This window comes from Ignavibacteria bacterium, from assembly GCA_017303675.1.
GTDB lineage: Bacteria > Bacteroidota > Ignavibacteria > Tepidaquicellales > OLB5 > OLB5.
Map to the genome: position 1 here is coordinate 1,960,833 of JAFLBX010000001.1, position 57,671 is coordinate 2,018,503.

Annotated in this window: 56 protein-coding genes, 1 tRNA gene and 1 pseudogene (2 of these 58 cut by a window edge); 19 read left to right on the forward strand and 39 right to left on the reverse strand. The window is 37.6% G+C overall.

The features are described from left to right. From J0M37_08780 to J0M37_08850, 15 genes are all read right to left on the reverse strand, one after another. Nucleotides 1-371, reverse strand: partial view of a T9SS type A sorting domain-containing protein gene (locus J0M37_08780; GenBank protein ID MBN8585178.1) — the start only. The gene continues 973 nt to the left of window position 1, outside the view; the window shows 371 of its 1,344 coding nt (coding positions 1-371); the start codon lies at nucleotides 369-371; its stop codon lies beyond the left edge, outside the window. Next, on the reverse strand, nucleotides 368-3,127 hold the full coding sequence (locus tag J0M37_08785) for a T9SS type A sorting domain-containing protein (protein ID MBN8585179.1): 2,760 nt from the start codon (nucleotides 3,125-3,127) through the stop codon (nucleotides 368-370). The genes J0M37_08780 and J0M37_08785 overlap by 4 nt, the downstream gene beginning before the upstream one ends. An 8-nt stretch (nucleotides 3,128-3,135) precedes the next feature. Further along, nucleotides 3,136-3,828: a hypothetical protein gene (locus J0M37_08790; protein MBN8585180.1), complete on the reverse strand. Its 693-nt coding sequence runs from the start codon at nucleotides 3,826-3,828 to the stop codon at nucleotides 3,136-3,138. A 179-nt stretch (nucleotides 3,829-4,007) separates the two neighbouring features. Further along, the gene (gene glmS / locus J0M37_08795) at nucleotides 4,008-5,852 is read right to left on the reverse strand and encodes a glutamine--fructose-6-phosphate transaminase (isomerizing) (GenBank protein MBN8585181.1); all 1,845 of its coding nucleotides are present in this window, start codon (nucleotides 5,850-5,852) and stop codon (nucleotides 4,008-4,010) included. Between the two features lie 98 nt (nucleotides 5,853-5,950). Then, the gene (locus J0M37_08800) at nucleotides 5,951-7,417 is read right to left on the reverse strand and encodes a hypothetical protein (protein ID MBN8585182.1); all 1,467 of its coding nucleotides are present in this window, start codon (nucleotides 7,415-7,417) and stop codon (nucleotides 5,951-5,953) included. A gap of 37 nt (nucleotides 7,418-7,454) precedes the next feature. Beyond that, nucleotides 7,455-7,538: transfer RNA gene (locus J0M37_08805), tRNA-Leu, on the reverse strand. Between the two features lie 26 nt (nucleotides 7,539-7,564). Beyond that, on the reverse strand, nucleotides 7,565-7,813 hold the full coding sequence (locus tag J0M37_08810; GenBank protein ID MBN8585183.1) for a hypothetical protein: 249 nt from the start codon (nucleotides 7,811-7,813) through the stop codon (nucleotides 7,565-7,567). Between the two features lie 163 nt (nucleotides 7,814-7,976). Further along, nucleotides 7,977-8,285 carry a hypothetical protein gene (locus tag J0M37_08815; protein MBN8585184.1) on the reverse strand — a complete coding sequence of 103 codons (309 nt, stop codon included), beginning with the start codon at nucleotides 8,283-8,285 and terminating at the stop codon, nucleotides 7,977-7,979. Beyond that, complete coding sequence (locus J0M37_08820) at nucleotides 8,282-8,764, reverse strand: hypothetical protein (GenBank protein ID MBN8585185.1); 483 nt, start codon at nucleotides 8,762-8,764, stop codon at nucleotides 8,282-8,284. Before J0M37_08820 ends, J0M37_08815 begins: the two co-directional genes overlap by 4 nt. Before the next feature lie 7 nt (nucleotides 8,765-8,771). Further along, nucleotides 8,772-9,392 carry a hypothetical protein gene (locus J0M37_08825; protein MBN8585186.1) on the reverse strand — a complete coding sequence of 207 codons (621 nt, stop codon included), beginning with the start codon at nucleotides 9,390-9,392 and terminating at the stop codon, nucleotides 8,772-8,774. Beyond that, nucleotides 9,389-10,153 carry a hypothetical protein gene (locus J0M37_08830; protein MBN8585187.1) on the reverse strand — a complete coding sequence of 255 codons (765 nt, stop codon included), beginning with the start codon at nucleotides 10,151-10,153 and terminating at the stop codon, nucleotides 9,389-9,391. Before J0M37_08830 ends, J0M37_08825 begins: the two co-directional genes overlap by 4 nt. 97 nt (nucleotides 10,154-10,250) lie before the next feature. Further along, nucleotides 10,251-10,580 (reverse strand): thioredoxin, encoded by a 330-nt coding sequence (trxA, locus tag J0M37_08835; GenBank protein MBN8585188.1) that lies wholly within the window; start codon nucleotides 10,578-10,580, stop codon nucleotides 10,251-10,253. A 42-nt stretch (nucleotides 10,581-10,622) separates the two neighbouring features. Next, complete coding sequence (gene dnaE, locus J0M37_08840; protein MBN8585189.1) at nucleotides 10,623-14,183, reverse strand: DNA polymerase III subunit alpha; 3,561 nt, start codon at nucleotides 14,181-14,183, stop codon at nucleotides 10,623-10,625. 148 nt (nucleotides 14,184-14,331) lie between these two features. Beyond that, nucleotides 14,332-14,862 carry a hypothetical protein gene (locus J0M37_08845; protein MBN8585190.1) on the reverse strand — a complete coding sequence of 177 codons (531 nt, stop codon included), beginning with the start codon at nucleotides 14,860-14,862 and terminating at the stop codon, nucleotides 14,332-14,334. Continuing rightward, entirely contained in the window at nucleotides 14,859-15,188 is a 330-nt protein-coding gene (locus J0M37_08850) for a winged helix-turn-helix transcriptional regulator (protein MBN8585191.1), read from the reverse strand. The genes J0M37_08845 and J0M37_08850 overlap by 4 nt, the downstream gene beginning before the upstream one ends. Before the next feature lie 200 nt (nucleotides 15,189-15,388). Between J0M37_08850 and J0M37_08855 the strand changes: the two genes are divergently transcribed. Continuing rightward, entirely contained in the window at nucleotides 15,389-16,780 is a 1,392-nt protein-coding gene (locus tag J0M37_08855) for a POT family MFS transporter (protein MBN8585192.1), read from the forward strand. A gap of 211 nt (nucleotides 16,781-16,991) precedes the next feature. Here the strand turns inward: J0M37_08855 and J0M37_08860 are convergent, their stop codons facing one another. From J0M37_08860 to J0M37_08895, 8 genes are all read right to left on the reverse strand, one after another. Next, on the reverse strand, nucleotides 16,992-17,360 hold the full coding sequence (locus tag J0M37_08860; GenBank protein ID MBN8585193.1) for a hypothetical protein: 369 nt from the start codon (nucleotides 17,358-17,360) through the stop codon (nucleotides 16,992-16,994). A gap of 12 nt (nucleotides 17,361-17,372) precedes the next feature. Next, complete coding sequence (locus J0M37_08865; protein MBN8585194.1) at nucleotides 17,373-17,744, reverse strand: hypothetical protein; 372 nt, start codon at nucleotides 17,742-17,744, stop codon at nucleotides 17,373-17,375. Between the two features lie 18 nt (nucleotides 17,745-17,762). Further along, nucleotides 17,763-18,020, reverse strand: a complete 258-nt coding sequence (locus J0M37_08870; GenBank protein MBN8585195.1) for a hypothetical protein — start codon at nucleotides 18,018-18,020, stop codon at nucleotides 17,763-17,765. After that, the gene (locus J0M37_08875) at nucleotides 18,013-18,354 is read right to left on the reverse strand and encodes a DUF2752 domain-containing protein (GenBank protein ID MBN8585196.1); all 342 of its coding nucleotides are present in this window, start codon (nucleotides 18,352-18,354) and stop codon (nucleotides 18,013-18,015) included. Before J0M37_08875 ends, J0M37_08870 begins: the two co-directional genes overlap by 8 nt. Nucleotides 18,355-18,446: 92 nt before the next feature. Next, nucleotides 18,447-18,785, reverse strand: coding sequence for a hypothetical protein (locus tag J0M37_08880; GenBank protein ID MBN8585197.1), 339 nt, complete (start codon nucleotides 18,783-18,785; stop codon nucleotides 18,447-18,449). Nucleotides 18,786-18,853: 68 nt separating this feature from the next. Continuing rightward, a complete protein-coding gene (locus tag J0M37_08885) occupies nucleotides 18,854-19,243 on the reverse strand; it encodes a hypothetical protein (protein ID MBN8585198.1) in 390 nt (129 codons plus the stop codon). A gap of 119 nt (nucleotides 19,244-19,362) precedes the next feature. After that, nucleotides 19,363-19,779 carry a hypothetical protein gene (locus tag J0M37_08890; GenBank protein ID MBN8585199.1) on the reverse strand — a complete coding sequence of 139 codons (417 nt, stop codon included), beginning with the start codon at nucleotides 19,777-19,779 and terminating at the stop codon, nucleotides 19,363-19,365. Nucleotides 19,780-19,998: 219 nt separating this feature from the next. Beyond that, nucleotides 19,999-21,138 carry an ABC transporter permease gene (locus tag J0M37_08895; protein MBN8585200.1) on the reverse strand — a complete coding sequence of 380 codons (1,140 nt, stop codon included), beginning with the start codon at nucleotides 21,136-21,138 and terminating at the stop codon, nucleotides 19,999-20,001. A gap of 76 nt (nucleotides 21,139-21,214) precedes the next feature. On the opposite strand from J0M37_08895, the gene J0M37_08900 reads away from it, so the two are divergent. Next, complete coding sequence (locus tag J0M37_08900; GenBank protein ID MBN8585201.1) at nucleotides 21,215-21,730, forward strand: hypothetical protein; 516 nt, start codon at nucleotides 21,215-21,217, stop codon at nucleotides 21,728-21,730. A gap of 47 nt (nucleotides 21,731-21,777) precedes the next feature. Here J0M37_08900 and J0M37_08905 read toward each other — a convergent pair whose 3' ends face one another. The 5 genes from J0M37_08905 to J0M37_08925 all read right to left on the reverse strand — a co-directional run bounded on the left by J0M37_08905 (nucleotide 21,778) and on the right by J0M37_08925 (nucleotide 26,600). Next, a complete protein-coding gene (locus J0M37_08905; GenBank protein ID MBN8585202.1) occupies nucleotides 21,778-22,905 on the reverse strand; it encodes an ABC transporter permease in 1,128 nt (375 codons plus the stop codon). 135 nt (nucleotides 22,906-23,040) lie between these two features. Further along, on the reverse strand, nucleotides 23,041-23,979 hold the full coding sequence (locus tag J0M37_08910) for an ABC transporter ATP-binding protein (protein MBN8585203.1): 939 nt from the start codon (nucleotides 23,977-23,979) through the stop codon (nucleotides 23,041-23,043). Then, nucleotides 23,976-24,920, reverse strand: a complete 945-nt coding sequence (locus tag J0M37_08915; protein MBN8585204.1) for an ABC transporter ATP-binding protein — start codon at nucleotides 24,918-24,920, stop codon at nucleotides 23,976-23,978. The genes J0M37_08910 and J0M37_08915 overlap by 4 nt, the downstream gene beginning before the upstream one ends. Before the next feature lie 61 nt (nucleotides 24,921-24,981). Next, nucleotides 24,982-25,965, reverse strand: a complete 984-nt coding sequence (locus J0M37_08920; protein ID MBN8585205.1) for an efflux RND transporter periplasmic adaptor subunit — start codon at nucleotides 25,963-25,965, stop codon at nucleotides 24,982-24,984. Further along, entirely contained in the window at nucleotides 25,962-26,600 is a 639-nt protein-coding gene (locus J0M37_08925) for a TetR/AcrR family transcriptional regulator (protein MBN8585206.1), read from the reverse strand. The genes J0M37_08920 and J0M37_08925 overlap by 4 nt, the downstream gene beginning before the upstream one ends. 195 nt (nucleotides 26,601-26,795) lie before the next feature. Between J0M37_08925 and J0M37_08930 the strand changes: the two genes are divergently transcribed. After that, on the forward strand, nucleotides 26,796-27,752 hold the full coding sequence (locus J0M37_08930; protein MBN8585207.1) for a helix-turn-helix transcriptional regulator: 957 nt from the start codon (nucleotides 26,796-26,798) through the stop codon (nucleotides 27,750-27,752). A gap of 65 nt (nucleotides 27,753-27,817) precedes the next feature. Further along, complete coding sequence (locus tag J0M37_08935) at nucleotides 27,818-28,195, forward strand: VOC family protein (GenBank protein ID MBN8585208.1); 378 nt, start codon at nucleotides 27,818-27,820, stop codon at nucleotides 28,193-28,195. 204 nt (nucleotides 28,196-28,399) lie between these two features. Here the strand turns inward: J0M37_08935 and J0M37_08940 are convergent, their stop codons facing one another. The 3 genes from J0M37_08940 to J0M37_08950 all read right to left on the reverse strand — a co-directional run bounded on the left by J0M37_08940 (nucleotide 28,400) and on the right by J0M37_08950 (nucleotide 33,188). Beyond that, complete coding sequence (locus J0M37_08940; protein MBN8585209.1) at nucleotides 28,400-28,765, reverse strand: nuclear transport factor 2 family protein; 366 nt, start codon at nucleotides 28,763-28,765, stop codon at nucleotides 28,400-28,402. A gap of 142 nt (nucleotides 28,766-28,907) precedes the next feature. Then, nucleotides 28,908-31,358, reverse strand: coding sequence for a T9SS type A sorting domain-containing protein (locus J0M37_08945; protein ID MBN8585210.1), 2,451 nt, complete (start codon nucleotides 31,356-31,358; stop codon nucleotides 28,908-28,910). 72 nt (nucleotides 31,359-31,430) lie between these two features. Continuing rightward, on the reverse strand, nucleotides 31,431-33,188 hold the full coding sequence (locus J0M37_08950; protein MBN8585211.1) for an agmatine deiminase family protein: 1,758 nt from the start codon (nucleotides 33,186-33,188) through the stop codon (nucleotides 31,431-31,433). Between the two features lie 154 nt (nucleotides 33,189-33,342). Here J0M37_08950 and J0M37_08955 point away from each other — a divergent pair, with 154 nt between their 5' ends. The 13 genes and pseudogenes from J0M37_08955 (at nucleotide 33,343) to J0M37_09015 (ending at nucleotide 45,152) form a co-directional block, all read left to right on the forward strand. Next, a complete protein-coding gene (locus tag J0M37_08955) occupies nucleotides 33,343-34,113 on the forward strand; it encodes a YggS family pyridoxal phosphate-dependent enzyme (GenBank protein MBN8585212.1) in 771 nt (256 codons plus the stop codon). 75 nt (nucleotides 34,114-34,188) lie between these two features. Continuing rightward, nucleotides 34,189-34,803, forward strand: a complete 615-nt coding sequence (locus J0M37_08960) for a DivIVA domain-containing protein (protein MBN8585213.1) — start codon at nucleotides 34,189-34,191, stop codon at nucleotides 34,801-34,803. Nucleotides 34,804-35,008: 205 nt separating this feature from the next. Continuing rightward, nucleotides 35,009-35,803 carry a purine-nucleoside phosphorylase gene (locus J0M37_08965; GenBank protein ID MBN8585214.1) on the forward strand — a complete coding sequence of 265 codons (795 nt, stop codon included), beginning with the start codon at nucleotides 35,009-35,011 and terminating at the stop codon, nucleotides 35,801-35,803. 28 nt (nucleotides 35,804-35,831) lie between these two features. Next, nucleotides 35,832-36,662, forward strand: a complete 831-nt coding sequence (locus J0M37_08970; protein ID MBN8585215.1) for a purine-nucleoside phosphorylase — start codon at nucleotides 35,832-35,834, stop codon at nucleotides 36,660-36,662. A gap of 78 nt (nucleotides 36,663-36,740) precedes the next feature. Continuing rightward, on the forward strand, nucleotides 36,741-37,667 hold the full coding sequence (locus J0M37_08975) for a homocysteine S-methyltransferase family protein (protein ID MBN8585216.1): 927 nt from the start codon (nucleotides 36,741-36,743) through the stop codon (nucleotides 37,665-37,667). A gap of 150 nt (nucleotides 37,668-37,817) precedes the next feature. Further along, nucleotides 37,818-38,243, forward strand: a complete 426-nt coding sequence (locus J0M37_08980) for an arsenate reductase ArsC (GenBank protein MBN8585217.1) — start codon at nucleotides 37,818-37,820, stop codon at nucleotides 38,241-38,243. A 352-nt stretch (nucleotides 38,244-38,595) separates the two neighbouring features. Next, nucleotides 38,596-38,922, forward strand: a complete 327-nt coding sequence (locus tag J0M37_08985) for a winged helix-turn-helix transcriptional regulator (GenBank protein MBN8585218.1) — start codon at nucleotides 38,596-38,598, stop codon at nucleotides 38,920-38,922. Between the two features lie 61 nt (nucleotides 38,923-38,983). After that, the gene (arsM, locus tag J0M37_08990; GenBank protein ID MBN8585219.1) at nucleotides 38,984-39,904 is read left to right on the forward strand and encodes an arsenite methyltransferase; all 921 of its coding nucleotides are present in this window, start codon (nucleotides 38,984-38,986) and stop codon (nucleotides 39,902-39,904) included. Nucleotides 39,905-40,003: 99 nt separating this feature from the next. After that, a pseudogene (gene arsB / locus J0M37_08995) lies at nucleotides 40,004-41,077 on the forward strand (ACR3 family arsenite efflux transporter). A 308-nt stretch (nucleotides 41,078-41,385) separates the two neighbouring features. Further along, nucleotides 41,386-42,465 carry a recombinase RecA gene (gene recA / locus J0M37_09000; GenBank protein MBN8585220.1) on the forward strand — a complete coding sequence of 360 codons (1,080 nt, stop codon included), beginning with the start codon at nucleotides 41,386-41,388 and terminating at the stop codon, nucleotides 42,463-42,465. A 194-nt stretch (nucleotides 42,466-42,659) separates the two neighbouring features. After that, nucleotides 42,660-43,283: a RecX family transcriptional regulator gene (locus J0M37_09005; GenBank protein ID MBN8585221.1), complete on the forward strand. Its 624-nt coding sequence runs from the start codon at nucleotides 42,660-42,662 to the stop codon at nucleotides 43,281-43,283. A gap of 18 nt (nucleotides 43,284-43,301) precedes the next feature. After that, nucleotides 43,302-44,387 carry an AI-2E family transporter gene (locus J0M37_09010; GenBank protein MBN8585222.1) on the forward strand — a complete coding sequence of 362 codons (1,086 nt, stop codon included), beginning with the start codon at nucleotides 43,302-43,304 and terminating at the stop codon, nucleotides 44,385-44,387. Nucleotides 44,388-44,537: 150 nt separating this feature from the next. Beyond that, nucleotides 44,538-45,152 carry a hypothetical protein gene (locus J0M37_09015; protein ID MBN8585223.1) on the forward strand — a complete coding sequence of 205 codons (615 nt, stop codon included), beginning with the start codon at nucleotides 44,538-44,540 and terminating at the stop codon, nucleotides 45,150-45,152. 214 nt (nucleotides 45,153-45,366) lie between these two features. On the opposite strand, the gene J0M37_09020 is transcribed toward J0M37_09015, so the two are convergent. From J0M37_09020 to J0M37_09030, 3 genes are all read right to left on the reverse strand, one after another. After that, nucleotides 45,367-46,713, reverse strand: coding sequence for a DUF1501 domain-containing protein (locus tag J0M37_09020; GenBank protein MBN8585224.1), 1,347 nt, complete (start codon nucleotides 46,711-46,713; stop codon nucleotides 45,367-45,369). A gap of 61 nt (nucleotides 46,714-46,774) precedes the next feature. After that, entirely contained in the window at nucleotides 46,775-48,616 is a 1,842-nt protein-coding gene (locus J0M37_09025; protein MBN8585225.1) for a DUF1549 domain-containing protein, read from the reverse strand. 72 nt (nucleotides 48,617-48,688) lie between these two features. Continuing rightward, entirely contained in the window at nucleotides 48,689-50,236 is a 1,548-nt protein-coding gene (locus tag J0M37_09030) for a hypothetical protein (GenBank protein ID MBN8585226.1), read from the reverse strand. 152 nt (nucleotides 50,237-50,388) lie between these two features. Between J0M37_09030 and J0M37_09035 the strand changes: the two genes are divergently transcribed. Together J0M37_09035 and J0M37_09040 are read left to right on the forward strand one after the other, a co-directional pair. Next, nucleotides 50,389-51,921: a T9SS type A sorting domain-containing protein gene (locus J0M37_09035; GenBank protein ID MBN8585227.1), complete on the forward strand. Its 1,533-nt coding sequence runs from the start codon at nucleotides 50,389-50,391 to the stop codon at nucleotides 51,919-51,921. Between the two features lie 26 nt (nucleotides 51,922-51,947). Next, nucleotides 51,948-53,342 (forward strand): serine hydrolase, encoded by a 1,395-nt coding sequence (locus J0M37_09040; protein ID MBN8585228.1) that lies wholly within the window; start codon nucleotides 51,948-51,950, stop codon nucleotides 53,340-53,342. A 572-nt stretch (nucleotides 53,343-53,914) separates the two neighbouring features. On the opposite strand, the gene J0M37_09045 is transcribed toward J0M37_09040, so the two are convergent. The 5 genes from J0M37_09045 to J0M37_09065 form a co-directional block, all read right to left on the reverse strand. After that, entirely contained in the window at nucleotides 53,915-54,802 is an 888-nt protein-coding gene (locus J0M37_09045; GenBank protein MBN8585229.1) for a sugar nucleotide-binding protein, read from the reverse strand. A 7-nt stretch (nucleotides 54,803-54,809) separates the two neighbouring features. Further along, nucleotides 54,810-55,898, reverse strand: a complete 1,089-nt coding sequence (locus tag J0M37_09050) for a beta-lactamase family protein (GenBank protein ID MBN8585230.1) — start codon at nucleotides 55,896-55,898, stop codon at nucleotides 54,810-54,812. Between the two features lie 136 nt (nucleotides 55,899-56,034). Further along, nucleotides 56,035-56,367, reverse strand: coding sequence for a cupin domain-containing protein (locus tag J0M37_09055; GenBank protein MBN8585231.1), 333 nt, complete (start codon nucleotides 56,365-56,367; stop codon nucleotides 56,035-56,037). A gap of 3 nt (nucleotides 56,368-56,370) precedes the next feature. Then, entirely contained in the window at nucleotides 56,371-57,399 is a 1,029-nt protein-coding gene (locus tag J0M37_09060; protein MBN8585232.1) for a hypothetical protein, read from the reverse strand. A gap of 98 nt (nucleotides 57,400-57,497) precedes the next feature. Then, nucleotides 57,498-57,671, reverse strand: partial view of an aminotransferase class I/II-fold pyridoxal phosphate-dependent enzyme gene (locus J0M37_09065; GenBank protein MBN8585233.1) — the 3' end only. The gene runs 1,248 nt beyond the window's last position; the window shows 174 of its 1,422 coding nt (coding positions 1,249-1,422); its start codon lies off the right edge, out of view — the gene reads right to left on this strand; the stop codon is at nucleotides 57,498-57,500.

A 57,671-nucleotide genomic window follows, 5' to 3' on the forward strand; every position in this document is an offset into this window, starting at 1 on the left:
GCAAAATTTATTGTTGAACCATTATAAGTTGAATCAAGACTCACTGACCAATTTAAACCTGAATTAGAAGTATAAAATAACCTGTTTTCTATCGTCGAATTCAGGAATAATTTGCTCGTGTCTTTAGCAATTATATCGCCAGGTCTTAATTGGAAGGGAAGATTTAAGGTAAACCTATTCCCTTCTACAAATTTATACAAATTACCGTACAGACCCGAATCAATTGTTGATAACCAAATGTAATTCGAATCCACAACCGAAATTGATCGGACGGAAATTTGAATATTGTTGAAATCATAATCCAAAACCCACTGCGAAGCAGCGGGTTTTGAAAGTAATATTAACACAATAATAATAAATGTTTTCTTCATTTTATAAGTAACATTTTCTTTGATTCAATATAATCACCGGCTTCAATTTTGTAAATGTATAAACCACTGGGTAAATTTGATCCATCAAAATCGACAGAATAATTACCCGCTACCTTACTTTCATTTACTAATACATTTATCAGTTGCCCTAAAAGATTATAAACACTAATTTTAACAAAAGAATTACCACCTATATCATATCTAATCGATGTTTTGGGATTGAAAGGATTGGGATAATTTGTATAAAGAGCATAATTATATACTGAATGATTTTGAATGTTACTCTTTATATGTCTCAAATTAGCGTAACCAGTACCGACCGAATATCTTCCATTAGTTTCTATTACAAAATCTCTTACCCAATCGTTTTGTGGTATAGATAGTGAATCAAACCGTATTGTTATATAATCAGCAGAATCAAGTTCTGTGTAACTATTATCCTTTGATAACAATGCGCTAAGAATATCTGCATTGTCGATTGAGTGTAAAGCATCGTACATATTTAGCTCAGTAACTGTAAAGCCGCTGTATGCTATAGGAACTACTGCGAAATATGAAACTGAATAATCATTTTGCCAATTAATTTCTATATGATCAACTGCATCATTTAAATTTGAGAACGGTATTACAACTTCTGATATATTTTCTCTCATCGCAAATTGTCTATCAATATGATTATTCGGGTCTATAAAAATATAAGCAACTCCTCCTATGCCTTTTGGACCGATGGGCTCTCTATCAAGATTTCCTATTAAAGCCATGCTATCAGGGATAATACTATTCAAGATGCTTTTATATTTCTTTTTGAATTTACCTGCGGCATTTGATTGTGCCGATGAATCATAGTGCGCGTAAATATTATCTCCGGAGTTTCCCGATACGATCAGTTTACCTTGATAATAATATTGAATATTGGCTGTTATATTTGCTCCGTTTCTGTTTGCGTCATCGGGTCCTTGTACGATGGTAGTATCATACATTACAATATCGTTGTGCTCAGTTATTGCAATTTTCGTACCTAAGGGATGGTCTACAGCAAATAATTTTACCATATCAATATAGTCATGATCATTTTCGTATTCTCCAATTTGTATCGAATATTTTCCATCATTCAAATTAGGATGTATCTGTAATTTATATTTATCGGTGATATCTATGTTTGCAAATTCATTAAATTCTGAGCGATGCAATAAATTGTTATCTGTCAAATGGTAAGTCGAGTCATTATTCCAAACGTATAAATATGGACATCCTCCACTTCCACTTGGTGGGGGTCTTATCCCAGCTACTGGCATAATCGCCGTCTGGTAAAGAAAATCTGTTGACCAACAAGGATTATTTAAGGCAGTAACTCTAAAAGTAAATCTTAAATATCCCTCTTGATTACAATTAGATGGAGGGTTTGTGTTACAAGATTCATTAACGTAATTATCAAAAACTTTAATTATTTGTTTATTGCCGTTACTAATAATTTGTAAACCAGTAGGTAAAGGCGAGTAATTACCACAACCATTTGCAGTACTACCGCATTTATAATATTGCCATAAATAAGCATTAGCATTAGAAATATTCGCTGTCAAAGTGCCAGTTTCTCTTGCATATACTCTTTGCATTGGTTTGTCAAAACTAAAACTTAATAATAACGGTGGATTAATACAATGTTGTAACCCCGTTGAAATTGCAAACCAATATAATAATCCTGCAGTCGCTCTAATTGCATATTTTAAATTAATTTGCATAATTGCCGATGGAATTACAGTGTTAGGGGGATCTCCCATTTGAGAGTAATATTGCATTAACAAATAATTTGTACCTAATGGTAATGAATTATCACCTATCCACTGGGGTGGAGGAGCTCCATTGTTTCTCCAATCACTTGGAAAATGGTCCGCTAATTGATTTCCCGTATAAAATAAAAATTTAACTGGATCATTTACATTATAAAATGGATCTATAAAATTTCCTGCATTATTTCTATTTATTTCGCTTCTATAAGTAGAAACCCAATTTTCTAATGCATCAGGCTCTCCACCTGCTAACCATGGTGAATAAGCATGTATGTCTCCATGTGCATGTGCAGGTACGGTTTGATCTTGTAATAAATGGCACATTCTACCAAGTATTTCCCAAACTAGTTTATTTCTATCATCCCAGTTCAAAGTTCGATATTCTCTTATCATTTGAGTTTGGCCTGCGTGATTAGTGAAACTTTCACACCAAATATTTCCAGTGACATATAAATTAACCAAACCATTATAATACATATATCTGTAAAAGCCTGTTTCAGCATTTAGAACAATCCATGATGTATTATTGTCTTCATCAGTCCAATTTCCATCTCTGTAATATCGCATCTTTTTCCATGCATTCTCCCAAAAATCAGAATGACCACTTCCTAAGCCAGAATGTATCAATTCTGTCTTATAATCTTCGCCCAGATCGGCATTCCAAAAATGACTATTTGTATTCCAAATATCAGGGAATTCAGGTCCTATCATCCACCAGGGTTTTGTATAATGAAAAACCACATCTTCTTGGTCTTCTCTAAATGCCCCAGTTGTAATTTTCCCAACTTGCCATTTGTAATCTCCAAAATCGTTTAAGTCACCTATCCTGTAACCTAATTCAGGAAAATAGTGACCTTGATTTTTTAGTAAATTATAGGCTTCTATAGTCAAGTACATATGATCATCATCATCATATGAGTAAATAAATGTAAATTGTAAAAATATAAATAAGATAAATATTTTTTTCATAATAGTATTTAAAGTTTAATGGACAGAATTATTGAAGTCATTGGATAAATTATATAATTAGAAGATTTTTTAGGATATACTAACGTTTGATACCAATTTAAACCGAGGTATAGTCCTTTTATAATTTTAAAATCAATTTTTAATTCAATACAAGGCAATAACGAAATAGGATTAATCTTTATCCCTCCACCAGTAAAAAAAATTATATTGTTATTTAATTGCCACAACCTATACAAGAAAACATTTAGATGAAATAATGTGCCAGCAGGGTTAGTCTGATACGGGTCCCTTTTTATCTCCCGGAAAATTGTGATCCCGTTTTTTAAATATAATTTTTCGTTTATGGAATAAAAAATATTTGCTTCAAAAAAATAGAGATTTAAAAACCTATATGTCGATGCGCCTGCGTACAAAGAAAATAATGTATAATATTTTGGATTTTTATCTGGAAGCAAAGTGGAATCACTAAGATGATAATTATTTTTTAGTGTAGGGTTCGAATTACATTTTGAATAAATTTGTTTGCTGGTTTTTACAGAAGAAGAGGTATTACTCATTTTAAAATTTAGTGTGCTAGTCCTAAAGTTTTTTGCAAGTATATCTTCTTTGGGGGTATAATTTTGACAAAGAGATTGAGAGTCATCTAAGGTACAAATGGCAAGCAGTAATACTATAAAATATTTTAAGGCTTTAAGGCTCATTTTCTACAATGTTAACATTGCGCCTGAATTAATTATACAAAAATAATATAGTATTCCTGTTTTGTCAATCCCTTAATTAAAAATTTTCCATAAAAAAAGCCGCCCCAATTGAGGCGGCTTTGAAGCAACTATACAATTCTTAAACCCTCTCCTTTGGGGAGGGCAGGGTGGGGTGTGCCTTATTCCACTGTTACGCTCTTAGCCAGATTTCTCGGCTGGTCAACATTACAGCCTCTTAGCACAGCCAAATGATATGCAAGAAGCTGAAGCGGTATGGTTGTAAGTATCGGAGAAAGCATTTCAAGCGTATGCGGTATCCTTATTACGTAATCGGAATATTCATCAATATGCCCGTCTGAATCGAAATCAGTGATAGTTATCACAACGCCTTTTCTCGCTTTTACTTCGCGGATATTTGAAATTACTTTTTCGTAGGTCGAATCCTTGGGCGCAATTACTATTACCGGCATGTTCTGGTCAATCAATGCGATCGGACCGTGTTTCATCTCCGCTGCCGGGTAACCTTCAGCGTGAATGTACGAAATTTCCTTCAGCTTTAGCGCGCCTTCAAGCGCTACGGGGAAGTTATAACCCCTGCCAAGATACAGCATGTGCTGGCAGAACTTAAACACTTTGGCAATTTCAAGTATCTTATCGTTTAAAGCCAATATTTCTTTTATCTTCTCAGGTATCCTCAAAAGCTCATCTGTAATTTCTTTAATTTCATGAGCAGGCAGTGAATTCCTGTACTGCGCTATCATTAATGAAATTAACGCAAGTCCTGTAAGCTGTGAAGTAAACGCCTTTGTTGATGCCACACCTATTTCGGGTCCGGCGTGAGTGTAAACTCCTGCATGGGTTTCCCTGGCAATAGTGCTGCCAACAACATTTACAATACCGTATACATCTGCGCCCCTTGATTTAGCTTCCTTAAGCGCAGCCAGTGTATCAGCGGTTTCACCGCTCTGGCTGATAACGAACATTATATCGTTCGGGTAAATTACGGGATTGCGGTAACGGAACTCTGACGCATATTCAACCTCGACGGGTATCTTGCACATCTGTTCTATCATGTATTCGCCAACAAGACCGGCATGCCATGCCGTTCCGCAGGCTGAAATAATTATTCTGGGCGCGAATTTTAATTTATCGGTAACGTTCATTAAACCGCCAAGCTTAACAAGACCGTTATCCTTTATTATCCTTCCGCGCATTGTGTTTGTTATTGAATCAGGCTGCTCGTTGATCTCCTTTAGCATAAAGTGATCGTAGCCGCCTTTTTCTATCTCTTCAAGATCAAATGTAATTTCTTCAAGCTCGCGTTCAATGGTTTCATCGTGAATGGTTTTAATAACGAACTTATCACGGTTAACAATAACCATTTCGCCATCCATTAAATACAATACCTGGCGTGTATGCGGAACAATTGCTGCTGCATCTGATGCGATTATGAACTCATCATCACCAACGCCCAGTACAAGGGGAGAGCCTTTTCTTGCCGCGATGATCTTATCAGTTTCAAACTTTGAAAGTACGCACATTCCGTATGTACCGTCAACTTCCGCAAGTGTAAGCTGAACTGCTTTTTCAAAATCCATTACATTTTTGTAATGTGAGCGTATTAAATGTACAAGGCACTCAGTATCTGTATCGGTCATGAACTGGTAGCCTTCACGTTCAAGCCTGGTCTTAAGTACACTGTAATTTTCTATGATACCGTTATGTATCACAACAATTTCGTTGCCTTCATCAAATATCGGGTGTGCGTTGCGGTTATTAGGTTCACCATGTGTTGCCCATCTTGTATGCCCAAAACCAATATTGGCAGTATGATCATACCCGTTTGAGCTTAAAAGATTTTCAAGATCAGTTACTTTACCGGCTGTTTTGCGTACTGCTATTTCATTATCGAACATCAACGCAACACCGGCGGAATCATACCCCCTGTATTCAAGCTTCTTTAATCCGCTTAAAATTATCGGAAGTGCCTGTTTATTACCTAAATATGCAACAATACCACACATTAATTTTTTAGTTTAAATGTTAAAAAATGAATTAATTTTCAAGTAAACATAGTATAAAAGGTGTATGTAAACAATACCACTTATACGTTACTATATTATTAATTCCCTAATAAATTTGAACAATAATTTGCCCAATTCAATATAGGGGAAAAGTAAATTCCCTGTAATATGGCAGTAAATAATAGAATTAACAATATACCCAGTGATATCGTTTCAGTATTTTGTTTATTTTCAGGTATTTCACCGCGGAAAATAATCATAATAAACCTGAAAATTACAAATAAAAATACCGCACTTGAAAGTATTCCTACTAAGGTAAGCCATAAATAGGGTGTATTGGAGAGTGAAAAATATAACATTAGTTTACCGGTAAAACCGCCTGTTAGCGGAAATCCGGCTGAAGAAAGCATGAAAAATATAAATACTGAAAATAATAGTTTATCGGTCTTTCCCCGGCTTTTCAGATCTTTAACCAGAATAATATTGTATTTATCCTTTAACAGCTTCAGGCAAATAGTTAAGCCAAGTGTATTTACTGCAAAAAGTATTGCGTTGAATAAAAATGCTCCGAAGCCTTCATGTGTTGCTGAAATTAATCCCAGGAGTAAATATCCCGAGGTAGAAATTGTAATATATGTAACAATTTTTTTAAGGTCATACTGCCACAGTATAATAAAGTTACCGGCCAGGATTGAAAAAGCCGCTATTAAAGAAAGCATTAATTGCCAGTTTATACCCGGTAAAAATACCGGACCTTCATTACCCGTTAAAAATGTGCTGCTATCGTGGAGAACAGTGTATATAAATCTAGCAGCAGCAAACAGCGAAGCCAATACAGCTATGATAATAAACTGTACCAGGTGTTCTTTTTTAATTAAATTACTGAATAAAGCAAAATTTAAATTTAATGGTACAAGCAGTGAATTATAAAGTATGCCGGATAAATACATAATGAAGCCTATGAGAAAAACTATTGCATTATATGGATTTGCTGAAATGAATTTTGCTATTTTTGAATAATCTCCCGTACCAGCTGTACCGTACAGCAATGTTGCACCATAAAGCATTAATGCTGCAAAGATTGCATTGAAGATATAATATTTTACTGCAGGTTTTATTTTATACCTTAATATTAGAAGTAGCGGTATAACCATGACCTGCATTGTAATAAATAATATAAAAACATTTGAAGCGCTTACACTTAGCAGTGCCCCTGTGAGTGAAACACCAGTGAGGCTTAGCTCATTGATACTGCTTCTTGTGCTGAAAAATACCAAAACTGCAGCAGACATTGAGAGAGTCATTATGACCCGTGTGCCGTATGAAAAATGATCTGCTGAAAAAGCTCCGCTGAAAAGAAATTGCGGGGCAAAATATGCCTGGATACAGCTGAAGAATGCGGTTGCAAGAACTGATGCTGAAAATAAATAATATGAAATTTTGCCGGTGATAATTTTACCGTTGGGTATGTTAGCGGAGCTAAGTATGTTTAATATAATTACAGTAAGGGAAATAGTTATTTCAGGAAGAAAATTGAATAAAATATTAACTGTTTCCTGGTTCAATTATTTTTTTAGATTTCAATTTCCTTAAGTTACGTTGTACCGCCAAACGGACTCGAACCGTTACAATGTTGCCATTACTAGATTTTGAGTCTAGCGCGTCTACCAATTCCGCCATGGCGGCAGTTAAAGACTACAATAATAATAATTTTAGAAAATAGTTAAAATGATATAAAATACCACAATAATACCTGCGCTAACTCCAATTACTGCCGCTATACTTTCATTGTATAGTTTTCTTAAAACAAGGGCTGTAATATTTACTGGCTCGGTGATAAATGGTTTTATCTTTTTAGTAAATATTCCTTCAGTACCGGAAATTGAGCTTCCTGTATTTCCTAAATAACCTGTTATGCTCCTGGAAAATCCTTTTAGAGGTTTAATTAAATAATCCTGCAAAAGTTTATTTACTTTTTCAATATTTGTCTGTTTTAGTAATTTTTCGGTGATACCTGATACAAAATTCTTGAATCGAGTCGATATACGATATAATGAATAAATAATTAATACCAAATATATAATTATTGATGTAACAGTGAACCAGGTAGTATTTAAAAAAAGGTCATTCAATAATTTTTGAAGGAGTTATATTATTTGATAAATAATTTTTATAGTGTGTAACACATAAGATAACACCTGCTGAAATATTCAAAATACATGTGCCGGAAATTAAATATAATATAATTTGTCCTTCGGGATTGAAAAAACCGGCTCCCGAAATTACCGCTATGTTTATCAATGAGGCGGAGAACAGAAGTAATATTCCGGCTAATATCCTTACTGAATTTTTAGAGCTTAATATAACATACAAACCGGCAGCAAAAACAATTGCGCTTATAAATATGTAAAAATTTATTCCTTCAGAGATCATTCATTTGCCCCTTCGCCGCTTTTTAAGCTTACAGCAGAACTGAAAATTACTGATGTTAACAGAGCAATAACAAGCAGCGCAGGCATATATTTTGTGAAAATAAGTCCGTATGTATTTACGCTGTAATCAATTTCGAAAATTTTCCACTTTGCAGTGCCGCCTGCTCCTGCAAGTACTGCAGTAAAGGCGCTTAACATTACTATTGATATCAAATTCAGGCGGGTCTGAGGTTCTTCAATGTTCTCTGTATATTTGCTTAGCTTATCGCTCAATAAATTAGCTGCGCTGAAAAGGAGCAGTAAAACCAGTATCAGAAGGGCTGAATATAGCTGTGAATTAAGAATGAGGATTAAGCCTGCTGTACCGGTAGTAAAATAAGCTAAGTATTTCATTGAATTTTTTACTGAATATGAAAATGCCATCATCAGTGAAGATGAAATTGCAATAGCGCCGGATATGTAAAATAAAAATTCTTTCAAGTTATACTTATTTCAGTTCAATTTCCTTAAGCACATAATATGTACGTGTTAATTGCGGGGGATTTGTACGGTTCGCGCCCCATTTAACTATACCGGCATCTTTTTTGAACCACATTTCGTAAGAAAATGTAAAACCATCTGTAATTGAAATATATACGCAATCTTCATAAGTCCCTGCTTCTGTCACGGCTGATTCACTTTCGCTGTTCACATAGCCAGTAAAAATCCCAAAGCTCCACTTATATCCTTTTTTCATATCATCTGCTTTCGGGAAAATTATACCGGATGCCCCCATGTAATCATTTATTTCAACCTCCCCATTATTATATATCTTTAATGTCCGCTCTTCGTTTGATTGTGTAAGGAAGGGGAATGAAGTGACTTTGAACCGGATACCATCTTCGACTTTCTTCACATCTTTAACCTGTACCGTATAAATTACAGTTTCTTCACGGGGAGCCTCATTGATATAGACCCATTTATTGGCATCTGAAACCGGGAAATACACATTAAAATTCTCTCCGCTGTTTTTTACTACCTTAGAACTGCTGTTCCCTGAATTACAGCTAAATGCAGTACAGAGCAATATCATGAAAAAAATAAAAATGTACCTGCTTAAATATATCATTTTTCCCTGCCTGATTTCTTTTTCTGTTGTGTGTTCCCTGTTTTTTTAGGAACTGTCTTCTGTACAGGTGTTCGTTTTTTTGTGGATTTATGTTTTACAGCCTGCTTTTTAACCGGTACCTCTTTATGCTCTTCGTCATTCTTTTTTTGTAGCGGCAATTTTTCATTAATATTAATGTCTGTAATTTCACTTTCGACTGGTTTCACAGTTTCAGCTTTTATTGGATCCGGTAATATCTCAACAATCTCAATGACCTCAGGTTCAATTACTTCGGGTTCGATTACTTCGGGTTCAATTACTTCGGGTTCAATGACTTGGGGTTCAATTACTTCTTGTTTAATTATTTCTGGCGCAATTACTTTGGTTTCAATTGTTTTGGTTTCTTTTACTGCTGCTGAAATTATTCCGGCAGCAGGCTTTTCTGCGGAAAGTACTGCTGTAACAGGTTTTTGTGTTCCCGAAGTATTAAACAGAAGTTTAGCGGTATTTATTAAACGGAATGTAAATGGGGAGATGATTATTGCTGATAGAACCAGGATTAGAAGCGCAGAATTTATGCCATAATAAAAATTAAATTTAATTAAATATGAATAAGCTAAGAACTGTAATATTATAAATGAAATAACTGCCGTAATTGAAAAAATATAAATAAAATATTTTCTGATAGCAGGCGTGGATTTAGTTTTCGCAATCCCTGCAGTTATGATAAGCAACGCCAACAGCAGAAGCAAAATATTTAAAATTGTAATTTCACTGTTCATTTGCCGTAAAATTACTTAAAAATATATAAAAAAATTGAATAAATAAAAAAGACAGGTTTAAACCTGTCTTTTAATAAAAATCCTTTAAATATCTATGTTATGCAGGCTGAAGCTGCGCATCTAATTTCTGTGCAAGTGCCTGTTTGGGTACAGCGCCTATTATCTGGTCAACAATTTTTCCGTCCCTGAAAATTAAAATTGTCGGGATACTTCTTATTCCGTATGTTGTTGAAATGTTCGGGTTGTTATCAACATCTACTTTGCCAACTTTTGCTTTGCCCTGGTATTCGCCAGCAAGCTCTTCTACAAAAGGCGCTATCATTTTGCAGGGTCCGCACCATACAGCCCAGAAATCTACCAATACCGGTACATCTGATTTTATAACTTCCTGGTCAAAATTAGCGTCTGTGAATTCAATTGGATGCATTTTCTCTCCTTTGCGATATGAATTTGTATATAAAATTTTCTGTTACTGCAATATAATATTATCTTTACCGAAAATCTCTGTTAAAACTTTTTCAGTGTATTTATCATAATGTATTTTTACATTTTCGAGTTCCATTTGACTCTCTTTATGCCCGTTTTTGAGGTGAATTTCAACAATTGACCCTTCCTCAGCTGTTCCGAAAATTGTTTTCAGCTGGAAAAGCTTGGCAGCATCAAAGCTGTTGGAATCAATCTTTATCAGGATTTTATCAGGCTGTTTTGAGCCTTCCGCTGATTTTGTAAGCGGCTTAATTTCATCAACTATCAGCTTTATCGTATTTCCGTTCTCCTCAGCCTTGCCGATAAGGGTTACTATTGAATCATCAATCAGAATTTCCCTGTATTGCTCATAAGTTTTCGGGAATACCACACACTCGCCCTGGCCGGTAAAATCTTCAAGTGTAAACACCGCGAAGCGGTTGCCCTTTTTGCTCATCTTTACCTTCATATCAGTGATAATGCCGCACATCCTGACACGCTGAAGCTGTTTGAAATCTATTTCTTCGCTGTCAACATCTGCCACGTCGCTGAATTTGAACGGATTCATCCTGCTAATCTCGTTTTCATAATCACTTAACGGGTGGGCGCTTACATATAAGCCAAGCACTGATTTTTCAAGCGAAAGCTTTTCACGGTCAGACCAGTCCCTGTAATCTGCGCTGAGCTTACTGAATATTACATCCTTAATACCTGCTGCTTTTTTGCCAGTATCAAACAGGTTTGATTGGCCCTTAGCTTCAGTTTTCTTAACGCTGTACCGGTGCATTGCAGCTTCGTAATTATCATAGAACTTCTTGCGCACTTTATCAAAGCAGTCAAAAGCCCCGGCATAAATAAGTGATTCCAGGGTTTTTTTGTTCACTACACGGGGGTCGACCCTTGATGCAAAATCTACAAAGCTTTCGAATTTACCGTGTTCTATGCGTTCTTTAATTATATTATCAACAGCGGTTTTACCAACATTTTTAATGGCGGTTAAACCGAACAATATCTGGTTTTCAATATCCGGATTTATAGTAAATGCTTTATAACATGCATTAATATCAGGCAGGCTTAAAGATATTTTCATCCTCTTGCATTCATTAATAAGCAGAACCATTTCATCCATATCTTCATAACGGCAGTTAAGCTGCGCTGTCATGAACTCAAGAGGGTAGTGTGTTTTTAAATATGCTGTATAATATGCCAGCACTGAATATGCCACACTGTGCGATTTATTAAAGCCGTAATCAGCGAATTTAAGAATTAACTTAAAAATTTCCTTGGCTACTTTTTTATTGTATCCTTTTTCAGCCGCGCCTTTAATGAATTCCTCTTCCTGCTCCTTCATCAGTTTCTCATCTTTTTTGCCCATAGCGCGTCTTACAAGATCCGCTTTTGCAAGCGAGTAACCGGCAATCACCCTCACTAGCTGCATAACCTGCTCCTGGTAAACTATTACCCCGTAAGTTTCCTTAAGCACCTGCTCCATATCTGCGTGGAGATAAGTAACATCCTTTCTGCCGTGTTTTCGGTCTATGAATTCAGGGATAAGGTCCATCGGACCCGGTCTGTACAGCGCGTTCATAGCCGCAAGGTCATTTATATTTTTCGGTTTCAGCTTCGCTAAGTATTCTCTCATCTTAGGCTTGGAAAACTGGAATATACCAATTGTATGCCCGTTGGCAAATAATTCGTATGTCTTTGCATCATCTAACGGGAGCGTATCGAGATCTATCTTTATCTTATGCCGCTCTTCGATTAGATCAACTGCCTGCTGAAGAATTTTTAACTCCTTAAGACCCAGGAAGTCCATCTTGATCAGGCCCGCATCTTCCAGCATTTTCATATCATACTGGGTCATATACTGGTTTTCTGACTGCGGTGCTTTTGCAATTGGGACATAATCTGAAATATCCGATGGCGCGATCACAACACCAGATGCATGCATGCTAACGTTCTTATTCAGATTTTCGAGAACTACAGAGTAATCAAGAAGCTTTTTACGTTCCTTTGCCTGGTCAAAATACTGCTTAAAATCGGGTATTTCATTATAACAATCAGTAAGAGATTTTATCTTACCAAATACCGAAGGCACATGTTTTGTTACTTCGTTAATAGTATCAAACGGATAGTTAAGCACTCTGCCAACATCCTTAAGCACAGCTTTTGTTTTAAGCTTGTTGAATGTTACTATCTGTGAAACTGAATTCGCGCCGTATTTCTGCCTGGAGTACTCAATCACCTCATCACGCTTATCATCCTGGAAATCAATGTCAATATCAGGCATTGAAACACGCTCAGGATTCAGAAACCTTTCAAACAGAAGGTTGTATTCAAGCGGGTTTACATTTGTAATACCAAGCGCATAACAAACCAGTGAACCTGCTGCAGAACCTCTGCCTGGTCCCACATAAATACCGCTTCGTTTTGCATGGTTTACAAAATCAGCTACTATCAGGAAGTAACCTGAAAATTTCATTGATGTTATTACATCAAGCTCAAGATCAAGCCTTTCAATTTCTGTTTGAGTTACATTTTTTACTTTTTGCTTTAATCCTTCATGTGATAGCTGCCTGAAGTATTCATCTAGTGTTTTTGCTCCTGATTCCTTCGGAATAGGGAAGTCAGGCATATGGTACACTCCGCGTGGCAGTTCAAGATTGCATTTATCTGCAACTTCAAGAGTTGATTGTATCGCTTCGGGAAAATCCTTGAATATTTTGCACATCTCTTCGGCTGACTTAAAATAAACCTGGTCGGTTTCGTATCTTAGATCAGTTTCAAGATTTTTGCCTTCTTTATCTTTGGAAAGATCCGTACTTATATAAAGGTATAAATTATGCGGTATATGATGTTCGTATTTGATGTAATGAATATCGTTTGTTGCTATAGTTTTTAAGCCGAGCTCTTTGGCAAGTGCCGGCACATGTTTGCGGATCTTCGCTTCAATTTCCATCCCGTGATTCTGCATCTCGAGGTAAAAATCCTCGCTTCCAAAAATATCCTTATATATTATTGCAGCTTCTTTAGCTTCATCAAGGTCACCCCGCGCAATGTGCGATGATACTACTCCGCCTGCGCAGGCTGAAAGGCATACCAAACCTTCGCTGTATTGCCGTAAAATATCTGAATCTATCCTTGGCTTATAATAAAATCCTTCGGTGTGGCCTATTGAACAAAGCTTTACAAGGTTCCGGTAACCTTTAAAATCCTTTGCTAAAAGTACTAAATGGTCATAATTGGATTTACGGTTTGAAAGCTTTCCGATAGTTTTGCCTGATTTATCCTTGCCAAGCATTGTATCGGCATTATCTTCGGCTTTTCCTTTTTGGAACCTTGAACCCTTTGTTACTATATATACTTCACAGCCAATTATAGGCTTTATACCTGCTTTTTTGGCTTTGTTGTAGAACTCCATAGCCCCGTACATAACCCCGTGATCTGTAAGCGCAAGCGCAGGCATGTTGTGCTCCTTTGCTGCACCCACAAGCCCTTCAATAGTGCAAATTGCATCTAATAATGAGTAATGCGAATGGTTATGTAAATGTATGAACTTAGCCAATGTTTATAATAAACCCTTGAATGCGGGTATCCCTGTTCAGAAAATCCGTAATTATTATTGATAAGTTACAAATATACGAAAAATAAAATTAGGGTTTTATTGAAAACTAATTGGTTAAACATACTGCAACAACTGTTAAATTATGATATTACCGGAACAATTTTTTTATAATTTTAAATTTTTCTGTTTGACCTTCTGCTTTTGACCATCTTTCAACTTCTTTTAGATTAATATTGTGTGATTTAGAAAGTATAACTGCCTGCTCCAGCGCTTGTTTATCTTCCCAAAAATAATATGCTGCTAAACGGTCTTTTATTGAATCTGTTGGCGTTAATAAATATAATTTACCTGTTGGCAGTTCTAACTCATTATTTTCAATTACCGGCTCAGAACCGATAGAAAGCGGTCCTGCTGGAAATTCTATATAATATTTTGTTTCTTTGTTTATAAAATACCTGTTATTTTGAATAAAGCCGATCTTTTCCAGTATCTCTGAAATTTTCTTTCTTGAAGAATAAGTACAATCAATAAAATCCAGATCAAATGATTCAAATTTATTATCTGTATAAACAGAAACACAGGCTCCCCCTGTTAAAATGCATTTAATGCCTGAATTGTTCAGATGAGTACAAACATAGGCTGCCAGTTCTGCAATATTCATATTTGCGATCTTTTTCAAATTGGCTTTCCTTTTCTTCTCGGTCTTTTTCTGGTCATCAATAGCTTCTCTTTTTCATTTTCCGGAAGAAATAAAAGAACTTTTTCAAGGAATTTTATTAATTCTTTGTAATACGGATATCGTTGGTTGAATCTGTATATAATAGTTTTACCTGCACTCTTGCCATAAATTATTCCTGAGCTTTCAAGAAGCTCCAGCTGGTTTTGTACCGGACTTAAACTCATATTGTAATATTTTGCTATCTCCCTTGCATATCCTTCGTTTCTTCCTGTAAGATAAATCAGTATTAATTCTTTTGTTTTCGGAGTGATCAGATTTCCTGTCATTTTTAGTTGACCTATTATTTAATATATATGACCTAAATATTAGTTCAAATATATAATTTTATAATTAAAATATCAACATATTTATAATATATTTATAATCATAAATCAATGGATTTTGCCTGTTTTCTTATAATTATCATTGAAACTATAGTTTACAATTGCTTAATTGCAGGATATTACTTAACAAGAAAAGATAATATATGAACACTGATACTGCAGTTTCAAACAAAATGCCTAAAGGCATTCCCTATATTATAGGTAATGAGCTTGCCGAGCGATTCAGCTATTATGGAATGAAAACCATACTGGTTGTTTTTATGACCCAGTATATCATGAACCGCTCCGGGGCTGTTGACCCTATGACCGATGCCGACGCTACTACGTGGTACCACTATTTTTCTATGGCAAATTATTTCTTCCCGATCCTGGGTGCAATTCTTTCTGATGTATTATGGGGAAAGTATAAGACCATTATGACCCTTTCAATTGTATACGTACTCGGACATGTTGCCCTCGCAGTTGATGATACAAGGCTCGGTCTTTCGATTGGGTTAACGCTGATAGCAATGGGCTCAGGCGGTATCAAACCCTGCGTTTCAGCGCATGTGGGTGACCAGTTCACAAAAGCAAACAAACATCTCATAGAAAAAATATTCGGATATTTTTATTTTTCAGTAAATCTCGGTGCAGCAGCATCTTCCCTGCTTACGCCTGTGCTTCTCGATAAATACGGCCCGCATCTTGCTTTCGGTGTACCGGGTTTCCTGATGCTTGTTGCTACCATAGTATTCTTTATGGGAAGAAAAGTGTTTGTTGCGGTCCCGCCGGTAGGGTGGAAGCAGTACAAAGGCGACCTGCTTTCAAAACAGGGTAAAAAAGCTATAATTAACCTTTCAATAATGTATGTGTTTATAGCGGTATTCTGGTCTTTGTTCGATCAGACCGGTTCCAGCTGGGTTCTGCAGGCTGAACAGATGGATAAATTCGTGAACCTGGGTTTTGTTAGGTTTGAGCTTCTTGCTTCGCAGATACAGGCTATTAATCCTTTGCTAATTATGATATTCATTCCGCTGTTCACATCAGTTTTGTATCCGTTCCTCAATAAGTTTTTCAAGCTTACAGCATTAAAGAAAATAATCATAGGTATGTTCATTGCCGGATTTTCATTCGCGCTGCTTGCTGTTGCCCAGATGCAGATAATCGGCGGTGCAACACCAAGTATTTTATGGCAGTTCTTCGCTTACCTCATTCTAACGGCAGCAGAAGTGATGGTTTCAATTACCGGGCTTGAATTTTCATACACCCAGGCTCCAAATAGTATGAAATCATTTATCATGGGACTGTGGCTGCTATCTGTTGCTCTTGGTAACTTTATCACTGCACAGGTAACATCCCACCTTCAGGATATCATTACTATAGGAACACCTGTCTATTTCTGGTTCTTTGCCGGCTTAATGTTCATTACCGCAATAATTTTTATGTTAATAGCTTCAAGATATAAGGAAGAAAGTTATATCCAGAACCGCGACGAAAAGCCTAAACCGCTCGCCGCTGATGGTGTAATAGATATGGATGGTGTGGATAACAAATAGCAAACTGTATCAAAAATGATTCGAATAAAAAATAAAAAAAACTGTAAGTGTGCCAATTCCCCGGCAGTATGACTCTCCCCCTAAAAGGGGGAGCAGGAGGGGGTAAAATTACTGAAGATTTGATAAATTATTAATATCCCCAAACAACAAAATAACCCCGAAGTTAAAAAAGCTTCGGGGTTATTTATTGTTGCTTAAAAAATTTTTTCAACTAATATATCCCTTTTTCTTTTAATTCCTGTATTGTTTCCGGATTACTTAATTTGTTCAGTATAATTATTCCAAATACTACGCTAGTAATATTTAATGAGAATATTACACCTATATCAAGCCATGCGGCTATTTTAATTGATCTGAAAGCTCCAGTTCTGTTTATCTTACTTAACCGGTTATAATTGATAAAATCAAAAATGCAGGCTGCAGTTACAATAATTGTTACTAAAAATCCTCCGCATCCCAAAATTATTGTGGTTATAGTCCCAAGAACGGTTAATAACATCCATGAAACTGCTGTTAAAAGGTTAAGTATTCCTGAAACTAAAAACAGAACTTTTATTGAGCCTAATTGTTTATTGTTCAAATTTATTCTTTCTTAATAGATCCCTTTATTTTTCATAAACTCTTTTATTTCTTCATTATTGATGAATATCAGCCCGATTATACCTGCGATCATGCTGAATATATTTCCTGTCAGTATAGTTATTATATCAAATACTGAAGTGAACTGAAGAGTGCTGTAAGTCCCGCTTCTGTCCATTCTGCTTAGGCGTGTATATGAAATAAAATCCATAATGCAGGCTATTATGTTGAAAACCGGTATAGCACCTAAAATACAGCCAAGACCGCAGGAAACAAGTCCGCCTATCAAAGTATAGCCTGACCACCCCAGTGCATAACCAATATTCAGAATACCTGAAATTAAAAAGAAAATGCGTAATAAATTTAACTGATCGTTATTGTTCATTTAGAATGTTTAAATTACTTATAATATAAAACCTCCTGCTGCCCACCTGAAAAATCCGAATACAAGTGTTATCAGGTTAAGAGCAAGCCCTATTCCCGCAAGGTGCCTGTTCTGCCTTGCATAAACATCATCCTGCAGAAGCCCTATCAGGCTTAAGATCAATCCAACTATAGCAACCGGCAAAGTTACCCAGAATGTCCATCCCAGGCATGGAATAAAGCCAATAACCATTGCTATTATTACAATAATTCCTATAATTAAACCTGCTTTAGTCATATTTTGTTTCGTTTAATTTTGGAAAAATATTAAAATTTATATTTAATTTTTTGAAAACGTATATAGAAAATAATACCGTGTTTAAAAGGAAAACAGCATAAATGTAAATCGAGAAGTTATTGTACTGCATTGAATCATATAGCCTGCCTTTTGCTGCTGCGTTTATACCGCGCGTCATCCCGCAGGCTATACATTCAGTGTTATTTTCAGAAATGCTTTGGCATAAAGGAGTTTTGTTGATCAGCAATTCATCATTTGTTGCGGTAAAAATTACTAGCATCACAGTTATAAGCAAGCTGTAAAAAATCCACACCACTTTTAACGCGTTAATCATATTAGATCTGCCGTTTAAGACCGATTAGTGTAAAAAAAAAGCGCATCCTATTATGAATGCGCTCTGAAAAATAATATATTTAAAACCTTAAATTATTTGACGAGGTTGAATTTTTCGCCGAACTGACCTATCATCGGAAGCGGTTTGCATTCACCTTTTGAGGCATTCATCATACCCATGATCAGGAAAACTATCCATGGAATATATAAAATGAAACCGATACCGCAGGTAATAGTGCCTATTATACCGGCTAATATATTAACTATAAGCAGCACAATTGACTGCTCTGTATGATACATTACAAAGTTATTTCTCTTCATATCGTCCATAAGTAACGGAATGAAGAAAATAAGATAGGCAATTATTGCCATCGTTTTTCCGTTGTTTACATCTTCCTGTGTAAAGTTAACCTGTCTTGTTGATTCTGCCATTAAAATATTCTCCTCGTTTTTTAAGCCTGTGAATTAATTATTTCTTTATTTATATAAAAAATGATGATTTATTTTACCAAGTTAAGTTTTGCGCCCCAGGCACCAATTAACGGAAGCTCTTTGATCTTTCCGCCAATTGCATTCATTAATCCCATTATCCATAGAACTAAATATGCCAGCCAGGGTAATATTCCAAGTATAGATATCACACAGCCTAATGTGCTGCTTATCTGGTTTACCACTATCGTTAAAACAGTAATTACAATATATATAAGAATGAATGCTATCCATAAAGCAATAGCCTGCTCTGTATGATACATCGCGAATTTTTTATCTCTTGCTGCAAGTAGCGGAACAAGAAAAAAAATGTAAGCAAGTATCGCCATCATTTTTCCGTCTTCAATTTCTGCCTGTGTAATTGAAGCTACTGCCGGTCTTGTTGATGTATTGTCAGTCATGACTCTCCTTTAGGTTAATTATTAATTGAAATTTGAAATTTTAGTGAACTGTATAACCTAAAATTAAATCCGGAAGGGAAGTATGGTAATTGTGTATAGTGCTGTTTAAAAACCGTATGCTATCTGAAGATAGCTTTTATGCTGCCCCAGGTATCACGTACACTGGAAATAACATGAGTAACGGTTATTGTCTGCGAATATACATAATTGCCGTTATTATCTACTATCTTCAGCCTGTAATAATAAACAGGAACTGATGAATTCTGTACGGAAGTATTATCTCTGAAATAATAATATGAATTACTTCCAATTGCTGTGATACTGCCAATATTCATGTAGTTGTTTGGCTCAGATGCACTTCTTTCAATTTCAAAACGGTTCAGGTTATCCTCTGTGCCTGTTTTCCATTCTAAAAGAATTGAATCTGATTCATTCTTACCCGTAAAATACTGCAGTTCAGTTGCGGCATATACTACACCGGCAACTAATATAATCAGCAGACAAGCTATACTTGTTATTTTTAGTGGCTTTTTCATTGGAATTTACTCAAATATATATGCATTTATTAAAAAATGCAAGTATTTTACAATTAAATTTCAGTTATTTTTCAGAAATAATAAAGGAATTGTTTGAAAAAATGCCAAATTTCAAAGCTCAAATGACAAGCTATGTCTCAGAGTGTCAATATTTCTGTTTATTAGCGTTTTAAAACACGATTATTTGATAGTTGATTTTTGTAATCTGAAATTGTGATTCTATTCGAGTTTTTTATTGAACCTTAAGGAGCTTAGTGCAAGAATAACAATTCCGAAAATGAATAATGCCAGGAACTGGTCATAAAGCTCATCAAAACCAACACCTTTTAATATAATACCGCGGACAATTGTTATGAAATATCTCAGTGGTATAAGATAAGTAATATACTGGACCCAGGCCGGCATGTTTTCAATCGGGAATGAAAACCCGCTTAAATAAATCATAGGCATCATAACTCCGAAAAAGGAAGTCATGGTTGCCTGCTGCTGTGTCTTGGATATTGTTGATACGAACAGCCCAAGGCCGAGAGTTGAGAGCATAAATAACAACGCTGAAAAATACAGCAGCGGCACGCTGCCTTTAACTTCTATACCGAACCAGAAACGCATTACAGTCATTACAATTGTTATTGAAACAAAACCGAGTATTGAAAAGGGGACAAGCTTACCGATAATTATCTGGTATGCTTTAAGCGGCGTAACAATCAGCTGCTCAAATGTGCCTATCTCTCTTTCTTTAACTATAGCAAGCGATGTTAAATTAATGGTAACGACCATTATCAGCAAACCAACAATACCCGGCAGCATATAATTTCTGGTTATGAGATCCGGGTTATACCAAGCCCGAGTTTCAGCTTCAATAACGGGAATCTTCATCGCAGGCAGGTTCTTCCTGCCGGAGCGTTCAATTAATTCATTAATTATATTCGAGCCGAAGCTTATTGTAATACCCTGTGAATACCCGGCAGCTATCAATGCCTTGTTGCCGTCAGAGCCGTCAAAAATTGTCTGAAGCTTAGTTGTCCTTCCGCTTAAAACATCCTTTTCAAAATCAGGGGGAATTATCATAGCCATAACAACTTCACCGTTATCTATCAGGTTTGAAATTTCATTATAGCTTGTGACATTATACTGTAAAGTGAAGTAACCTGACTTCTCATACTTTTCAAGGAATTCCCTGCTTGTTTCACTTCTGTCCTGGTCCCAGACAACAGTTTTAACATCTTTAACATCAAGAGTAGCCGCATATCCTAAAAATATCAGCTGAACAACAGGAGCAATAAGTATCACTGCGAACATTCGCTTATCACGTTTGAACTGCAGGAATTCCTTTTTTATGAAATTTAAGATGAGGTTCATTATTTAAACTATAAGATAAATATCATTTGAAAACGAAGTATATTTATTATATTTGTAGTAAATAGCTCTTAATAATATGCGATTATTCAATTGTTTAATTGTTTTATTCTTTTTTATTTTTCTGGATTTTTCCCTTTTATCACAGGAACAGGAAAACAACAATTACAAAAACTTATCCAGTATTCCCTTCCGACTTGGCTCCGAAGCAGGCGCAATTTTCAATTTTAATAGTAATGATAAACTGGTTAACCCTGCTTTGCTTGGCTTCTTTGATATCAATTTATCAAAGCGAAATATTTTCCTGAAATTTGAAGGCGGAATTTTTGGGCAAATTAAAGATAAAAATTCTGCAGCCTATGTTTCAGCAGGTTTAAACTATAAAATATTCAATATTAAAAAGAACAAGTTTTATCTTCATGGTGCAGTTTTTGCTGCCTGGAATAAAACAGGAGGAGGCGCGTCATTTTTTCTCTCATTCAGGCACCTATATCCGTTCAATAAAATTATTGCGTGGGTCTCCAGCATTCGCTATCCATTTGGTAGATTTGATGCTGTATTCTTGTCTACAGGATTTCAATTATTTGCCGATTAATTGCATATTTTTTCATTGCACATTACTCATTGTTCATTGCCAATTGTTCACCCGTTCGCTTTCCTCATCTTCAGTGCTGCAATTCCCGTGAAAAATACCGCGAAGGCAAGCAGACTCAATATCTGCTTCCAGAAAGCTTCAATGCCAACACCCTTTAAAATAATAGCACGCAGAATAATAATATAAAACTTCGCCGGTGTAACATTTGTTAATACCTGGACAGGCCATGGCATGCTTTCTATAGGGAAAATAAATCCCGATAAAATAAATGTTGGCAGCATTGTTGCTACCGATGCTATCTGGAATGCTACCTGTTGGGAATCTGCTATTGAAGATATAAAAATTCCAAGGCTAAGTGTTGCGATCAGAAAAATAATTGTTGTGAAAAATAAAATCAGGTAGTTTCCTTTTATTTCGAGTCCGAAGGCTAAATTGCTTATGAATAATGTAAGGAAAGCAACAAATAATGCTACAACTGTATAGGGTATGGTTTTTCCTAGTATCAGTTCTATGGAGCTCATGGGTGATACCCTTAGTTGCTCCATTGAACCAAGCTCTTTTTCACGAACAATAGAAAGAGTCGTTAAGATCACACCGGTTGTAATGAGTATCATACAAAACAGCCCGGGTATAAGGAATTTAGTCGTGTTAAGATCTGGGTTATACCAGAATAATGGCTGCGGGTCAATTGGCGTAAAAGTTTTTATCCCGGTACGCTGAAGATACTCCTGGGTAAGCCTGTTATTGTAAAACCGTGTTGCTGATGTTACGTAATTCATTATAACAGTTGCAGTATTGCCGTCAACCCCATCCACTAAAAACTGTATCTGCACATTCCTGCCTGAACGCATATCTTCTGTGAAATTAGCAGGGAATACAACAACACACTGAGCCTTTTTTTCATCAAGCCAGCTGTTTATTTCATGTTCTGAACGGATATATCCAACTACATTGAAGTAACTCGAGCTTTCAAGCATTGCAATAAAATCGCGGGTTTCTTCTGAATTATCATTGTTCTTAACTGCAATTTTTACATTTTTAACATCAAGAGATAAGGCATAGCCAAACAGCATAAGCAGAAATACGGGGAATATAAAGATCAGCGAGAGCGTTCTTCCGTCACGCTTTATCTGCCTGAATTCCTTTTTTACCAGTGCGTATATTCTGTTTAACATTTCAATTATCAATTAGTAATGAACAATGATCAATTCAGTAACTATGTTGACTGTAAATTTTGCGAGCGCAACGAAGCAATCTCATTAAATTTACGGGATTGCTACGTCGCTAAAGTTCCTCGCCCATATTCCATTTTAACCTTCCTTCTCCAGCAGATTAACAAATACATCTTCCAGAGAAGGTGATATTCTTTCAATTCTTTTTACTTCAATGCCTGATAGGGTTAGAATATCCTTTATTTCCTTTTCCCTGGCTTCAGAATTATTCAATTCATCTTTCTTGAGTGTAATGTGTATATACTCCCCGAAAAAGGCTGTGCTTTTTATCCAGGGTAAGGTATCCAGAATATTTATTGCCCTGTCCGGCTGAGAGCACTCGGCTTCAAATATCGTGTTTGTAAGATATTTTGCCTTAAGCTCACCCGGTGAGCCACCTGCGATTATTTTACCAGCGTCTATCATCATTATCCGGTTGCAGAATTCCGCTTCATCCAGGTAATGGGTAGTTACAAATACAGTTATACCTTTGTTTGAAAGATCATTTATCAGGTCCCAGAAATTTTTCCTTGAAACCGGGTCAACGCCGCCTGTCGGCTCATCTAAAAAAACTATCTTAGGCTCATGAATAACTGCGCAGCCCAGCGCAAGCCTTTGTTTAAACCCGGTGGAAAGTGTCCCGGTAATTGAATCTTTCCTGTCTTCAAGTTCCGCGGTTTTTAACACCCATTGTTTCCTTTCGGCAAGCTTGTTGCCTTCAAGACCGTAAATGCTTGAAAAGAAATTAATGTTCTCTTCAACTGTAAGATCACTGTATAATGAAAACTTCTGGGACATATAACCAATATTTCGTTTTACAAGGTCAGGTTCCTTATTAATGCTGTATCCCGCTACCAATGCATCGCCGCTTGTCGGTTCAAGTATGGCGCACAGCATTTTGATAGTTGTCGATTTCCCCGCGCCGTTAGCGCCTAAAAAACCAAAAACCTCTCCCTCCTTCACTTCAAATGAAATATTATCAACTGATGTGAACTTTCCGTACTTCTTTATTAAATTATTTACTTTTATTGAATTCAATTTTCTGCTCCCGCTTCAATTGGGTATGCCGGGTAGGGGTTATTTAAAACATGAATAAAAACATTTTCAAGTGAAACCGGTTTAATTCTGCTGTTGATCAGTTTAATATTATTTTCTGATAATATAAATTCTATTTTGCTGAATTCTTCTTCATTGTTCAAAGCAATATCTATCCTGTCACCAAATAGCTGCGCTTCATCACTGTGCCTGCTTAAAAGGATATTATATGTTTCTCTTAAATTATCCGTTACTATTTCCGCAATTATTTTTCCCATCGAGCCTTTTATAGCGGCAGGGGAGTCATTCATTAAAAGCCTTCCGTTATTCACCATAGCAATTTTGTTAAAACGTTCAGCTTCATCCATGTATGGAGTTGAAATTACTATTGTAACCCCTTCATTATGAAGCTCACTAAGTATTTTCCAGAAGTCACGCCTTGAAACCGGGTCAACGCCTGTTGTCGGCTCATCTAAAAAAATAATTTTGGGTTTGTGTATAAGTGTGCAGGCAAGCGCAAGCTTTTGTTTCATACCGCCTGAGAGCCTTCCGGCCAGCCTTGACCTGAACTGTTCAAGCCGGGTGAATTCAAGCAGCTCATTGCGTCTTGCTTTATAATTCTTAACCCCGTGAAGCTCTGCAAAGAATTCTATATTCTCATCAATTGTAAGATCAGCATAAAGACTGAACTTCTGCGAAAGGTAGCCGATTTCATCTTTAATTTTTCCGGTTTGTTTTAACAGGTCGTAGCCAAGTAATTCTGCCGTTCCGCTATCAGGCTTTATCAAGCCGCAAAGCATTCTTATAAGGGTTGTTTTGCCGGCGCCATCTGGACCCACTAATCCGAAAACTTCTTTTCTGCCAATAGTAAACGATATATCATCAACTGCTTTGATATTTTCGAAAGCTTTGCTTAATCCCTTTATTTCAATCGCCTGTTCGATAGCTTAATAATTTTTTTAAATAATATTTCATTTATTATATCCAATGTACATAGCTGATTGTTCATTGAAAATTGATCTTCGCATCTGCCGGCAGTCCCGGTTTAAGCTCAAACTGCGGATTCGGTATTTCTATCTTTACAGCAAAAACCAGCTTCGTTCGTTCTTCCGGTGTCTGTATGTTTTTTGGTGTAAATTCCGCTTCAGGTGATATGAAAATTATCTTACCTTTATATTCCTTATCTTTAAATGCGTCAATTTTAATTTCCGCTTCCTGCCCAAGCTTAACTTTTGCAAGCTCTGTTTCGGGAATGTATATCACCAGGTTCACTGTTTCCAGGTTGCTGAGCCTTAATAAGGAGCCGCCCATAACGGCGTTTTCACCTTCTTCTATGAATTTCTTCGATACAAATCCGTCGCTGGGCGCGTAAACCTTACAATCTTCAATATTCTGCTTCAGCAGGTCAACCATTGATACTGCTTTTTTCAGGTTTGCCTGAGCCTGTTCAATTTCTTCGGGTCTGATTATTGTTTTAACTTTAGCCAGATTCTCTTTTGCAGAATTATATTGTGTTACAGTAAGGTCATATCTCCCAATTGCGTCATCATAAAGTTTTTTGGTAGTAGCATCCTGCCTGAAAAGCTCTTCAGCTCTCTGTTTATCCTGCCTGGCAAGCTCCATATTTATCTTTGCCTGCTTCACAAGCTCTTCTGATTGTTTTATATCTTCCCGCCTAGCTCCGCTCCTTAGCAGCTTAAGCTGCGCATTGGCAAGCTCAACACCGGCTTCTGACTGGCGCAATTGAATATCTAGAAGGTCATGGCTTATTTCAACAAGCAGGTCGCCCTTTTTTACCCTGTCACCTTCTTTAAAATTTATCTTATTTATAGTACCTGATGTTTTGCTGCTGATCGTAACATTAACCGATTCAATTGTGCCCGAAGAGTTTATTGAATTGGTATCTTTGCCGTTGCCGCATGAGCTGATAAATACAATCAGCAGCAAAACAGCGGCAGCTGCGGGAATTAAAATTAATTTCCTTTTCATAATTTTATTTTTTTAAAAATTACCTGTCCTTTTTCTGTCAGTATTCCGTATAAAAGTATTTTAAAAGCGTAATGAACTGCATCATTGTAGCTGAAGCGGGTAGCGATTAAAAATTGCGGATTTACTACACCTCTTATTCCGCCGGTTATTAAAGTAATTATCAGCTCAGGCGGATACTTTTTTATCAGCTCTTCTTTTTGGCCCAGTATTATTATTTTTGAAATATTTTGGTATAAGAGTTTTTTCCTTGTCTCATCAACTTTTACCCATATCTGCGGAGCATGATGCTGAAGGTCGCTCATGAATTTATCGCTGAACTTGGTAATAGTAGCGGTTAGTACGCGAATTATCATCACGAATTTATCTACAGCGTTAACATCTTTTACGATTGCTGCAGAGATCCTTGAATTAACTCCCTTAATCAGTAATTGTATCGCCTCATCAAGCAGCTCTATTTTGGAAGGAAAGTATTTATATAAAGTGCTTTTGCTCATTCCAAGCTCTTTGGATATTTCATCCATAGTGATCTTATAAAATCCTTCTTTAAAGAATCTATCCTGGGCGTAATTAATAATTTTAAGCTTATCTTCCGGCAGGATGTTTAAATTGGTAATATTAAATTCTTCGGTTATCATTTCATGTTTTTATTAATACAATGGAAACGATTATCGTTCTATTAGTTTCCAAAGATAATATAACATTAAAGATATGTCAAGTAATAAATAGGTATACTTGATCTTCAGGCAGTTAACCTAAAAACATGTATATTTATTTTACATTGTATAATTGCGGATTTAATGATAAAATTGCCTGCCTTCATCAATAATATTATGATACTTCTAGGATACCCAGATTATACCAAACCCGGATTTGATATAAATTCGCCATGCCCTGAGCATAAATGGCCCAATATGTTAATTTACAATAAGACCAATTCCGCTTATTACCCGCTGCATACGGGACCTTTGACGCTTAAATATACTATCCGCGGTGAAGAATACTTTGCAACCAAACAGCGCAGTTACAGAGTTCAGCCAAATAGTTACCTGATATTCAATGCGGGACAGAAATATTCAGCGCGCATTCAATCAGAAACTGAGAGCGAAACACTTGGCGTTTTTTTTCGCCCGGCATTTGCCGAAGAAGTTCTTCGCAGCCTTGCTGCAAGCGATGAAAACATACTTAACAATGAACATAACAATACTGTTATTTCAGAACAGCCTGTTACTTTTATGGAAATGATCTATCCGTTTGACGGAAGGCTGATGCCGTTTATTTATAAATTCTGCCTGGCGGCAAAAAAAGGATTTGATGACCAGCAGTGGCTTGATGAAGAGCTTTATTTGATGCTGAAGGTACTGCTTGAAATACATAAACAGGTGGGTGAGGAAATTAAAAGCATTCCTGCCGCTAAACGCTCCACAAAAATTGAGCTGTATAAACGCATCAATAATGCCAAAGATTACATTGATGAAAATTACATGAATGAGATAAAAATTGAAGATGCCGCAAAAGCAGCATGCATGAGCAATTTTCACTTTCTGCGTTTATTTAAAAAAGTCTTCAATGAAACTCCTTACCAGTATATTACATATAAGCGGCTCGCACGCGCTTCCAGTATGATAATGAAATCACAGCTTTCAATTACAGAAATTTGTTTTGCCGTCGGTTTCCAGAGCTTAAGCTCCTTCAGCTGGCTGTTTAAGCAAAAATACGGTATATCACCTGAGGTGATGCGGAAAGATTATAACAGCTTTGAACATAAATTAGCAAGAATTAAGAAGTGAGTCTCGGGCTGTTTGAGTATGTTTGTTATCATAATTATTAACTTAATTCAGAAAGGTTTTACACCATGAGAAACACAATAAACTGGTTTGAGCTGCCTGTTGTTGATTTTGACAGGGCAAAGAAATTTTACGAAGCGATATTCGAAGCTAAGATCGAAGACCAGATGATGGGACCCTACCGTATGGGCTTTCTTCCATCCGATGGACAGGGCGTAAGCGGCGCTATTGTTCACGGTGAAGGCTACACACCAAGCGATAAAGGCGCTATGATCTATCTTAATGCTGATGGCATCATTGATGAAGTTATCGAAAGAATCGGCAAAGCCGGCGGAAATGTTGTTGTTCCCAGAACACCTATTACTCCTGAAATTGGCGACTTCGCTATTTTCATGGATACTGAAGGCAACAAAGTTGCTCTTCATACCCCTCCTCCAAGGAAATAACACAATTATCCTGACCGAATTTCAGCGAAGCTGTAATTCGCGAAGGATCTCATAAATAGAGCCATTATTAACAGCAAAAATCCGGCAGGTTTCAAAACCTGCCGGATTTAATTTTATATATTTTCTATTTTTTGTTTATAACTTTTTATTGGTCGCCCTAAGCGGAGTCGAAGGTCAATAAATACCAACTCTGGATAAAAAACCCTATGCAAACAGGGGAGTATTATCGATAAATATTAAATATCTTTTAATCAAGTCGCCTTCCATATAAAATATATTTGTGAAGTTTACCGGCACTACTTTACCATCAAGCCTTGTGTAGGTAACTTTGCCTTCCCAGATAATGTGATCGCCTGTATTCCAGCAGTTCGGGATTTCATGTTTACTGCCGCCAATCATTCCAAAGAACGCAGCAACATAATCTTCAATGTTTTTCCTGCCGAATACCGGCTCTGCATTACCAAACCTGAATTCACCGTCTTCCGTGCAGAACTCTGAAAATCCTTTTGCATCCTTTGCGTCAATAGTTTTGCCTATTGATTCAATCCATGCTCTTGTATCTGTGATCATTTATATTTCCTCTTATTATATAATAATTAATAGTTTATGATTACCACAAAGATATTTGTCATAAAATTAAAATAAAATGAAAAACAAAAAGCCTGCTTAATTTAAGCAGGCTTTAGTTTAATTTTTGCCTTTTGCCTTCTTTTTACTTCACTATCAGCATCTTCTTTACATCACTGAAGTCACCGGTTTCAATTCTGTACAGGTACATACCGCTTGCGTAATTGGTTGCGTTGAAATCAAGCCTGTATCTGCCGGGTGACATATCCTGGTTAACAATTGTTTCAACTTCTCTTCCAAGCAGATCATACACTGTTATCTTTACAACACCCTGTTTTATAATATCAAAATTGATATTTGTAACCGGGTTGAAAGGATTCGGGAAATTCTGATGCAGCTTATATTCCGTTGGCAGCTCACTGGAAATATTCTGTATACCGATCGGTACGGTCCATCTTGCTGTTTCTACTATCGGGTTCCTTATCAAAACAGATACAGCAGTATCATTTCCCGTGCTGTCAGAGCTCGTATAAGAGCCTGTACCATTGCCTGTCCAGCCTCTGAAAGAATATGGTGTGCCGTTGAAAATTATATTTCTGGAAAGAACGCCAAACTGAACAGTTGAGCCTGAATCGCTGTAACCATCGCCAAAAGTATTTGCTACCGATGATACTACTGCTACCCTGAACTGAATTTTATAATTTGCTGTTAAAGTTGTATTGCTGTTAATTGTAACCTGGTGAGTTGTATCACCGTTATCAGACCAGTTAACAAACACATACCTGTTGAAACCAACTGTCTTTGGACTTATAGCCTGCACAGTCACCTGTGATCCGTTGGGAAAGACCAGGCTTTGAGACGAGTTATACTGAACCCCGTTTACTTTGAATTCACAAATATTGCCCCTGTTAGTCCCGATATTAAGGTATGAAGAGTTAACCAGCAGGTCAACTGTTCTTATATGAATATTTGAGCCATTAAGAGAGCTTCTGCCTCTTATATTTAATTTGTAATTTCTGGGAGTAACACTTCCAACAGCTTTTACTTTTACTGTAACTGAATCAGGAAAAGCAGATATTGAATCCTTTCCGTTAGCGAAAGTTATCTGCAGGCTGCCGCTCTGCGGCAATGTATCAACATAAGCGTTGAACTTAACCCGCTCATTGAACTGTCCTTTTATTCCCGGTATTGTTACTGTAAAAGTTGTGCTGTCACCATTCTGCAAATTCCTGAAAGCTGGACTTGTTGTCATAGCGTAATCAGGATAGTATCCTACATAACTTCTTAAACTGTTATTCCTGCCGTCCATCCACACATTATAGCTTGTATTGCCAATTGCGGAATTACCTATATAATCACCGATATATTTTTCGCCGCCAGGCTGGCCAACAGCCATGCTGTTTGGATTAAATGATACATCAGAAACATTTTCATTGGTCATAAAGCTGTTCCCGCCGTTAGTAGAAACTGCGGCGTAAAGCCTTGTCTGCAGATTGCTTGCTTCATCCATACGTGAATCATACCAGCAGACAAAAACTTTTCCTGTTGCATTATCAACTGATACAGATGGCAGCCACTGGTCTGTTATTGTTGCGTCATCGTTCACTCTTAACGGCGATGTCCAGTTAACACCATAATCGGTTGATTTGATAAGAAATACATCTGCGTTATCGGGTCCGGTCGGATTTGCCGCAAACACCACATAAACATTTCCTCTTGTAGCTGTAAAACTGTTATCAGCTGCCATTCTCGGGAATTCATTGTTCCTGATGCAATCCTTAACAGTATATCTGCCGGCACAGAAAACCCCCGGCGGATTTACAACTGCGGCTACTACCTGGGGTGTAAAATTCACACCGCCATCAGTTGATCGGTTGACATATATACCGCCGCCCTGTGTTGAAGCAAAATATACGCTGCCGCCCTGTACATTACCGTTGGGTCCGACTGAAACATAAGCGCCCTGACCGCCAATAAATGTTTGCGGAGTTGACCAGTTCACCCCTCCGTTTGTGCTTCGCACAAAACGCATGCCAGTTTCGCCGAACTGCCTCCAGCAAACATATACATTATTGCTGTATGGACCCGCTGTCTGGTCTGCGGTTATCCATTCCTTATCACTTAACCCTGCTGTTGTATTGTAAACGTTGTAAGGACCAACCCAGTTAACTCCTTTATTAGTAGTTTTCATAACTGCTATGCCGTAGGTTGAACCGTTCTGGTACAGCTGTGCGTAATAACAAACGCCAAGACTGTCATACGCCATAACAGGATCACCTAAAATGCTGAACCCTATAAATGTTGGACTGTTTCTAATCCAGTTATATCCATCAAGAGTGTAATATAACCCGTTGGTATTGAATGCGCATATGCTGTTAAGCTTATCTCTTGGGTTTGTAGCAATATACGGCTCGCCAAAATCTGTGCCCAGGAAAATATTATCGAAGCCGTTGATTATTTCAACCTGGCTACTTGTCCCGTTCGGAGAAACATTCAAAAACGGGGGAGGCACTGCTATTGATTGCTGCTCTGAAAACTGTGAATATACATTTGAAACGCATAAAGCAATAAAAAAGAACAATAATGCTTTTTTCAATTTGTGATTGTTTAGTTTTATGGATAAATTTTTAATTGAGCCTAAAAAACTTTTTGAACTTTGGTAAATAATTTATTTTACCAGTATCATTTTTTTAACTTCCGAATAATTCCCGGCATCAAGCCTGTAGAAATATATTCCGCTGGCGAAACCCGAAGCATTCCACTGGTAGCTGTATGAACCTGCTGTCATATACGCGTCGGTTATCTTCAATACTTCTTTGCCTGTTATATCATATATACTCAGCTTAACATTTGTATTTTTTGCTATATCAAACTTTATCTTTGTAACCGGATTGAACGGGTTAGGATAATTCTGATGCAGTGAAAATCTATCCGGAATTCCCGCTGCTACTGGTTCAATACCCGTTACGTTTGTAACTGTGAACTGGATATTTCCCCTTGGAGCTGGCAGCGGTTTTGTTACAGTCTTTCCGCTTACCGATGTTGCAGATATATAGTAATATACCTTAGTATTCAGGGGCTGAGCGGGTATATTCGCTCTGAATGTATCGCCGATGTTTGTCATATTTACCTGTGTAAATCCGCTTGCTGTATCAAGTGACCAGTACATTCTTGCATTTGCGATACCGCTTTTATGCTTTATATACGCCTTTACTTCGTAAGGCTGTGAAGTATTATTAGTGTTTCTTAAAGCTGAGTGTGATATGAATACTGGCTGGTTTACGCCTATTTCCTTGGTAATGCAATGTATAGCGCCAAGCGATGGAATTATCGCATTGCAGTCAATTCCAACAACATTATATCCGGGCAAAGCCTGCCTGTAAATTCTTAGAGCAGTTGTATCATACTGAAGTTCATAGGTTGGTACAATAACTGTTTTATTTACAAAAACTGAATTTGTATATGTTCTGTAATTTCCGGTTGGCGGATAGTTGCCGTTATGCGGCGGCATTGGTATTCTTAAAACTTTGTACGGCTTACCAAAACAGGTCTGAAAGTTATTCAGCACATACTGAAGGTTCAGCTCTATTTGCGGACCGTCTGCTACGCCTGTTGGGTATTGGCCCACAAGCAGCGTCTCTTCATCAAGCAGTTTCATATGCATATCAATATGATGAATCTGGTCATAAGGCAGTATATCCATTTTAATATACCTGCTTATTCCCATATATGAATTCATAATGCTGTTTATCTGGCTTTCAGTTTTAACTGATACGCCGTATGGATTTCCCGCGCCGTTTTCTGTTAATATCAGTTTAGATGCGAAAGCTGTGCCGTGTCCATCAGCCATGAAGTTACCGCCTGTATTTACAAGGTCATTCGGTGCAATTAAGGTCTGGTGTATCGGCACTCCCATTGTATTGGCAATAAATACCGGTGTAGCGTCATCCTGCGGACGCGCTGTGCGGTTATACTTCCAGTCTATAATTCTTAAAGTATCTATATTTTGTGAATAAACCGTCCACGGACCGTAATCTCTGCACCATATACTGTTGAATGAAGTTATCAAAAATTTCAGATTGGTAAGCGGTACTCCGCCGTTTGTCAGGTATGTTTTCACAGCATTTGAATCTGAACATATAATATACACCATACATTCTTCCTGGGCATAATCTACTATCTGTCTTAAAATTGCAGTCTGCGCCGTCCATGTAATCTGCAGTGCCTGCAGTTCTTCCCATTCAGCCATTGTTCTAACCGGACCCGGCGGGGGATTAGGATCCATTAACACCGGAGGTGTTGGATTATTTCTTAAATATTCCATTTGCTGTAATTCCAGAGCAGTTGGGTAATGAGGAAGGAAACTTTCCTGTGCGAAGGCTTTAAATGCAATAAATATTGCAAAAATCAGTAATACTTTTTTCATAAATTTTAATGATATTGGGCGTAATAATACGTAAATTTATTCAGTGTTACAACGAATATATTTAATCAAACATTAACAATATTATTTATATCTTTTTATTCCAATTAATCAGAATTTTTCATTCTTTCTGATAAAATACTATTTATCTTGAATATTGCCTGTTGAAATGATATTTTTACAGGAATTCTGTAATATAACGGAAAATTTGGGCGGGCAATACGATTATATAGAAAATAACCTGTTAAAGATCAAACAGAAGATTTCCAGGGTTTGCGGCAGTATAGAGCGCGATCCCAAAGAAATATATATAATTGCAGTCAGCAAGACTTTTCCTGCTGATGCAATTGGTTCAGCATTGGATTATAACCAGCTCGATTTCGGTGAGAACCGTGTGCAGGAACTGCTTCAAAAGGAACCTGAGTTCAGGGATAGAATTATTCACTGGCACCTGATCGGTCATCTGCAGACTAATAAAGTAAAGTTCATAGTTCCTTTTGTTTTTATGATACACTCTTTAGACAGCCTTAAGCTTGCACAGAAAATACAGGCTGAAGCTGCGAAGGCTGAGGTTAAGATCAAATGCCTGCTGCAGGTTAATACATCAGGTGAAGATCAGAAATCAGGCTGTGATCCCAAATACGCATTGATGCTTGCAAAGGAAATTTCGCAGTTCGAAAATATCAAGCTGAAAGGCTTAATGACTGTCGGCAAAATTATGAATAACGAAAAAGATCCCGCTGAGCGCGAAATTGTCAGAGGAAATTTCAGGCAGTTAAAGGAATTATTCGAAGAGATAAAAAGCCATAATATACCCGGGGTTGATATGAAGTATCTATCAATGGGTATGACATCAGATTATGATATCGCAATCGAAGAAGGCTCAAACATGCTGCGCATCGGCTCAGCAATCTTCGGAAACCGTTAATTTGAATTACAGCAGCAGAAGTTCAAACGAAAAACAAACTATCAGCAACAACATACACTAAAAGGGAATAATAAAATGAGACTATCAGCAATCGACATCAAAAAACAGGAATTCAAAAAAACGATGAGAGGTTACGATGTCAGCGAAGTTGAAGCATATCTTGATACTGTTGGCAATACCGTTGAAAACCTGTTCAGGGAAATAGAAATGCTCAAAGAGCAGGCAGCAAAGCTTACTGAAGAAAAGGAAGAGCTTACTTCAGAGATCAATGTTTACCGCGAAAATGAAAAAACTTTCCAGAAGGCTATTGTGAAGTCACAGGATATGGCTGAGGATATACTTGATAACGCCAAGAAACGGGCGGAGCTTATCATAAAGGAAGCTGAGATACTTTCAAGCAAAACAAAGGTACAGGCTCATGAGGAATTCCTGAACTTAAGGCAGGAGCTCGAAGAGCTGAAAAATAAAAATGAAGCTGTAATTGATGACATTAAAAATTACCTGGTTGAAAAGCTCAATTCCATCGAAGAATACCAGCGCAATAGGAAGATTTTTAAGCTTGAAAATAATATTGCATCTATGGAACAAGTTAAAGAAAGCGAACCTGTCAGAGAAGAGCTTCCTTCCAATACTTTCGGTCTCAATTTGGGCAGCTTAAATATGGGACTTGATGACCAAAGCAGCAAATAATAATAAGTAAATAAAACCGAACTCCTGTTGTTGGTCTTTAATTGCTTTTGCATACAATAATTGCCACGACCTTAAGGTCGTGGTTTAGTTTTACGAAAATATTCAGGCTTTAGCAGCTAATTTTGAATTTTGATTTTTAATCTCAAATTGATTTAATTCAAATACCACATTAAAATTGAGAAAAGTTCTTCGTAATGATGACCATATAAAAGCTACCCATGATTTTTTGCAGAATCATACAGGCGGTTATACCGCCGATGTTGGTATAATACTCGGCACTGGACTTGGTGGACTGGTAAAAGATATCAACATTCACCACCGCATCGATTACAAGGAAATTCCGCATTTCCCGGTTTCTACAGTAGAATCTCATCACGGCAATTTGATACTGGGAGAAATTTCCGGCATGAACGCCGTTGTAATGCAGGGCAGGTTTCACTATTACGAAAATTATTCCCATGAAGAAATTACTTACCCCGTCAGGATAATGAAACAAATGGGTGTTAAAGCTCTGATAGTTTCAAACGCCTGCGGAGGGTTGAATCCGGTTTATAAAAAAGCTGACCTGATGATAATGCGCGATCATATAAATTTCCATTATGATAGCCCGCTTAAAAATTTTAAATTCCCCTCTTATAATAAACCGCTTTACAGCAGTGAGCTGATTGCCCTTGCTGAAAAAGCTGCGCTTATGAATGAAATAAGCGTTCGCAAAGGTGTGTACCTTTCCCTTCACGGTCCCGCCCTGGAAACCAAAGCGGAATACGCAATGGTGCGCAAATTCGGTGCTGATGCCGTGGGTATGTCAACCATTCCTGAAGCGACTGTTGCTTCGAATCTCGGTATTAAAACACTTGGACTTTCAATTATAACGGATATGGGATTACCCGATACTCTAAAGCCTGCTGTACTTGCTGAAATATTGGAAGCAGCAGCCGAGGCTGAGCCCAAAATGACACTGCTTACACGCAGGACAATTGAAATGCTTTCTTTTAATTAAAATTATGTTCATTTTATACACTGATTAAATGACAGAACAGAAAAACCAAATTAAGCTTTCCGCTGATTTTATAAAAGCAAGCTCACCGTTTAAAAGCAAAGCAAGCTTTGCGGTTATTACTTATAAAGATCCCTCGTTTTTGAAGGATTACAAAATTGTAAAAAAGATCAGGTATTCTGATATTCCCCCTGCATTCAACACCGGTGAAAATGAAGGCGGAGAATTTATTTTTGCCGGTTCTAAAGATGGAAAAAAGAATTTTTATATTTTAAACGGTCATCTTAATTTTTACAGCGGTTACAGTATGCGCGAAACCGCGCACCCGGTTTATGTTTTAAATGAGCTTGGGGTAAAAAATGTTATTGTTGTTGATGAAGCAGGATTCTTAAATCCACGTTTTAAAACCGGGGGAGTAGCCCTTGTTTACGATCATATTAACCTCATGGGTGATAACCCGCTGATAGGTGAAAATGACAGCACTCTTGGTACAAGATTTCCTGATATGAGCGATCCTTACGATGAAAAATGGTATAATAATATTTCCGTATTTTTAAGGGAAAAGAAGTTTGAATATTTTCCTTCGGTTTACCTGGGTGTTACGGGACCCGAAACCGAAACAGAAGCTGAATGCAGGTTTTACCGTGAAACAGGCGCTGATATTCTTGGCTATTCACTCGTTCCTGAAAATATCGCAATGGTTCATGCTGGAATGAAATGCGCTGCATTCTGTATGCTTACCCGTGAGCTTGTTGCAGATAGACTCAAAGAAATTTCACCCGAAGAAAAAAACAAGAACAGGGCAAAAGCTGAAAAAGCATTTGCTCCAATACTGGCTGATCTGATCAAACAGATTGACTAAGTGGAAAAATAAATTTAAGAATATCCTCCCCCCTCTCCCTCCGGGAGAGGGGCTGGGGGGTGAGGGTCTATAAATATTATGGGCGCATTAAAAGAATTACTCGCAGCCGGCAGGACTATCATACTTGATAGCGCTATGGGAACAGAGCTTCAGACAAGAGGATTAAGCGTTAAGCTGCCTTTATGGAGCGCGCAGGCACTGATAGATAAGCCGGATACTGTACGGCACATCCATATCGATAATATTGATACAGGCGCTGATATAATCACTACCAATACTTTCCGTACCCAGCGAAGGACCTATGAAAAGGCAGGGCACAGGTATAAAGAAATGGATTATACCGATACTGCGAAACACTTCACAGCAGACGCAGTTGATCTTGCTAAAGATGCTGTAATGATAGCTGCCGAGGAAGATGAAGTTATGGTTGCAGGCTGTATTGCTCCCCTTGAAGACAGCTACCGCCCTGATCTTACCCCCGATACCGATACACTTTGCACTGAACATTACGAACACATGAAAAATCTCGCAGATGCCGGGGTTGATCTTTTTATAGCTGAAACTATAACGAACATCCGTGAAATTTCAGCGGTTCTGAACCAGCTTCATAAATTCGGGCTTGATAATATTTTGAGCATTACTCCGCGCAGTGATAAAGAATTATTTTCAGGTGAACCGTTAAGCGAAGCTGTCAGCATTATCAATAAATATACACCGGATATTTTAAGTGTAAACTGCATTCACCCGCATATGGTTGAGCCTGTTATAGCACATTTAAAAACACTGACTGAAATTCCGCTGGGTGTTTACGCAAATATCGGCGATCCAAATTATAAGGCAGACCCCAAACATAAAGAAAACGACCCGATGAAACGCACCGTTTCACCGGATGAATATTTAAAGTATGCGCAGAAATGGAAATCAATGGGTGTCAGAATGATAGGCGGCTGCTGCGGAACGAATCCGCTCTACATTGCGAAACTAAGCTCGCTAAAGAAAAAATAATTCGTTTATAATAACTTGAGCCTTTCTTGGAGTGCATTGACTGTGTCAGTGCTGATTTACTTCACTTTACGAAACTTCAGTTTCGTAAGGATTAATTTAACTTATCTTCCCTTAACATTTTCCTAACAATAAATTTTTATTTTTGCAGATATGGATAAAATTAAGGTATTATTCGTCTGCATTCACAACAGCGCGCGGAGCCAGATGGCTGAAGCTATTATAAATCATTATTACAGCGAGAAATTTTCGGCGGAATCCGCCGGCTTTGAAGCCGGCTCACTGAACCCGTTTGCCGTAAAAGCAATGGGGGAGTGGGGTATAGATATTTCAAAAAATAAAACCGATATTGTTTTTGATCTTTTTAAAGAGGGCAAAATTTACAGCTATGTTATTACAGTATGCGATGAATCGAACGCTGAACGCTGCCCGGTTTTCCCTGGTATAACAAAACGGCTGCACTGGTCTTTCCCGGATCCTTCTGCTTTCAAAGGAAGGGATGAGGATAAGCTTCTGTTTACAGAAAATGTCCGCGATAAGATCAAAGAAAAAATTGATGAATGGGTGAGATCATTTTAGGTTTTTAATTTCTATGAATTGTAGTTAGTTTTAATTATTAAATGAATATAATTTCAGATTCAATTATTACATGCCCCGATTGCGGATTTCAAAAGAAGGAAATAATGCCGCAGAATTCCTGCCTGATTTTCTATGAATGTTCAAAATGTAAAACTATATTAAAACCTAAGGTAGGAGATTGCTGTATCTTTTGCAGCTATGGTTCGGTAAAGTGTCCGCCAATACAGTTAAGTAAAGGTTGCTGCAATTAGCAAACAACATAAAGTAAAGTAACTCGAAATTAAGGGATAAATTAATCCCTTTTTTTATAATTTCTTTATCGTAATATTGCAATAAGACAATAAGGAAATATATGGGACTCACTAAAACAGATAAATTCACAACAGAACAAAATGAGCTTGCGGCATTTGCCAAAGCATTGGGACACCCGGCAAGAGTGGCTATCATTGAATACTTATCAACGCAGGCAAGCTGTGTTTGCGGAAGTATAGTAGATGCAATACCGCTTGCGCAGGCAACAGTTTCGCAGCATTTAAAAGAGCTTAAAAACGCGGGACTCATACAGGGAAATATTGAAGGCAATTCAATTTGCTACTGCCTCAATCCCGAAAAATGGAAAAAGTTCAAACAAATGCTTGAACCAACTTTCACTCACACAGAAAAACCGGTTTGTTGTTAAATATAAATTAATTAACTGTATAGACTTGCCGCTGGCACGTCTCAAATAAATTGTTAAACAAATGAACACATTAGAAGAAACAAAATCAAAAGAAAAATCCTGCTGCGGACCCGAATGCTGCAGCGATGATACAATAGATACAGCAATTCTTGAAAAAGATCTCACAAAAGAAAAATCAGAAGAAGAGCTTAAAGAAATAGTTAAAGAGCAATACTCACAAATCGCTTTACAGTCTAAAGAGCAAAACGAATCATCATGCTGCGGCTCTACATCATCCTGCTGCGGCGATAATACTACCTACACAATCATGGCTGATGAATACAAGCATCTGAAAGGTTACAATCCCGATGCAGATCTTGGCCTTGGCTGCGGCTTGCCGACTGAATTCGCTAAGATAAAAGCCGGGGATACAGTTGTCGATCTCGGCTCAGGTGCAGGCAATGACTGTTTCGTGGCAAGAGCTGAAACCGGCGATACCGGCAGGGTAATAGGAATTGATATGACCCCCGCAATGGTAGATAAGGCCAAAGCAAATTCAGCAAAGTTAGGTTATACGAATGTTGAGTTCCATTTGGCTGAAATAGAAAACATGCCTTTGCCAGATAATACTGCAGATGTTGTTGTTAGCAATTGTGTAATGAACCTTATCCCAAACAAAGTAAATGCTTTCCGCGAAGTTTACAGGATAACCAAACCCGGCGGGCATTTTTCTATTAGTGATATAGTTCTTACCGGTGATCTTCCGCTTAAGATGAAAACCGCTGCTACAATGTATGCAGGATGCGTATCAGGAGCTGTGCAGAAGGATGAATACCTTGAGATCGTAAAGAATGCTGGATTTAAAAATGTAACTATCCAGAAAGAAAAGCTCATTACCATCCCTGACCAGATTCTGCTTGATTACATGACAATTGATGAAGCTAAGCAGTTCATCAGGTCCGGAAGCGGAATATACAGCATCACAGTTTACGCAGAAAAATAAGTAATATCTTTTTGTAGAGACGTCCCGCTGGGACGTCTCACAGCTTTAACAAGTTATTGATTAAGATTTAATAGTATAATTTCAAATTATTGATAGTTTATGTCAGCAAATAACTGCGCTCCGGCAGAACGAAAACATTTAAGCTTCTTAGATAGATTCCTGACTTTATGGATCTTCATTGCAATGGGTATCGGCGTTGCCGCCGGGTATTTTATACCCGGTACCGCTGATTTTATCAATTCATTTTCTTCAGGCACTACAAATATTCCTATTGCAATCGGGCTGATACTTATGATGTACCCGCCTCTTGCAAAAGTAAAATATGAAGAGCTTGGAAAGATATTCCGGAATTATAAAATTCTCGGCTTATCGCTCGTTATGAACTGGGTCATTGGTCCGGTTTTGATGTTTTTACTTGCTGTAACTTTCCTCAGTGATATGCCGGGCTATATGGTGGGCTTAATAATGATAGGCCTTGCGCGCTGTATTGCAATGGTAATAGTATGGAATGAGCTCGCAGACGGCAGCCGTGAATACGCGGCAGGCCTGGTTGCCTTCAACAGTATTTTCCAGGTTCTCTTCTACAGTCTTTTTGCATGGCTCTTCATCACGATATTTCCGCCATATTTCGGGGTAACCGGACTTGAAGTTAACATCAGTATCGCAGAAATTGCACAAAGTGTATTCATTTATCTTGGCATCCCATTTATTGCCGGATTTTAAAGCAGGTATATTCTTTTAAAGCTTAAAGGCAGGCAGTGGTATGAAGAAAAGTTCATACCAAAAATAAGTCCCGTAACACTGATAGCCCTATTGTTTACTATCGTTGCAATGTTCAGCTTAAAAGGTGAAATGATCGTTAGCATTCCAATGGATGTTGTAAGGATAGCTATACCTTTGCTTATTTATTTTGCTGTTATGTTTTTCATAACATTCCTTTTTGGCAGGGCATTGGGGGCCGATTATTCGCAGAATGCTGCACTCTCATTCACAGCAGCCGGAAATAATTTTGAGCTGGCAATTGCTGTCAGTATCGGAGTCTTCGGTATATCAAGTCCCCAGGCTTTTGCAGGAGTTATCGGTCCGTTAGTTGAAGTCCCTGCACTCATCCTCCTCGTCAACGCCGCCTTCTGGCTTAAAAAGAAATTGTACGATAAAAAGAATTCTCTGTAGGCTTTATGGCTTGCCTGTCGCCCTTGCAGAAGATAACAGGTTACCAATTCATCAAATGTTTAATTTTCTATATATTCTTATAATTTGTAAAATTCGTGCAATTCGTGGTTATTTCTTTATCCAAAAAAGTATCATCTCATGATACACATATCCCATGATTAACCCCTATTTTTGTTTATTAAAATAAGTATTAATTAATTATATTCGCTGAAATCACAAACAAAATATTGTTTCCATACCTGCAAATTGCGGGATTTGTATAGTTTGGAAATTCAGCAATAAAAAACTATAGAAAGGTTTTACCCAAAATGGCAGATAACGAAAAGCTCCGCTCTTTACAAATTGCTATAGACCAGATAGAAAAATCGCATGGCAAAGGCTCAATAATGAAATTGGGGGATGGCGTCATTACAAAAATTGATGCAATTTCCACAAGCTCAATATCACTTGATGCAGCCTTAGGCGTAGGCGGTGTACCCAGGGGAAGAATTATTGAAATTTACGGACCAGAATCTTCGGGTAAAACAACTATCTGTCTGCATATAATTGCTGAAGCGCAGAAAAAAGGCGGCCTTGCCGCTTTTATTGATACCGAACATGCGCTTGATACAGGCTACGCTAAAAAGCTTGGTGTTGATGTTGAAAACCTGCTTGTTTCACAGCCTGAATACGGTGAGCAGGCTTTGGAAATAGTTGAAACACTTGTCCGCAGCAATGCCCTTGATATAATTGTGGTCGATTCAGTTGCCGCGCTTACACCAAGAGCTGAAATTGAAGGAGAAATGGGCGATTCACACATGGGACTCCAGGCCCGTTTGATGTCCCAGGCTCTCAGGAAATTAACCTCGGCTGTATCAAAATCAAATCTATCGCTTATGTTCACAAACCAGCTCCGCGATAAGATCGGTGTTATGTTTGGCTCCCCTGAAACCACAACAGGCGGTAAAGCGCTTAAGTTTTATGCGTCAGTCAGACTTGACGTTCGCCGTATCGCACAGATTAAAGACGGCACAAATGTAATTGGTAACCGTACAAAGGTTAAGGTTGTAAAAAACAAAGTTGCTCCACCGTTCCGCGAAGTTGAGTTTGATATCATTTATAATGAAGGTATATCAAAGCTCGGTGATCTTGTTGATACAGCAGTTGATATGGAGATCATCAAAAAAGCAGGCGCATGGTTCAGCTACAATGATCAGCGTATGCAGGGAAGGGAAGGCGTGAAAAACATGCTGACTGAAAATCCCGAGCTGCTTGCTAAGCTTAACAACGAGGTCCGCGAAGCAATGGGAATGGATGTATCATCTGAAGCCGCCGGAATAGAACAGCCTGTTAGCGCTAACGGCTCAAACGGCGAAGCAAAACCAAAAGAAAAAGCTTCGAAGAAATAATGTTCTTTTGTCATTCTTGCGAACGCAGGGATCTTTAACAATTAAATAGTTATTATTCGGCTTTACTATTTGTAGAGACGTCCCGTTGGGACGTCTCTTTTTTATTCGTCTCCTGGTCTTTCAGCTTCACTTTATTCGTTCTGAATAAATCGGTATAATTGTATTGTAAATTTTAAATATAGATACTCTCTGATATGCTCATCACCAAAATAGAAAAACAGAAAAAGAACAATAAGCGGTATAATCTGTATATCGCTGATGAATTCTATTGCGGTTTGTATGATGATACTATCCTTAAATTCGGAATTGCCGCAGGCGATGATATCACCGAAGAAAAGCTGTTGCAAATCCGTGAATTTGATGAATACATTTACGGCAAAAAAATTTCCTTCGATTACCTTTCTTACCGCATACGTACTGTTGCTGAGATCAAAAAAAAGCTTAAGTCCAAAGATATATCACCGGTAATTATTGATAAGGTCATTAACCACTTAAATGAGCTTTCGCTTGTAAACGATGAAGAATTTGCCAAACAGCTTATCACCGAAAAGATCAAAAATAAGCCCGCGGGCAAACGCCTGCTGCAGCAGAAGCTGTTTGAAAAGGGAATAGCAAAACAGGTAAGTGAAAATGCTCTTAATAAATATCTTACTGATGAAGCTGAAAAACAAATGGCTCTGAAAGTATATGATAAATTAAAACCTAAGCTTAAAGGAGCGGATATACAAAAGGCTAAACAAAAAATTTATGAAACGCTGGCGCGCAAAGGATTTGAATACTATATTATTAATGAAATTATCCGTGAAAAAGCCGATTAATATCATTAAATTTACATAATGAAAACAATAAAAAATGAAGAGCGCTATGCAGGTGAATTTAATGACCCTGTAAAACCGCTCAGCGGAATTGCGAAGATCTTCATTCTGCTTATTCCTTTGCTTATAATTGCAGCATTCATTGCATTTTTTACGGATATATTTATAGCACTTGTAATGTGCCTGCTTTTCGCGCTTGTACTAAGCCCGTTTGTTGATTTTATCCAGGGTTTTGGTTTGGGCAGGTCAGTTTCTATATTGATCGTTTATGCTGTAATTGGCTCTGCTTTATATTTTGCTTTCAATATGATAGCTCCCGCATTTGTTGAACAAAGCGAATCGCTTACCAAGTCTTATAAGGAATTCCGTGTATCTGAAAAGCTGAAGGATACTGAGAAATGGATAGAAAAAAATGTTCCATACCTTAAAAAAGGTGATGTTGGCAAAGAAATTGAAGCTTCTGTACGCTCTTCATTCACAAAAGCTGAAGATATAATTTCCGGGGTTGTTTCAACAGTCCTTTATATAATAATTATACCTTTTATAACATTTTTTATCCTTAGAGATAGGCAAAAGATCAAGAACGGACTTATAAGTATTGTTCCAAACCGTTATTTTGAAATGACCATTAATATTATAGATAAAATAGAAAAACAATTAAGCTCATATGTTCGTGCATGGCTGCTGGATGCGTTTATACTCGGACTCCTTTCATTCATTGGGCTAAGCATAATGGGTGTCAATAACGCAATTATTATCGGAATGGTAGCCGGCGCAGGACATTTAATACCGTATGCCGGACCCGTTGTTGGCGGTGTGCCCGCTATACTTATTTCGATTATTCAGTACGGTGATTTTCATATGGTGCTTCCAATTGTAATACTATTTACCGTGATCTATATTCTTGATAGCTCATTTATCCAGCCTTACCTTTTCAGTAAAGGAGCTGAAATGAACCCGATAGTTATTATTGCGTTAATCCTTATTGGCAACCAGATCCTCGGCGCATTTGGCGCATTGATAGCAATACCTGTTGCAACAATTCTAAAGGTAAGCGCTAAGGAAACAATAAACGGCTTCCGGAATTATAAACTTGGGTACTATTGATATTACAAAAAACTTTTGCGAGCGAAGCGAAACAATCTCATTATTTTTATCTTCACGGAGTCTATCTAAAAGAAAGGGTTATATTAAATTTTCGATATTACAAAAACAAAATTATAAAATAATTAATAAATTTAAATTTAAACATATTATATGGTTATAAAGCTTAAGAATTCTTATCCCAGTATTCACGGTTTGCCGGTGATACACTCAGTTGATACCGATATTTTTGATCTAACTTATTTTATGAAGTGCATGGAATGCACTTTCTGCAAAGACCAGTGCTGCGAGTGGGGCGCTGATATTGATATGCAGAACGTTTCGCGGGTTATGAAATACAAAGATGAGCTTGAAGCGTTTACAGGGATAAAATCAGAGCGCTGGTTCGATGAATCTGAAAAAGGAACTGACCATGAATACCCCGGGCATGATTACATGCGTACAACTTATGATGAAGAAAAAGATTACTGCATATTCCTTAATACAAAGGGCAGGGGTTGTATGCTTCACAGTTTTGCGCTTAATAAAGGCATAGACTACCACGAAATAAAACCTTTTTTCTGTTCAATGTTTCCTGTCACATATATGGATGGAGTACTTATGACACCCGAAGAAATTGATGAAGGCTTAACAGCCTGCCTGGGCGAAGGTCCGACTTTATACCAGGGGTCACGCGATGAGCTAAAATTCTATTTCGGCGAAGGATTGATCAACGAGCTTGATGAAATACAGGCTCAAAGACCGCCTGTAAAAAAAGAGGCGGTATAAGATAAAATTAAGGTATTTAGCTTGTGCCACAAATACCTTTTTAAATCATTGTCATTCTGAACGAAGCGAAGCGGAGTGAAGAATCCAGACTAAAAAGCTGAATTATTGGATATGCTCTACATTCATAATTTTTAAGACTTTTATGTTTACGTATAGTAGCTTCAAAGAAGTACTCTGTGTATTAAAAATCTTAGCGCCTTTCTGTGAAAAATTCTTAGCTTACCAACTCCTCAATCACACTTCCTTCATTCACATACTTGAGCGGCCTGCCCTGGGGTGAGTGTATCACTTTATTATAGTCAATCCCAAGCTGGTGAGAAAGCGATGCAAACAGGTTCCCCGGTGTAACCGGATTCGACACTATCTGATTTCCGTCATCATTTGTTTCACCGTAAACCCTGCCGCCGCGGATTCCGCCGCCCGCAATTGCGCATGCAAATGCGTCGGGGTAATGATCGCGTCCTTCATTTGCATTTATTGCCGGAGTCCTGCCAAACTCACCCATGCATAATACAAGTGTCCTGTCAAGCATTCCACGCTGTGATAGATCCTGCACAAGCGTTGAAAACGCGGGGTCTAACTTTTTGCAGAGATTCGATACCCGTGTAAAATTATCCTGGTGAGTGTCCCATCCGTCAAGCGTTACTTCTACGAACTTAACGCCTGTTTCAACCAGTCTTCTTGCCATCAAACAACCCTTGCCGAAATTATTATCGCCATAGGCTTTCTTCAGTACATCCGGTTCTTCGCTTATATCGAACGCTTTAATTAACGGTGAGTTCATCATCTTAACGGATTTTTCATAGATCAGCTGATGTTCTTTAATATCTTCAAGTCCTTTTTCCTTGTAAAATGAATCTTCCATTTGGTTCAGTAATTTCATTCTTTCAGCAAACCGCGTATCATCAACATCTTTGAACTTTGCTATATTCTGCAGCGGCTTGGTAACATCTTTAATTACATAAGGGGAAAATTCCTTCCCTAAAAACTCCGCACTGTAGCTGGGTCCGGTTAAGCTTACAAAGTACGGCAGGTCAAACTCCTTCGCTCCGCCAAGCTCTTTGGCTGTGATTGCCCCGAAGCTGGGGTGCTTTACTACACCTGTAGGCGGATAAGATGTATGCATTAAATAACTCGCGCGGTTATGATTGCCTTCTTTGCTTGTTAATGTCCTTATCAGCGTAAGCTTTTCCATCTGCTGTGAAAGCAGCGGCAGATTCTCTGCAAGCTCGATACCCGTAACATTGGTCTGTATAGCTTTAGTCGAACCTCCGTTCTTGCTTTTTGTTTTAGGTGAAAATGTCTCGAACTGAGAAGGCGCACCGGCTAACCAAAGCACAATTACACTATCAGCCTGGGCGTTCAGTGGATTCATAAATGATAACCCGGGATTCTTAGCCGCAACATTCTTAGCAATACCGAATTTCGAAAATATTAACCCGGTTGAAAGCGCCATGCTCAGCGAAAGGAATTTCCTGCGTGATATTTCCACTTCATCTTTATGGCCATTGCATCCGCAATGCTCTGAAAATTGCTTTCCTTTAATTTTATTTTGTTTCATAATATAATTTATAATTTATTGCCCCCCTCTCCTTTTAGGAGAGGGGCAGGGGGTGAGGTCATCAATGATTAAACACAAACTCACTGCTGTTTATCAATGCCCATTGCAGGTCCTCATATCCATCTTCTTTATCGCCCGCTGTTTTTAATGCATTTTCCATTTCCTTCTCATTAGGGAACCTTCCCAGTGTGTTCAGGTAAAGCAGGTTAATTCTCTGCTCCGGATCATTTTCTTTATTCATTATTTGAGATATAAAATTTCCCGGTTTCTTCTCTGTTATCTTCTCTGTTATATCGCTGTTCATCATAAGTAACGCTTGTGTTATAGTGCCTGAAAAATCTTCAGCTTCATTCATTTCGTCATCTTCAAATGTATATACAAAAAGCTGCAGTATTCTGAACCTTATCTTCGCAAGCTCTTCATCGCTTTTATTTTTCATATTGCCTGTTGTAAAGTAACCGCTTGATGATAAAAGTGAGTTTGAAAGCTGTACAGGGTCCATTGGCCTCAAAACAGCCCTTGAAAAATACATTCTGTCATCTTTATTAGTGCTGTTTGGCGTTGAAGATAGCTGGTAAGCTTCAGTATTGGCAATTAACCTGAATAATGATTTTATATCAAAATTACTTTTTACAAATTCGTCCGCAAGCATCTCCAATAACTCAGGATTCGAGCCTTTTTCACCTGCAGTCATATCGTCAACAGGATTTATAAAACCATACCCGAAGAAATGCTTCCAGAACCTGTTTACGAATGCCCGCGCAAGCTGTTTTTGTTCTGTTACAGCGATGTTTTCAGCAAGCAGACTTCTTCTGTCAACCCCAGCATCACCTGATATGGAAGCTCCGCTTAAAAATTTAGGGTAGGCAGTTCTTTTAGTCCCGTTCTCTTCATAGGTTATTTGTCCGTTAACCGCATCCCATACCAGCAGGTCAGGCTTAAAAATGGAATCACTCATCCTTTGTTTCAGGCTGTCAATTGCCCACTGGGGAGGGATATTCCTTTTCTTTTCTACCTTATTCTTATTCTTGGATTTGTCCTTCTGTTTCTTCTTTACATTCTTATGCTCTTCCTTATTCATCATCTCTTCGTTCATATCATTGCTGCCTTCCATATTGCTTTCCATTTCTATATCTCGGGCTTTTGTGATCTGCTTTTCCATGCGGGTTATGGCATTGGTTATCTTCTGCGCCTGGTCTTTTTTTAGCAGAGGCAGTACCTGCCTTCTTGAAAAAAATGATGCAACACCGTAAAAATCCTCCTGTGTAATTTCTTCATAGGGATGTTTATGGCACTGTGCGCATTGGATCTGCCTGCCTGTAAATGTTTTCATTACACTGCCGGCGGCATCTTCTGGAGTTTCAAATCTGCCCATATACAATGCATACGGATTTGTAGTAACAAATCCCTGCGCGCTTATCAGCTTCTGAACAAACTCGCTGTATGGCCTGTTGGAATTGAAATTTTCTGCAAACTCTTTTCTTACATGGTTATATGTCGGTGCCTGAACCTTACGCTTTGCGTCATAAGAAAATAGTATCTGCATCCAGATATCAGCCATGTACCCGCCGTATTCTTCCGATGCAAGGAGCTCATCTATCTTTTCAGCTCGTTTGTTTTTGTTTTTACTCTCAAGAAAAACTTTTACTTCATCGGCATTGGGTATTCTGCCTGATACATCAATATACAGCCTTCTTAAAAATTCCGCATCGCTGGTTTTCTTTGATCCTTCAAGCCCGTTTTCCTTCCATTTCTTCTCTATCAGCCTGTCTATATCACTAACACTCAGCCTGCTTACAGAAGCATCTGCAGTTAAAAATATAAGAAGTGTAATGAACGCTATGAACAGGAGATAAACAGAAACTATCAGTCTTGTATTATTATTTACCCGGGTTATTGCCATGTTTTTGCATATGTTTAATTATTTGTACCAGACTTCTGGTATAGCTATATGACAATATTATTAATTTTTGGTTTAATCCTGGGTATAACCTTTTTTGTTAATGATATCAATATACGCTTTTCCTGTAATTTTGCCTTCAAGCCAAGCATCAAGATCGATAACATGAAGCAAGCCGGGTTCTGTATCTTCAGCGTTTTTAAGCTTTAAACGTGTTTCTTTGAAGAGTTCCTTAAGCTCTTTTTCTTCGCTAACGCGGTTTCCTTTTTTTAAGAATTCAAATACCAGTTTTTCGAAGCTGCTCGGTTTTTTTCTCTTTTTTAAATACCTGTAGGTCGACCGGATGTAATATTCCAGTGAACCCATGTTGCCAAGCTCATAATGAACCATAAGGTTTATTATTCTGCATGAAACCTGGATATCTTCTCGCAGCTCAAATGCTTTTGAATTAAATATCCTGTTAATATGATGTAAGGAATTATCGAACATTGAATTCGCAAAATAAACTGATGAGGCTATAAAATCTGTTACTATGATCTCATCCCTGAATGATGAGCTTTCATTCAGTCTCGTTATTTCGATAAGCTGACTGATAACTTCTAGGTTCTTTTCATTTTTTCCGTATGCTGAATTAATATTCATGATCCCCATAAGTGTTCTTACTTTCAGAAAATTTCTGATCTTCGGCGGCGAATCCTCAAGCAGTTTATCCTGTTCGTTCTGAAGCCTTGAAAAGTAATATTGAGCGTCGCTTATCCTTCCTTCAGCATTTGAAATGTGCAACAGTTCCTGCATGATAAGGATATATTCATAAGCCGAAGCCTGTTTATTTTCTTTGGAATCACCGAATAATTCCAGGCAGTCAATACCGTAACTGTATGCTGCTTTTGTTTTGCCTGAAAGATTATTAATGAAACAGTGCATTAAAAGATATATCACCCTGCTTTGAAAATATTTTGCGTTTTTGTAATTTTTAAGAAGCCTGTTTGATAGAAGCTTATTCAGTGTATTTCCGGGTTCAGTAACTCCTTCAATACCTTTTGCCGTTGCGTGAATTACCATCCTGTCATACAGCTTCCTGTATTCAGAAATGTTCTTCATTTTATCAAGCACTTCCTGTTCCTCGTCATAATTTTTCATAAGTACTTCCGAGACTTCATTCAATGGTGTGTTAACGCGTAATGCAAGTCTTTCAGTCCGTATAGCTTCCATTAGCTTAACCGGCTTGTCATTTCTTTCAGCAAGCTCTTTGGCTTTGTTTGTTATTTTTAAAGCCTGTGAGTATAAACCACGCCTGTAAAGTATTACAGCATTATTTATCATCATGCTCAATTTAATTTCAATATTATCTTCTGAGTAATAAAGATTAAGAGATTTCAGAATGTTGTTATAAAGGTATATCTTTGTTACCCCAAGCTGTTTAACAAATTTTTCGTTGCTGTACCGTTCTTTGATTTGTTTATCCGTATATGCAGGATCTTTGCTGAAGCTTTCAATTCCTTCGAATAATTTTCTGAATGTACTGTTATTCTTGTAATGCCTTCCCGAAAATTTTTTAAAATAAGCTTTTTCTGTCGGTGTTAAAGAGCTTATAAGCTGAAAAAGGTCGTTTTTTGGTTTCATTTGAGTTCTAATACAATTATTCAATAATAACTAAAAATATTAATATATTCAGCAAATATTGTAAATAATTTAAAAGTGACTTATAATATATTGATTATATTAATTTGGGAATTTTCTATTGTTTTATAATTTTGAAACAATTAAAAATAAATATGTTCTTCAAAAATTCCTTTTTATTAATAAGCTCTCAATTAATACTTGGTTTTTTGATCCCGGCAGCTATTCCTGTTACTCCAGTTAAGTTCGGTTCATTTACCGGTGATACAATTCTTTATACCGATGTTTCATCGACTCATTTGCCGCTGGCAATTGTTTCCGGCCCCGGTATGGATGCCGAAACGGGTGATCTTGATGGCGACGGCGACCTTGATATTGTAATTGCCAATGAATATCAGCCTAACAAGATACTTCTCAATAACGGGCTTGGTGTTTTTACTGACGGAACACCCGGAAGGCTGCCGCAAAAGAATCTGGACAGCGAAGATATAGGCATTGCGGATATGGACAGTGATAATGACCTTGATATAGTTTTTGCAACTGAAGATCATGCAATCCACGAACTGTATTTCAATAACGGCTCTGCCGTTTACAGGGATAAAAGTAATATTCTTCCGGGCAGCATCGCAAATTCAGTGCTTGCCATTGATGTTAACAATGATTCACTCCCTGATCTTATTTTCGGCAACGCAGGGGCATCTGATACGCCGGCCCAGAATTTCCTGTTGATAAACAATGGCGATACAACCTTCACCAACCAAACCGCTTCCAGGCTTCCGCAGGTGCTTGATATAACCCAGGATATTAAGCTTGGTGATATAGACGGCGATGGTGATAATGATATGGTTGTGGGCAATGAAGACGGTAATAAAATACATATCAATAACGGAAGCGGTTTCTTTACAGATGAAACTTCTTCAAGGCTTCCGCTTACCGGAACTGAAGAAACACGCAAGGTTACTTTATGTGATGTTGATGGAGATGATGATCTTGATATATTTTTCGCGAATGTTGCATTCAGGCCTAACCGTATAAGGCAGGATAGGCTGCTGCTTAATAACGGCTCAGGTATTTTTACCGATGTTACATCTGCAAATATCCCCTTTGATAACGAGCATACTACCGAAGGTATATTTGTTGATGTTGATTATGACGGTGACCCTGATCTAATTACTACAAATATTTTTAACAACCGCCCGGTAAAGGTTTTTGCTAATAATGGCAGCGGGATTTTCGGGGAGGTAACGCAGTTGGTTTTGCCGCCGGGTGTTCTTGGAGAGGGCATAGGCATTAAGGCTGGTGATTTCAACGGTGATAACCTCCTCGATCTTTATGTTGTGAACCGCGGTATGCAGGATAGACTGCTTCTGCGTAATGACACAGCAAAAACCATTGGACTAAATACCTTAAGCAGCGAAATTCCGCAGCAATTCAGCTTGGAACAGAATTATCCAAACCCTTTTAACCCTGAAACTAATATTAGATTCTTGCTGCCCTTTAGTTCGCATGTTAAGCTTACTGTTTATGATGCCTCAGGAAGGTTAACAGCTCAACTGCTCAGCAGGCAGCTTGCTGCCGGAAGTTATGAGGTAAGCTGGAATGCAGGCGGGCTGCCAAGCGGTATCTATTTTTACAGGATTGAGACACCGGAATTTTCTGAAACTAAAAAAATGATTTTAATAAAATAATAAGTTAGATGAATAGTATATATAAATTGAGCAGCTTTAAAACTCTGATACTGCTTACAGCGGTATTTATTACTCAAAGTATTTTTTCAGGCAGTACATTTGATACTGCTTATGCCCGCATACTGCAGCAGAGGATAGAATACCTGAAAACAACTTATAACCTCGTTGGTATTTCTGCGGCTGCGGAAGTACCGGGACAGGGAATTTGGCTTGGCACTGCCGGAATATCTCATGTAAATGTTAATATGGATACAGGCATGGTTTTTGATATTGGCAGTATTACAAAAAATTTCGTCGCAGCTTATACTCTTAAGCTTGTTGATATGGATAGCCTGGGTTTAAATGATTCAATCGGAACTTGGCTTCCGCAGTATCCTAACATAAATAACAAAGTCACAATTAAGCAGCTTCTCAATCACACAAGCGGTATCTATAATTTTACTGATAATTCAGTGTGGGCAAATGCAGTTAATTCTGATCCTAACCGGGTATGGACCCTTGAAGAAGTCGTACAGGGTTATATTCTGGCGCCATATTTTCAGCCGGGCGCAGGCTGGCGATACAGCAATACAAACTATACTTTACTTACCATGATTATCAGGCAGGTTACCGGCTCTGATCTGCCTGCCCTTTTCAGAAGCAATTTCTTTACTCCGTTTGGTATGAATACAGCGTATGTTGAATTAACCGATACAATACACGCTCCGTTTGCACATAACTGGGTACAATCCGGCTCGCAGCTTGTAGATGCATATGGCTACCCGCGCACAGCATTTACAAGCTCAGCCTACGGACCCGGTGGTGTTATTACCAGGCCCGAAAATATGCTGAGGTGGTCTAAAGCTCTTTATGAAGGCCAGATCATTTCCAACAGTTCGCTTAACCAGATGCTTACATTTGTTTCAGCGAATATATCAGGCGCAAACGGGTACGGACTCGGTACTATGAGATATAATGTCGGCGGAAAGATCTGCTGGGGACATGGCGGTAATTCCTTCGGACACTCAAGTGTTTCTATGTATTGGGCAGAAGGCGGAATTTCTATTGCTGTTATGATGAACCGCGATATAAATACCGGTCCTATAGGTATTGATTTCATGAATACGGTCATTACATTTAATCCCACCGGACTTGTACCGCTATCAACTATAGTACCCGGTGATTTTAAATTAGAACAGAACTATCCAAATCCTTTTAATCCTGCAACAAAGATCGGTTTTTCACTTCCCAAAAGCTCCGCAGTTAAGCTGAAAGTATTTGATATTTCCGGTAGGGAAGTATCGGAGTTAATTAACAGTACGCTCCAGGCAGGTACATATGAATATGAATGGAATGCGGCAAATCTGCCCAGCGGTGTTTATTTTTATGTATTAAGTGCAGGGGAGAATATTCAAACCAAAAAAATGATCCTGGTTAAGTGATTCAATAATCTGATTTATTTCATGTAGAAAAGCTGCACATTAGTATTATCCCCATTGTTAAGCGGAGCCGGTTTCAAACCGGCTCCGCATTTTATATATCATTCTGAGCTACCAAGTGAGGTGTGTGTAAATAAAAGGTTTGTCATTCTGAGCGCAGCGATGTCACGAAGTGCTCTTCTAAATCTAGACTAATCACTTCAATGGAACATATATTCTAGCCGTAAATATATTTACAATGTTCCCACATCAAGCGACTCTTCTTAAAAAAAAGATCTCTGTCATTCTGAGCGAGCAACGCGAGCGAAGAATCTAGACGTAGAATAACAATTTAACATTAATACAAACATTAAAAAGATTTACTAATTTTTATTAATATATTTCAATCGAAGTATAAGATGTGGGAACGAATTTATTATTTACGCTGGATCCTTCGCTTACTGCCTTCACTAACGTTTCGGCAGTCTGACGCTCAGGATGACATAGTTTGAATAATACTTTCGATTTCAAGAGTATACCAGGCTTGTTTCGTAGCCGGGCCTTTTAAGGGCCTTTTTAATTCTACTGTAAATTTTTTATCTCAAAATCCTCTTAGCCTTTTCAAGATTCTCTCTATAACTAAAAGTCCCCAACCCATGCCCATCCAGCTTATCCCGGTTCAGTCCAAGTTCCTTAACAGTTGGATAAGCTGTGAACTCATCACAGCTTGCTGGAACAACAAGCTTTTTATCAAACCCGAACTCTTCACACATGCCGATACACATATCATACCGTGAAAGATACTCACCGCCGCAGAAATTAATTATGTCATTATGCCTGTACTTCTCCGGCAGAGCGGCTAAAATACCCGCTGCATCTTCTGTATATATTGCGTTTCTGAACTGATCTGTAAATGCCCGCAGCTCTTTTCCTTCACTCAGTGATTTATATGCAATATCAAAGAATGAAGTATATTCAGATAATGTGAATCCGTAAACCAGAGATGTCCGCAATATCAGGTATTTCATACCAAATTCCTTAACAGCTTCTTCGCCTTCAAGCTTTGACTTCGCGTATATTGTCAACGGCTCCAGAGCCGATATATCTTCTCTTAGGTTAACACCTGCTTTATATACCAGGTCTGTTGATGTATATATCATCAGCGTGCCGGTTTGTGAACATAGCTTCGCCAAATGACCCGTAACCCCGCCATTAAATTGACTTATATAATTATCATTTTGTGTTGTAATTCTTGTAGGGGTAACTGATGCCAAATGATAAACAATATCCGGTTTTACTTTATTGAATAATCGTTCTGTCTCTTCTGTATCTGCAAGATCACATTTAAACAACTCTATTCCGTTAATTTCCGGTTTGTGTGAGTTGTAAATTCCGGTGACCCTGCCTGTGGCATTTAACAAAAGCGCCTTACATAAGTAAGGCGCAATATAACCCGATACACCGGTTATTAAAATATTCTTCAATTTTATTTTACCTGTTGAGATATTTAAGTATTTCCATTGCCACTCCGTCTACATCATTTGCCTGGTTGCTGAGTACAACCACACCTGTATTGGTCTCAGGTATGAATCCCATAAAGCTTCTGTAGCCGCCTGTGCCGCCATTGTGCCATATCACGGTTCTGTCCCACATTGTTTCAGATATATGCCACGCCAAACCGATTGCGGTATTCGGAATATCAGTTTCAAATCTTCTTGTCTGCATAAGCTTTAAGCCCTCTTTGAACTCAAGCTTTTCGGTTTTACCCATCTGGAATGCGAGGTACTTTATCATATCGCTCAAGTTTGATTTTATCGCCCCGGCTCCTTCCATTACATCAAAATCCCAGTTAAATGCCGGCTCGCCTTTTTCATTATACGGCTTAGCAAGCTTCTTTTGCATATCAGCGTTTATAATAATTGATGTCATTGTCATTCCGAGTGAATCAACCAGGTAATAATGCAGCAATTCCTCATAGGATTTCCCCGAAGCGCGTTCCATTGCAAAACCCAGTATCCCCATGCCTGCATTTGAATAAAGGTATTTCGTGCCGGGTTCGTATTCAGGTATATAGTTATTTATGAAGCTCAAAAGATCCGCTTCGCTGTATTTTTTATACGGATTGTTAACATCAACGTTTTTGTTCATAACCATATTTGAAGGCAGGCGCGGAAGCCCGGATGTTTGTGTAGCCAGATTGTAAAGCTTTACCGGCGCTGTGCTTGAAAAATTATGTATTGTTGTCCCTTCCGGAAGGTAATTCTGCACCGGGTCGTTTATCTTAAGCTTGCCGTCACGCTCCAGCATAACCAGCATTGTGGTTGTGAATGTTTTGGTTATGGAGCCTATTTCATATACAGTATATTCATCCGGTTTACTGGAATCTTCCTTCGACACTTTACCGAAGAAAAACATTCTGGGAGTTTCGCTGTTAACATCATACAGCCCAACAGCCATGCTCATATTTTTTTTGCCGTCTAAAAGCGGCTTGATAATTTCCGTAAGCTTCGCTTCGAGATCCTGTGAAAATGCGATATTTGTAAATAATAAAACGGTTAAAATATAACGTAATATTTTCATGCTGTAAAATTAGTTAATTTCAATGATTATCAATAAATTGATGAATTGATTTACCAATTTGTATTATACAAATATAACATTTAACCCCGTAAAAAGGGGATATTTCGTTTCCGTATCCCCTCGAAGGCGGGGATCTCTATCTTTCGCCGCCTTCGGGACCATAAAACAGCACCCATGTTACAAAATCATCCGTAAAATCTTCAAACCGGTGCTCTGCACCGGCAGGCACGAACAGGAAATCGCCCTGGACAAAATCTACATATGTGCCCGCGTTAAAAAACCTGCCCGAACCGCCGGCAATTATATAAACCTCATCTCGTGTATGCGGCTGTTGTTTATCAACCCCGTCAGGCTTATACAGCTCCACAACAAGCGAGCCGTGCTTAAAAAATTCTACAAATTCCCTACCGGATGCTTTAAGCTTTTCTTGAGTTGATTTGAGGGAGAGGTAGTTGTTTGATGTTTTCATTTGTTATTCGTAATATTCGTAAATGAAAACTGTTTTATAAGATGGTTTCCTGTTGCTATAATAATTAATAATTTCATTAAGAAAACCCTCTTTATTGTAATCATAATCTTCAAAGCGGGTATTTTTAGGATAATAGTAAAACTCAGTTCCAAATTGGTCCCAATTTCTAGTTTTTTGTTTTATTATTTGATTTTGTTGATTATAATAATAATGTTCAATTCTATATAAGTGATCATCATGAAAAGAATATTTCAGTATTAATTTATTGTTGTGAAAAATAAATTTATCAGAACCAACTGTATTATATCTGTATTCATTAAATAATACTGTATCTTTGTTTTTGGAATAAATTAATTCCCATAATTTATCTTTTTTTCTGTCCGGGTAAACGGAATTACAAGTTAACTTTAACTTATTTATTCTGTCATATACAACAAAGATCGTATCATTTGCATAATCCCAATATTCTTTTTCTTTTATAAGATTATTCACGGTATCAAACTCAAAAAAGTTTGTATCAGTATAATTATCCAGAGTATCATAAATATTTCTAAGCTGTATTAAGTTTCCTCTTGCATCATAGTTATATTTTATAAAACTGTTATATGCTTTATGGTAATTTATCTTTTCGCTAACTAAGTTCTCTGAATTGTATTTATATAATGCAGAATCAATCGGATCTCTTGTAAAATCACCGTGCCTTTGAAGAATTGTTATGAAAGTATCTAAATATTTCCATTTAATCAAATGACCGTTTGTATCATACTCATATTTATTTTCGTAAAATAAAGTATCCTCAAATTTCCATTTTCTGTAATATTGAGTAGCTTCGGTAATTGCTCTAATCTTGTACTTTTTTATACTTGCTGCATTTTTATTGAGGAGATTAGGATTCTTGTAAGTAATGTATGGAGTATCAATTTGTGGTGTATAGATTCCACCAACATAATCAGTATTAAATTGAGAAAATAAATCTACAGCTAAAATTATAGAAGCTGAATATAAAAGTAATATGTAATCAACTTTTTTCATATCTACAGAAAATTAACTCAATCATACATAAAAAACAACAGGATAATCCGATAAAATAAATTATCAAATTTTCCTGTAGTAAAAATAATTCCTAATTCTTACTTCTTAATTGAATCAACATACTTTCCATGAAACACCCTCATCTTCTCAACCAGCTCTTCCATTTCGTCACGTGGAGGAAGGAACGTTGTCCTGAAGTGAAGCGTTCCCGGTAACTGGCCGAATCCTGAGCCGGGTACAACGCAAATTCCCGTTTCTTCTAAGAGTGCCAT

Excerpts from the sequence above, each read along its gene's own strand:
- J0M37_08785 (MBN8585179.1), bottom strand. The coding sequence starts at position 3,127 with ATGAAAAAAATATTTATCTTATTTATATTTTTACAATTTACATTTATT.
- J0M37_08790 (MBN8585180.1), bottom strand. The coding sequence starts at position 3,828 with ATGAGCCTTAAAGCCTTAAAATATTTTATAGTATTACTGCTTGCCATT.
- glmS (MBN8585181.1), bottom strand. The coding sequence starts at position 5,852 with ATGTGTGGTATTGTTGCATATTTAGGTAATAAACAGGCACTTCCGATA.
- J0M37_08815 (MBN8585184.1), bottom strand. The coding sequence starts at position 8,285 with ATGATCTCTGAAGGAATAAATTTTTACATATTTATAAGCGCAATTGTT.
- J0M37_08825 (MBN8585186.1), bottom strand. The coding sequence starts at position 9,392 with ATGATATATTTAAGCAGGTACATTTTTATTTTTTTCATGATATTGCTC.
- J0M37_08830 (MBN8585187.1), bottom strand. The coding sequence starts at position 10,153 with ATGAACAGTGAAATTACAATTTTAAATATTTTGCTTCTGCTGTTGGCG.
- trxA (MBN8585188.1), bottom strand. The coding sequence starts at position 10,580 with ATGCATCCAATTGAATTCACAGACGCTAATTTTGACCAGGAAGTTATA.
- J0M37_08850 (MBN8585191.1), bottom strand. The coding sequence starts at position 15,188 with ATGACAGGAAATCTGATCACTCCGAAAACAAAAGAATTAATACTGATT.
- J0M37_08855 (MBN8585192.1), top strand. The coding sequence starts at position 15,389 with ATGAACACTGATACTGCAGTTTCAAACAAAATGCCTAAAGGCATTCCC.
- J0M37_08865 (MBN8585194.1), bottom strand. The coding sequence starts at position 17,744 with ATGAACAATAACGATCAGTTAAATTTATTACGCATTTTCTTTTTAATT.
- J0M37_08870 (MBN8585195.1), bottom strand. The coding sequence starts at position 18,020 with ATGACTAAAGCAGGTTTAATTATAGGAATTATTGTAATAATAGCAATG.
- J0M37_08875 (MBN8585196.1), bottom strand. The coding sequence starts at position 18,354 with ATGATTAACGCGTTAAAAGTGGTGTGGATTTTTTACAGCTTGCTTATA.
- J0M37_08880 (MBN8585197.1), bottom strand. The coding sequence starts at position 18,785 with ATGGCAGAATCAACAAGACAGGTTAACTTTACACAGGAAGATGTAAAC.
- J0M37_08885 (MBN8585198.1), bottom strand. The coding sequence starts at position 19,243 with ATGACTGACAATACATCAACAAGACCGGCAGTAGCTTCAATTACACAG.
- J0M37_08890 (MBN8585199.1), bottom strand. The coding sequence starts at position 19,779 with ATGAAAAAGCCACTAAAAATAACAAGTATAGCTTGTCTGCTGATTATA.
- J0M37_08895 (MBN8585200.1), bottom strand. The coding sequence starts at position 21,138 with ATGAACCTCATCTTAAATTTCATAAAAAAGGAATTCCTGCAGTTCAAA.
- J0M37_08900 (MBN8585201.1), top strand. The coding sequence starts at position 21,215 with ATGCGATTATTCAATTGTTTAATTGTTTTATTCTTTTTTATTTTTCTG.
- J0M37_08905 (MBN8585202.1), bottom strand. The coding sequence starts at position 22,905 with ATGTTAAACAGAATATACGCACTGGTAAAAAAGGAATTCAGGCAGATA.
- J0M37_08920 (MBN8585205.1), bottom strand. The coding sequence starts at position 25,965 with ATGAAAAGGAAATTAATTTTAATTCCCGCAGCTGCCGCTGTTTTGCTG.
- J0M37_08925 (MBN8585206.1), bottom strand. The coding sequence starts at position 26,600 with ATGATAACCGAAGAATTTAATATTACCAATTTAAACATCCTGCCGGAA.
- J0M37_08930 (MBN8585207.1), top strand. The coding sequence starts at position 26,796 with ATGATACTTCTAGGATACCCAGATTATACCAAACCCGGATTTGATATA.
- J0M37_08935 (MBN8585208.1), top strand. The coding sequence starts at position 27,818 with ATGAGAAACACAATAAACTGGTTTGAGCTGCCTGTTGTTGATTTTGAC.
- J0M37_08940 (MBN8585209.1), bottom strand. The coding sequence starts at position 28,765 with ATGATCACAGATACAAGAGCATGGATTGAATCAATAGGCAAAACTATT.
- J0M37_08950 (MBN8585211.1), bottom strand. The coding sequence starts at position 33,188 with ATGAAAAAAGTATTACTGATTTTTGCAATATTTATTGCATTTAAAGCC.
- J0M37_08960 (MBN8585213.1), top strand. The coding sequence starts at position 34,189 with ATGAGACTATCAGCAATCGACATCAAAAAACAGGAATTCAAAAAAACG.
- J0M37_08970 (MBN8585215.1), top strand. The coding sequence starts at position 35,832 with ATGACAGAACAGAAAAACCAAATTAAGCTTTCCGCTGATTTTATAAAA.
- J0M37_08975 (MBN8585216.1), top strand. The coding sequence starts at position 36,741 with ATGGGCGCATTAAAAGAATTACTCGCAGCCGGCAGGACTATCATACTT.
- J0M37_08980 (MBN8585217.1), top strand. The coding sequence starts at position 37,818 with ATGGATAAAATTAAGGTATTATTCGTCTGCATTCACAACAGCGCGCGG.
- J0M37_08985 (MBN8585218.1), top strand. The coding sequence starts at position 38,596 with ATGGGACTCACTAAAACAGATAAATTCACAACAGAACAAAATGAGCTT.
- arsM (MBN8585219.1), top strand. The coding sequence starts at position 38,984 with ATGAACACATTAGAAGAAACAAAATCAAAAGAAAAATCCTGCTGCGGA.
- recA (MBN8585220.1), top strand. The coding sequence starts at position 41,386 with ATGGCAGATAACGAAAAGCTCCGCTCTTTACAAATTGCTATAGACCAG.
- J0M37_09005 (MBN8585221.1), top strand. The coding sequence starts at position 42,660 with ATGCTCATCACCAAAATAGAAAAACAGAAAAAGAACAATAAGCGGTAT.
- J0M37_09010 (MBN8585222.1), top strand. The coding sequence starts at position 43,302 with ATGAAAACAATAAAAAATGAAGAGCGCTATGCAGGTGAATTTAATGAC.
- J0M37_09015 (MBN8585223.1), top strand. The coding sequence starts at position 44,538 with ATGGTTATAAAGCTTAAGAATTCTTATCCCAGTATTCACGGTTTGCCG.
- J0M37_09020 (MBN8585224.1), bottom strand. The coding sequence starts at position 46,713 with ATGAAACAAAATAAAATTAAAGGAAAGCAATTTTCAGAGCATTGCGGA.
- J0M37_09025 (MBN8585225.1), bottom strand. The coding sequence starts at position 48,616 with ATGGCAATAACCCGGGTAAATAATAATACAAGACTGATAGTTTCTGTT.
- J0M37_09030 (MBN8585226.1), bottom strand. The coding sequence starts at position 50,236 with ATGAAACCAAAAAACGACCTTTTTCAGCTTATAAGCTCTTTAACACCG.
- J0M37_09035 (MBN8585227.1), top strand. The coding sequence starts at position 50,389 with ATGTTCTTCAAAAATTCCTTTTTATTAATAAGCTCTCAATTAATACTT.
- J0M37_09050 (MBN8585230.1), bottom strand. The coding sequence starts at position 55,898 with ATGAAAATATTACGTTATATTTTAACCGTTTTATTATTTACAAATATC.
- J0M37_09055 (MBN8585231.1), bottom strand. The coding sequence starts at position 56,367 with ATGAAAACATCAAACAACTACCTCTCCCTCAAATCAACTCAAGAAAAG.
- J0M37_09060 (MBN8585232.1), bottom strand. The coding sequence starts at position 57,399 with ATGAAAAAAGTTGATTACATATTACTTTTATATTCAGCTTCTATAATT.